The organism is Pseudarthrobacter sp. RHLT3-21, assembly GCF_059383495.1.
The window spans coordinates 1-57,073 of the sequence record NZ_JBWZCI010000018.1; the positions used below are offsets into that span (position 1 = coordinate 1).

50 protein-coding genes and 4 pseudogenes (1 of these 54 cut by a window edge) are annotated in these 57,073 nt (G+C 63.3%); 31 read left to right on the forward strand and 23 right to left on the reverse strand.

Going from position 1 to position 57,073, the window contains the following annotated elements; translation table 11 throughout:
• Positions 1 to 24 precede the first annotated feature (24 nt).
• Positions 25 to 600, reverse strand: coding sequence for an alpha/beta fold hydrolase (locus AC50YA_RS16720; protein ID WP_494983360.1), 576 nt, complete (start codon positions 598 to 600; stop codon positions 25 to 27).
• Between the two features lie 71 nt (positions 601 to 671).
• Between AC50YA_RS16720 and AC50YA_RS16725 the strand changes: the two genes are divergently transcribed.
• The 5 genes from AC50YA_RS16725 (at position 672) to AC50YA_RS16745 (ending at position 6,004) form a co-directional block, all read left to right on the forward strand.
• A complete protein-coding gene (locus tag AC50YA_RS16725; protein WP_494983361.1) occupies positions 672 to 1,661 on the forward strand; it encodes a 2-keto-3-deoxygluconate permease in 990 nt (329 codons plus the stop codon).
• A gap of 11 nt (positions 1,662 to 1,672) precedes the next feature.
• Positions 1,673 to 2,878: a four-carbon acid sugar kinase family protein gene (locus AC50YA_RS16730; protein ID WP_494983362.1), complete on the forward strand. Its 1,206-nt coding sequence runs from the start codon at positions 1,673 to 1,675 to the stop codon at positions 2,876 to 2,878.
• On the forward strand, positions 2,878 to 3,882 hold the full coding sequence (pdxA, locus tag AC50YA_RS16735; RefSeq protein WP_494983363.1) for a 4-hydroxythreonine-4-phosphate dehydrogenase PdxA: 1,005 nt from the start codon (positions 2,878 to 2,880) through the stop codon (positions 3,880 to 3,882). The genes AC50YA_RS16730 and pdxA overlap by 1 nt, the downstream gene beginning before the upstream one ends.
• Before the next feature lie 169 nt (positions 3,883 to 4,051).
• Positions 4,052 to 4,828: a DeoR/GlpR family DNA-binding transcription regulator gene (locus AC50YA_RS16740; protein ID WP_494983364.1), complete on the forward strand. Its 777-nt coding sequence runs from the start codon at positions 4,052 to 4,054 to the stop codon at positions 4,826 to 4,828.
• A gap of 165 nt (positions 4,829 to 4,993) precedes the next feature.
• Complete coding sequence (locus AC50YA_RS16745) at positions 4,994 to 6,004, forward strand: Gfo/Idh/MocA family protein (RefSeq protein ID WP_494983365.1); 1,011 nt, start codon at positions 4,994 to 4,996, stop codon at positions 6,002 to 6,004.
• A gap of 109 nt (positions 6,005 to 6,113) precedes the next feature.
• Here AC50YA_RS16745 and AC50YA_RS16750 read toward each other — a convergent pair whose 3' ends face one another.
• The 3 genes from AC50YA_RS16750 to AC50YA_RS16760 form a co-directional block, all read right to left on the reverse strand.
• On the reverse strand, positions 6,114 to 6,701 hold the full coding sequence (locus tag AC50YA_RS16750) for a TetR/AcrR family transcriptional regulator (RefSeq protein ID WP_494983366.1): 588 nt from the start codon (positions 6,699 to 6,701) through the stop codon (positions 6,114 to 6,116).
• 238 nt (positions 6,702 to 6,939) lie between these two features.
• On the reverse strand, positions 6,940 to 8,340 hold the full coding sequence (locus tag AC50YA_RS16755) for a trimethylamine monooxygenase (protein WP_494983367.1): 1,401 nt from the start codon (positions 8,338 to 8,340) through the stop codon (positions 6,940 to 6,942).
• A 99-nt stretch (positions 8,341 to 8,439) separates the two neighbouring features.
• The gene (locus AC50YA_RS16760; protein ID WP_494983368.1) at positions 8,440 to 8,820 is read right to left on the reverse strand and encodes a cupin domain-containing protein; all 381 of its coding nucleotides are present in this window, start codon (positions 8,818 to 8,820) and stop codon (positions 8,440 to 8,442) included.
• Positions 8,821 to 9,302: 482 nt separating this feature from the next.
• On the opposite strand from AC50YA_RS16760, the gene AC50YA_RS16765 reads away from it, so the two are divergent.
• The 6 genes and pseudogenes from AC50YA_RS16765 to AC50YA_RS16790 all read left to right on the forward strand — a co-directional run bounded on the left by AC50YA_RS16765 (position 9,303) and on the right by AC50YA_RS16790 (position 14,578).
• A complete protein-coding gene (locus AC50YA_RS16765) occupies positions 9,303 to 9,710 on the forward strand; it encodes a cupin domain-containing protein (protein WP_494983369.1) in 408 nt (135 codons plus the stop codon).
• A gap of 572 nt (positions 9,711 to 10,282) precedes the next feature.
• Entirely contained in the window at positions 10,283 to 11,779 is a 1,497-nt protein-coding gene (locus AC50YA_RS16770) for an APC family permease (protein WP_494983370.1), read from the forward strand.
• Between the two features lie 378 nt (positions 11,780 to 12,157).
• Positions 12,158 to 12,756, forward strand: a pseudogene (locus AC50YA_RS16775) (DeoR/GlpR family DNA-binding transcription regulator).
• A gap of 44 nt (positions 12,757 to 12,800) precedes the next feature.
• Entirely contained in the window at positions 12,801 to 13,007 is a 207-nt protein-coding gene (locus AC50YA_RS16780) for a hypothetical protein (RefSeq protein ID WP_494983371.1), read from the forward strand.
• A gap of 90 nt (positions 13,008 to 13,097) precedes the next feature.
• Positions 13,098 to 14,219, forward strand: a complete 1,122-nt coding sequence (locus AC50YA_RS16785; RefSeq protein ID WP_494983372.1) for a DUF6544 family protein — start codon at positions 13,098 to 13,100, stop codon at positions 14,217 to 14,219.
• A gap of 35 nt (positions 14,220 to 14,254) precedes the next feature.
• Complete coding sequence (locus AC50YA_RS16790) at positions 14,255 to 14,578, forward strand: hypothetical protein (RefSeq protein ID WP_494983373.1); 324 nt, start codon at positions 14,255 to 14,257, stop codon at positions 14,576 to 14,578.
• Positions 14,579 to 14,759: 181 nt separating this feature from the next.
• Here the strand turns inward: AC50YA_RS16790 and AC50YA_RS16795 are convergent, their stop codons facing one another.
• The gene (locus AC50YA_RS16795; RefSeq protein ID WP_494983374.1) at positions 14,760 to 15,641 is read right to left on the reverse strand and encodes an SDR family oxidoreductase; all 882 of its coding nucleotides are present in this window, start codon (positions 15,639 to 15,641) and stop codon (positions 14,760 to 14,762) included.
• The gene (locus AC50YA_RS16800) at positions 15,638 to 16,090 is read right to left on the reverse strand and encodes a nuclear transport factor 2 family protein (protein ID WP_494983375.1); all 453 of its coding nucleotides are present in this window, start codon (positions 16,088 to 16,090) and stop codon (positions 15,638 to 15,640) included. The genes AC50YA_RS16795 and AC50YA_RS16800 overlap by 4 nt, the downstream gene beginning before the upstream one ends.
• A gap of 198 nt (positions 16,091 to 16,288) precedes the next feature.
• Between AC50YA_RS16800 and AC50YA_RS16805 the strand changes: the two genes are divergently transcribed.
• Complete coding sequence (locus AC50YA_RS16805) at positions 16,289 to 16,867, forward strand: TetR family transcriptional regulator (protein WP_494983376.1); 579 nt, start codon at positions 16,289 to 16,291, stop codon at positions 16,865 to 16,867.
• A gap of 36 nt (positions 16,868 to 16,903) precedes the next feature.
• Here AC50YA_RS16805 and mgtA read toward each other — a convergent pair whose 3' ends face one another.
• The 3 genes from mgtA to AC50YA_RS16820 all read right to left on the reverse strand — a co-directional run bounded on the left by mgtA (position 16,904) and on the right by AC50YA_RS16820 (position 21,368).
• Complete coding sequence (gene mgtA, locus AC50YA_RS16810) at positions 16,904 to 19,585, reverse strand: magnesium-translocating P-type ATPase (RefSeq protein ID WP_494983377.1); 2,682 nt, start codon at positions 19,583 to 19,585, stop codon at positions 16,904 to 16,906.
• Positions 19,586 to 19,737: 152 nt separating this feature from the next.
• Positions 19,738 to 20,841, reverse strand: coding sequence for a HoxN/HupN/NixA family nickel/cobalt transporter (locus AC50YA_RS16815; protein ID WP_494983378.1), 1,104 nt, complete (start codon positions 20,839 to 20,841; stop codon positions 19,738 to 19,740).
• Positions 20,842 to 20,852: 11 nt separating this feature from the next.
• Entirely contained in the window at positions 20,853 to 21,368 is a 516-nt protein-coding gene (locus AC50YA_RS16820) for a cupin domain-containing protein (protein ID WP_494983379.1), read from the reverse strand.
• Positions 21,369 to 21,457: 89 nt separating this feature from the next.
• Between AC50YA_RS16820 and AC50YA_RS16825 the strand changes: the two genes are divergently transcribed.
• The 3 genes from AC50YA_RS16825 (at position 21,458) to AC50YA_RS16835 (ending at position 24,834) form a co-directional block, all read left to right on the forward strand.
• The gene (locus AC50YA_RS16825; RefSeq protein ID WP_494983380.1) at positions 21,458 to 22,060 is read left to right on the forward strand and encodes a TetR/AcrR family transcriptional regulator; all 603 of its coding nucleotides are present in this window, start codon (positions 21,458 to 21,460) and stop codon (positions 22,058 to 22,060) included.
• 177 nt (positions 22,061 to 22,237) lie between these two features.
• The gene (locus AC50YA_RS16830; protein ID WP_494983381.1) at positions 22,238 to 23,080 is read left to right on the forward strand and encodes an MBL fold metallo-hydrolase; all 843 of its coding nucleotides are present in this window, start codon (positions 22,238 to 22,240) and stop codon (positions 23,078 to 23,080) included.
• A 164-nt stretch (positions 23,081 to 23,244) separates the two neighbouring features.
• Positions 23,245 to 24,834, forward strand: a complete 1,590-nt coding sequence (locus AC50YA_RS16835) for an alkaline phosphatase D family protein (protein WP_494983382.1) — start codon at positions 23,245 to 23,247, stop codon at positions 24,832 to 24,834.
• 264 nt (positions 24,835 to 25,098) lie between these two features.
• Here AC50YA_RS16835 and AC50YA_RS16840 read toward each other — a convergent pair whose 3' ends face one another.
• Positions 25,099 to 25,626 (reverse strand): hypothetical protein, encoded by a 528-nt coding sequence (locus tag AC50YA_RS16840; RefSeq protein ID WP_494983383.1) that lies wholly within the window; start codon positions 25,624 to 25,626, stop codon positions 25,099 to 25,101.
• A complete protein-coding gene (locus AC50YA_RS16845) occupies positions 25,595 to 26,245 on the reverse strand; it encodes an AAA family ATPase (protein WP_494983384.1) in 651 nt (216 codons plus the stop codon). Before AC50YA_RS16845 ends, AC50YA_RS16840 begins: the two co-directional genes overlap by 32 nt.
• A gap of 424 nt (positions 26,246 to 26,669) precedes the next feature.
• On the opposite strand from AC50YA_RS16845, the gene AC50YA_RS16850 reads away from it, so the two are divergent.
• Positions 26,670 to 27,458, forward strand: coding sequence for a GntR family transcriptional regulator (locus AC50YA_RS16850; RefSeq protein WP_494983385.1), 789 nt, complete (start codon positions 26,670 to 26,672; stop codon positions 27,456 to 27,458).
• A gap of 22 nt (positions 27,459 to 27,480) precedes the next feature.
• Here the strand turns inward: AC50YA_RS16850 and AC50YA_RS16855 are convergent, their stop codons facing one another.
• Complete coding sequence (locus AC50YA_RS16855; protein ID WP_494983386.1) at positions 27,481 to 28,494, reverse strand: nucleoside hydrolase; 1,014 nt, start codon at positions 28,492 to 28,494, stop codon at positions 27,481 to 27,483.
• Positions 28,495 to 28,546: 52 nt separating this feature from the next.
• Positions 28,547 to 29,968 (reverse strand): MFS transporter, encoded by a 1,422-nt coding sequence (locus tag AC50YA_RS16860; protein ID WP_494983387.1) that lies wholly within the window; start codon positions 29,966 to 29,968, stop codon positions 28,547 to 28,549.
• A 139-nt stretch (positions 29,969 to 30,107) separates the two neighbouring features.
• Between AC50YA_RS16860 and AC50YA_RS16865 the strand changes: the two genes are divergently transcribed.
• From AC50YA_RS16865 to AC50YA_RS16890, 6 genes and pseudogenes are all read left to right on the forward strand, one after another.
• On the forward strand, positions 30,108 to 30,980 hold the full coding sequence (locus tag AC50YA_RS16865; protein ID WP_494983388.1) for a ribokinase: 873 nt from the start codon (positions 30,108 to 30,110) through the stop codon (positions 30,978 to 30,980).
• Positions 30,977 to 31,510, forward strand: coding sequence for a GNAT family N-acetyltransferase (locus AC50YA_RS16870; RefSeq protein WP_494983389.1), 534 nt, complete (start codon positions 30,977 to 30,979; stop codon positions 31,508 to 31,510). Before AC50YA_RS16865 ends, AC50YA_RS16870 begins: the two co-directional genes overlap by 4 nt.
• Positions 31,511 to 31,518: 8 nt before the next feature.
• A pseudogene (locus AC50YA_RS16875) lies at positions 31,519 to 31,787 on the forward strand (alkaline phosphatase D family protein); the annotation flags it as partial.
• Positions 31,788 to 32,131: 344 nt separating this feature from the next.
• Complete coding sequence (locus tag AC50YA_RS16880; RefSeq protein WP_494983390.1) at positions 32,132 to 32,704, forward strand: SRPBCC family protein; 573 nt, start codon at positions 32,132 to 32,134, stop codon at positions 32,702 to 32,704.
• Positions 32,697 to 33,092 carry a hypothetical protein gene (locus AC50YA_RS16885; RefSeq protein ID WP_494983391.1) on the forward strand — a complete coding sequence of 132 codons (396 nt, stop codon included), beginning with the start codon at positions 32,697 to 32,699 and terminating at the stop codon, positions 33,090 to 33,092. The genes AC50YA_RS16880 and AC50YA_RS16885 overlap by 8 nt, the downstream gene beginning before the upstream one ends.
• A gap of 39 nt (positions 33,093 to 33,131) precedes the next feature.
• Positions 33,132 to 34,316, forward strand: a complete 1,185-nt coding sequence (locus AC50YA_RS16890; protein ID WP_494983392.1) for a cation:proton antiporter — start codon at positions 33,132 to 33,134, stop codon at positions 34,314 to 34,316.
• A gap of 96 nt (positions 34,317 to 34,412) precedes the next feature.
• Here the strand turns inward: AC50YA_RS16890 and AC50YA_RS16895 are convergent, their stop codons facing one another.
• On the reverse strand, positions 34,413 to 34,964 hold the full coding sequence (locus tag AC50YA_RS16895) for a hypothetical protein (protein ID WP_494983393.1): 552 nt from the start codon (positions 34,962 to 34,964) through the stop codon (positions 34,413 to 34,415).
• A 27-nt stretch (positions 34,965 to 34,991) separates the two neighbouring features.
• Between AC50YA_RS16895 and AC50YA_RS16900 the strand changes: the two genes are divergently transcribed.
• Positions 34,992 to 35,414, forward strand: coding sequence for a DeoR/GlpR family DNA-binding transcription regulator (locus AC50YA_RS16900; RefSeq protein ID WP_494983425.1), 423 nt, complete (start codon positions 34,992 to 34,994; stop codon positions 35,412 to 35,414).
• Positions 35,415 to 35,505: 91 nt separating this feature from the next.
• On the opposite strand, the gene AC50YA_RS16905 is transcribed toward AC50YA_RS16900, so the two are convergent.
• Both AC50YA_RS16905 and AC50YA_RS16910 read right to left on the reverse strand, forming a co-directional pair.
• Positions 35,506 to 36,768 (reverse strand): MFS transporter, encoded by a 1,263-nt coding sequence (locus tag AC50YA_RS16905; RefSeq protein ID WP_494983394.1) that lies wholly within the window; start codon positions 36,766 to 36,768, stop codon positions 35,506 to 35,508.
• Between the two features lie 146 nt (positions 36,769 to 36,914).
• A complete protein-coding gene (locus tag AC50YA_RS16910; RefSeq protein ID WP_494983395.1) occupies positions 36,915 to 38,510 on the reverse strand; it encodes an IclR family transcriptional regulator domain-containing protein in 1,596 nt (531 codons plus the stop codon).
• A 170-nt stretch (positions 38,511 to 38,680) separates the two neighbouring features.
• Here AC50YA_RS16910 and AC50YA_RS16915 point away from each other — a divergent pair, with 170 nt between their 5' ends.
• From AC50YA_RS16915 to AC50YA_RS16930, 4 genes are read left to right on the forward strand one after another with little or no spacing between them, the layout of a single operon-like run.
• Entirely contained in the window at positions 38,681 to 39,964 is a 1,284-nt protein-coding gene (locus AC50YA_RS16915; RefSeq protein ID WP_494983396.1) for a Rieske 2Fe-2S domain-containing protein, read from the forward strand.
• 23 nt (positions 39,965 to 39,987) lie between these two features.
• Positions 39,988 to 41,157, forward strand: a complete 1,170-nt coding sequence (locus AC50YA_RS16920; protein ID WP_494983397.1) for a zinc-binding dehydrogenase — start codon at positions 39,988 to 39,990, stop codon at positions 41,155 to 41,157.
• A gap of 30 nt (positions 41,158 to 41,187) precedes the next feature.
• Positions 41,188 to 41,715 (forward strand): hypothetical protein, encoded by a 528-nt coding sequence (locus AC50YA_RS16925; RefSeq protein ID WP_494983398.1) that lies wholly within the window; start codon positions 41,188 to 41,190, stop codon positions 41,713 to 41,715.
• The gene (locus AC50YA_RS16930) at positions 41,705 to 42,682 is read left to right on the forward strand and encodes a PDR/VanB family oxidoreductase (protein ID WP_494983399.1); all 978 of its coding nucleotides are present in this window, start codon (positions 41,705 to 41,707) and stop codon (positions 42,680 to 42,682) included. The genes AC50YA_RS16925 and AC50YA_RS16930 overlap by 11 nt, the downstream gene beginning before the upstream one ends.
• Positions 42,683 to 42,725: 43 nt before the next feature.
• On the opposite strand, the pseudogene AC50YA_RS16935 reads toward AC50YA_RS16930, so the two are convergent.
• The 3 genes and pseudogenes from AC50YA_RS16935 to AC50YA_RS16945 all read right to left on the reverse strand — a co-directional run.
• Positions 42,726 to 43,009, reverse strand: a pseudogene (locus AC50YA_RS16935) (transposase); the annotation flags it as partial.
• 300 nt (positions 43,010 to 43,309) lie between these two features.
• Positions 43,310 to 44,365, reverse strand: a complete 1,056-nt coding sequence (locus AC50YA_RS16940; RefSeq protein ID WP_494983400.1) for a 2,3-butanediol dehydrogenase — start codon at positions 44,363 to 44,365, stop codon at positions 43,310 to 43,312.
• Between the two features lie 63 nt (positions 44,366 to 44,428).
• The gene (locus AC50YA_RS16945; RefSeq protein ID WP_494983401.1) at positions 44,429 to 46,219 is read right to left on the reverse strand and encodes an NAD(P)/FAD-dependent oxidoreductase; all 1,791 of its coding nucleotides are present in this window, start codon (positions 46,217 to 46,219) and stop codon (positions 44,429 to 44,431) included.
• Positions 46,220 to 46,401: 182 nt separating this feature from the next.
• On the opposite strand from AC50YA_RS16945, the gene AC50YA_RS16950 reads away from it, so the two are divergent.
• Positions 46,402 to 47,688: a helix-turn-helix domain-containing protein gene (locus AC50YA_RS16950; RefSeq protein WP_494983402.1), complete on the forward strand. Its 1,287-nt coding sequence runs from the start codon at positions 46,402 to 46,404 to the stop codon at positions 47,686 to 47,688.
• A 332-nt stretch (positions 47,689 to 48,020) separates the two neighbouring features.
• Here the strand turns inward: AC50YA_RS16950 and AC50YA_RS16955 are convergent, their stop codons facing one another.
• On the reverse strand, positions 48,021 to 48,641 hold the full coding sequence (locus AC50YA_RS16955; protein ID WP_494983403.1) for a DUF4230 domain-containing protein: 621 nt from the start codon (positions 48,639 to 48,641) through the stop codon (positions 48,021 to 48,023).
• A 230-nt stretch (positions 48,642 to 48,871) separates the two neighbouring features.
• Between AC50YA_RS16955 and AC50YA_RS16960 the strand changes: the two genes are divergently transcribed.
• Positions 48,872 to 50,020, forward strand: coding sequence for a tellurite resistance TerB family protein (locus AC50YA_RS16960; RefSeq protein ID WP_494983404.1), 1,149 nt, complete (start codon positions 48,872 to 48,874; stop codon positions 50,018 to 50,020).
• 59 nt (positions 50,021 to 50,079) lie between these two features.
• Positions 50,080 to 50,671 (forward strand): annotated as a pseudogene (locus AC50YA_RS16965) (alkaline phosphatase D family protein); the annotation flags it as partial.
• A gap of 106 nt (positions 50,672 to 50,777) precedes the next feature.
• Here the strand turns inward: AC50YA_RS16965 and AC50YA_RS16970 are convergent.
• On the reverse strand, positions 50,778 to 52,013 hold the full coding sequence (locus AC50YA_RS16970; protein ID WP_494983405.1) for a DDE-type integrase/transposase/recombinase: 1,236 nt from the start codon (positions 52,011 to 52,013) through the stop codon (positions 50,778 to 50,780).
• 390 nt (positions 52,014 to 52,403) lie between these two features.
• Between AC50YA_RS16970 and AC50YA_RS16975 the strand changes: the two genes are divergently transcribed.
• Positions 52,404 to 54,245, forward strand: coding sequence for a DUF262 domain-containing protein (locus tag AC50YA_RS16975; RefSeq protein WP_494983406.1), 1,842 nt, complete (start codon positions 52,404 to 52,406; stop codon positions 54,243 to 54,245).
• 138 nt (positions 54,246 to 54,383) lie between these two features.
• Here AC50YA_RS16975 and brxL read toward each other — a convergent pair whose 3' ends face one another.
• The gene (gene brxL / locus AC50YA_RS16980; protein ID WP_494983407.1) at positions 54,384 to 56,519 is read right to left on the reverse strand and encodes a BREX system Lon protease-like protein BrxL; all 2,136 of its coding nucleotides are present in this window, start codon (positions 56,517 to 56,519) and stop codon (positions 54,384 to 54,386) included.
• 9 nt (positions 56,520 to 56,528) lie between these two features.
• Positions 56,529 to 57,073 carry the end of a BREX-1 system phosphatase PglZ type A gene (gene pglZ / locus AC50YA_RS16985; protein WP_494983408.1) on the reverse strand. It continues 1,939 nt past the right edge of the window, so 545 of the gene's 2,484 nt are visible here — the last part of the coding sequence; the start codon falls outside the window, past its right edge — the gene reads right to left on this strand; it ends in the stop codon at positions 56,529 to 56,531.

Here is a 57,073-nt window from a genome sequence, read left to right on the forward strand (position 1 = left end):
CACTCAAAACTGGACTGGACATGATTACTGGATTCCTGGCTCTCGCCCCACGCGATTAAACGGACTTGCTATGAGCCCCTGGTACCGTTCCAGCCTGACACGTAGGGCCTGGCAGAGCTCGGGTCGGGTGATGGGATCGATGCCGCCCGCAAGCACAAGCGTCGGGACACTCAGTTGCGGCAGGCGCTCCGTCGTGTCGTGGCCCATGAAGGCCTCTAGGAAAGCTTCCAGGTCTTCGCTGCTCTGCTTATAGGGAAAGGCGAGGACCTCGTCAATGATTTGGTTTACTGTCCCGTCGTTGTGCGATCTCGGCGTGTAGACGCTGAGAAAGAGTCCTTCGAGGAAGACTCTTTCGTCGGGGGCGGCGCGGATCAGCCACTTCATGAAGTTCGCCCAGCTGCGGAGATATGGATCCATCACTGTCCAAGTGCTCTGCGAAACAAGGCTCCGGACAAGTTCCGGGTGACGCAGCGCCAGCTCCTGGGCGATGTCACTTCCGCCGGATAAGCCCGCCACGTGGGCAGACCCGATACCAAACGCCCGGAAAACTTCTTTTTCGCGCGTTTCGCGCAATTGAGCTTGCGCTAAACGCGCACCCATTCTATGATCTTAATCATGATCGGAGCCCGGGCGGCTCGATCCCCCGTCCCCCACAACAATGAGGTTGATTGATGTCTGTTCCAATCAAGGCCACCATGGAAAAAGTTCCTGGCGGCATGATGTTGATTCCGCTGCTCATCGGCGCTCTGCTGGCCACCTTCGCACCGGACTCCGCCAAATTCTTCGGCTCGTTTACCGGCGCCCTGTTCACCGGGGGCACCACCATCCTCGCCGTGTTCTACGTGTGCATGGGTGCAAGCATCGATATCAAGGCCACCCCCTACATCTTGAAAAAGGGCGGCGTCCTCTTCGGCAGCAAGGTCTTGTTCGCGGTCATCATTGGCGTTATTGCCGGCAGGTTCCTGGGCGAGCTCCCCATCGATGGCGGCCTGCTGACAGGCCTGTCGGTCCTGGCAATCCTGGCGGCTCTTAATGACACCAACGGCGGAATGTACATGGCGCTTATGGGCCAGTACGGCAAGCCCAAGGACGTTGCTGCTTACTCCGTCATGACGCTCGAATCCGGCCCCTTCCTGACGATGCTCACCTTGGGCGTGGCCGGCCTGTCGGCCTTCCCGTGGCAGGCGCTGGTAGGCGCCATCATCCCCCTGCTCCTTGGAGTTCTGCTGGGCACCCTCGACCCGGCCATGCGTAAGTTCCTTTCGTCTGCGGCCCCCGTTCTTATTCCGTTCTTCGCCCTGGCCCTTGGCTTCGGCCTGAACCTCGAAAAGGTGCTCAGTGCCGGCCTGCTGGGTATCGCGCTCGGCCTGTTCGTGCTGATCGTCGGCGGCGCCGTGCTCTTCTTCGCTGACAAGCTGAGCGGCGGCACCGGCATTGCCGGCCTGGCTGCAGCCACCACCGCGGGCAACGCTGCCACAGTCCCCATGCTGGTAGCTGCAGCCAATCCTGCGTACCTTCCCGCAGCGGGACCAGCCACCGTTCTGGTTGCCGCGTCCGTGGTGGTCACCGCCATCGGCTGCCCCCTTATGGTTGCCTGGTACGCCAGGCGCCTCAAGAACAAAGAGGCTGCGGCATCCCCCGAGGTCTCACACGCAGTATGAACACCCACGAAATGAACACCGACGCAACCACGCGCTGGGCAATCATCGCGGATGACCTGACGGGAGCGGCCGATGCGGCCGCCGCGTATGGCCCCACGCACACCAGTTCCGTGATCCTTGACCTTGAGTCCGCCTGGCCCGATGCGGAGATCCTTTCGATCAACACGGAAAGCCGCTACCTGCCCGAGGAGGAGGCCGCCGCAGCCGTCACGGCCGCCGTCGGGCACGCCCTGGGGCAGCACCGCCGCGTCTTCAAGAAAATCGATTCCTTGCTCAGGGGCAATGTTGGCGTGGAAGTCGCGGCCACATTGGCGGGAATCACCCAGGGCCACGGCAAGGGTCTCGCCGTTGCCTCTCCGGCCTTTCCGGCCACGGGAAGGACCACCGACGGCGGCGTCGTCCACGTCGGCGGCGTTCCGAACACTGAAGGAAACTTCGGTGGTGACATCGCCAGGGCACTAGAAGCGGGTGGCCTCGCCGTCAAAGTGGTTGGCGGACAATCCGGACGCACGCCCGAGGAACTGGCGTCGCACCTACGGGACGTGCAGGAACAGGGGAGCGACGCCGTCGTACTTGATGCCTCCACCGACGACGATCTCAGGATCATCGCCGCCGCTGCAGAGCTGCTGGACTTTCCGACGCTCCTGGTGGGCTCGGGCGGACTGGCGGGACACATCGTGGCGCGTGACGAAAGAACAGGTGCGCGGAATGCGCAGGCGTGGCACGTCAACCGGACCTTGACCGTGATCGGCAGCTACTCCAGCCTTGCGCGGCAGCAAACCGAGGCACTCGTCGCGGCAGGCGCCAAACACATCACGCTGGACCACGCCGCCCTGGACGAGCCGTCGGTTGCCCGCGAGGTTGCACAGGCGATGACCCGGAATGATGTGGTGTTGACGCCGGATCCGATGGGAATCGTCGACAAGTCACAGGCACTGGTGGTGGCAGAGGCTTTGGCCCGCGCCACCGCCGCGGGCATTGGGCACTGTGACGCCCTCGTCATGACGGGCGGCGAGACGGCGACGGCAGTCTTGAGGGCACTCGGCGCCGGCAGCTTCACCGTCCTCGGCGAGATTGAACCCGGCGTCGTCATGAGCCTGCTGCCCGAACCTCTCCCCCTGCTCGTCACGAAGGCCGGCGCCTTCGGGGACGCCGGAACGCTGGCCCGGACCACACAATTTCTCACTGGCACAACGACTGAAATGAGTATCAAATAATGGGACGCCCGATTGTTGCCATCACCATGGGCGATGCAGCCGGCATTGGCCCGGAAATCATCGTCAAAGCCCTGGCTGACGCGGAACTCCGGTCGAAGGCCCGCATGCTGGTCATCGGCGACCTTCGCCGGCTGCAGCTCGCCGCGGACATCGTCGCCAGCCCGCTGACCCTGCGCAAGGTCGCGGAGCCGTCGGAGGCCCTGTTCGAGGAAGGCACCATCGACGTGCTGGACATCGACTGCATCCCGGAGGACCTCGCCTGGGGTGAACTCTCGGCCGCGGCCGGGCACGGCTCATTCCTCTTCATCGAAAAGGCCGTGGCACTGGCTATGGACCGCCAGGTGGATGCGATCTGCACCGGGCCGCTGAACAAAGCAGCCCTGCACGCAGCCGGCCACAAGTACCCTGGCCACACTGAACTCCTCGCCGAACTGACCGGTACCGAGGAAGTTTCCATGATGCTGACCGCCCCGAAGATGCGCGTCATCCACGTCACCACCCACATCGGCCTCATCGACGCGATCGCCAAGATCAATGGGGACCTGGTGTACAGGACTATCAAGCGCGGGTATGAGCTTCTGCGCGCCTCCGGCATCGAAAACCCGCGAATCGCCGTCTGCGCCATCAACCCGCACGCTGGGGAGAACGGGCTGTTCGGCCGCGGCGAAGAGGCGGAAAAGATCCAGCCGGGCATCGAGAAGGCCCAGGCTGACGGTATCGACGCCTTCGGCCCACTCCCGGCCGACACCCTGTTCTTCCTTGCCGGCCGCGGCGACTTCGACCTGGTGGTTGCCCAATACCATGACCAGGGCCACGGCCCGGTCAAGGTCCTCGGCCTGGAAAATGGCGTAAACATCACCGTGGGCCTGCCCGTGGTACGCACATCCGTTGACCACGGCACGGCCTTCGACATCGCGGGCAAGAACATCGCCGACCACGAGTCCCTACTTGAGGCATTGCGGCAGGCAGTGGACTTGGCGCCGTCGCGCGAAGAGGATCTCTAAGAGAACCTGAGAGACCGACGACCCGGAATCGGGACGGGAGCCCCTCTGAACGGCCGGTCAGCTAAGCTTGCTGACCGGCCGTTGCGCATTCCGCGCATGGCGATGCTCCGGGGAGTTGGCGGGGACCGGAACTAGCATGGTAACCACGCCCACGGGAAGGAAACCGGGAATGCTGTCGGCAAATGCCAGGCGCGAGGAGATCTACCACCTCGCCGTCACCACAGGCCTGGCCTCCGTGGAGGAGCTGTCCGTCCGGTTCGAGGTCACGGCCTCCACCATCCGCCGCGACCTGGCGCTCCTGAACGGACAGGGCCGGTTGGCCCGCACCTACGGCGGCGCCATGGCCATGGGCGCCCACCCGGAAGCATCGCTGCGGCAGCGCACCGGCGAGGCGTTTGAGCAGAAACAGGCCATTGCCAGCTGGGCGGCGTCACTGATCCGGCCCGGGGAGAACATCCTGCTCGACGCCGGCTCCACCGTAGGTGCCCTCGCCCACGAACTGCGGGGTTTTGATCGGTTGTCCGTGACGACGCCGGGCATCAACACCATGCAGGAACTGGCCGAGTCCGACGGCATCGAGGTGGACTGCCTGGGCGGCCGGCTCCGGAGCCTCAGCCAAAGCTTCGTGGGACCACTGGCCGAGGCAGCCCTGGAACGGATGAGCTTCGACCGCGTATTCCTCGGCGCCGACGCCGTCACCGCCGAGGACGGCATCTGCGAGGCCGACCACGCCCAGACCCGCCTCAAGGAACTCATGGCCCGGCGCGGCAACAGCGTCTACGTCCTGGCCGACTCATCCAAGCTGGGCCTGCGGCCGTTCCACGCGTGGGCGCGGCTCGCGCTGCCCTGGACGCTCGTCACGGACGACGGCGCCGACCCGGCTCAGGTGCAGAAGTTCCGCGACGCCGGGGTTGAGGTTGAGGTGGCAGCGGTCCGCAGCGAATGAAGTCTGCCCCCACACTGACTAAGTGGACGGCGAGTCTGTTGCGAAAGGTTCTGGCGAAACCCTAACCATTAGAGATCGCGGCAATGTTGGGCGGTGTGGACTTTAGCGCTTGGTCGCGGCAGAACCCAACGAAGGCGGGGTAGGTTGCAAAAAAAGGAGAATTCAATGAGCGAGAAATTGCGTTGGGGCGTCCTGGGCACCGCCCGCATCGTCCGCAAGACAATTCCGGCGTTGCAGGAAACAAAAAATGGCGAGGTCGTAGGTATCGCTTCCCGCACCGAGGAAAAGGCTAAGGAGTACGCCGACAAGCACGGCGTCCCACAGGCGTTTGGCTCTTATGAGGCGCTGCTCGCTTCCCCGGATATCGACGCTGTCTACATTGCGCTGCCTAATGCACTGCACCTCGAGTGGATTCTTAAATCCTTGGACGCAGGCAAGCACGTCCTCTGCGAAAAGCCTTTGGCGATGAGCGCCGCCGAGTGCGAGGAGATCACGCGCAAGGCGGACGAGACCGGGCTCAAAGTCTTAGAGGGCTTCATGTACCGTTTTCACGCGCGTTTCGAGAAGCTGCAAGAGCTGCTCGCGGCCAATGCGGTGGGCAAATTGACATTTGTCCACGTCGGCCACTCCTTCGATGCGGGGGGAGACGACAACATCCGCTGGTATGCCGGGCTCGGCGGCGGCGCACTTTTCGATACGGGGTGCTACTGCGTCAACGTGAGCCGGATGGTCACAGCGCAGGAGCCGGCTCACGTCGCCGCCTTTGGCAACTACCGCGATGCCAACGACGGAGGTCGAATCGACACCAGCATTGCGGGCATGCTGCGCTTTCCCGGCAGCGCAACCGCGCTTTTTGATACGGGAGTGAACCTCGAGCGCCGCAACTTTTTGGAACTCACGGGCACCGGGGGCCGGCTCTACCTCGACAATCCTTTTGGGCTCTTGGAAGAGGATTCGGTCCTGGAGGAGCATCACTTCGGGCAGGACACGATCTATCACAAGTTCAAGGGCGAAAACCACTTCGTACGGATGGGCGAACACTTCGCCGGCAGCGTCCTAAACGGTACGCCGCTCCGCTACGATCTCACGGACGCGGCAAACAACGCGCGGGTGTTGGAAGCGATCGACGAGGCAGCGCGGAAACAAGACGGGGCGTCTGAACCGAGCCCACATTGAGCTCTTTGGTAACGGACGACGGCGCCGACCCTGCGCAGGTGCCGAAGTTCCGGGACGCAGGGGTTGAGGTTGAGATCGCGGATGTTTCACCCGTCGGAGGAGACACGCCCTAAACGCCGGCTTTGATCAGGAGTGCATCGATCATCATGAAGAACTGGGCGCTGTGATCGGGAGCCTTCGGGTCGGTCATGTATTGAATGGCGGCTCCGTCGTAAATCATCAGAAAGAGCCTCACCAGCGTGGCAAAGCCTATGAGGCACTGATCACCGCTGCTCTCGGCGGCGGACGAGAATATGTTTCCCAGCTCCACTTCATAGGCGGGATAAATTTTCGCAGCCAGCGGGCTGACGGCGGCATTGCGTGTTGCCCACAGAATGAGTTCGATCTCAGAAAGTATGCTTGCCGGCTCTTCCGCCAATGCGCACCAGTAGCCTTCGGCCACTTGTTCCACAGCCTTACGCAGACCCAGGTGGACCGGGACGTCACTGGAATAGCGGCTCAGGTTCTTAAACCAAGCCTCGGCGGCCGCGTCCATGAGCTCTTCCTTATCGCTAAAGCAATAATGAGCCGTCGCCAACGGAGCATTAGCCTCCTTGGCAATAGCCCGCATAGTCACCGCCTGAACACCCTCACGACGCATCAGTTCAACCGTCGCTGAAATCAGCTGTTCTTTTCGTTCCGAAGCGGATACCCGCATAGAGCACTCTCCACGGTTACCCTTACAGGGACGCCTACTAAAGACTATTGCTCGGGCAAACCGAGACGAATCAACATCTTCATCGCCAGGGCTGGATTTCGTTACCACCGAAGACCGTATCCTGGCTGTCTATGCAACAGCCAGGATACGGTCCGGAGCGCCGGAAGCCCTCCAAATGCTCAGGACAACCTGCCAGAATCTAGAACCTTTCCAGATTGGCCCACGGGGATGCCTGTAGTTACCTCGCGGCCAAGATGTCGGCCACAGCGGCAGGCGAGCCGGTGTCCACATCCTGCGACCGGCCGTCCAAGTACCGCTCCATGGAGTCGTCCATGGCGTTGATCCAGCGGGTGTGGTGCTTGGTCGCCATTGTGCCGGTGACCACGGAGCGGTGGAGCATGTCGCGGTATCCCAGAATGTCCGTCTCCTTGTGGTGCATCCAGTCCTTGAACAACTGGCAAACAGCGTCCAGGTCGAAGGACGGGTAATCCGTCGCATCGATGAGCTCCCGCAGGTAGTCCGTCTGGAAATCGGCCTCGGCATCGTGATTTGGCAGCACGGCCTGGCGCTCAAGCCAGGCCGCGATGTCCTTTTGGCGCTCAGCAAGGGACGGCAGCTCAATCACGCCGGTCATGACGTCGCGGGCAAACCAGGCCTGCGCGTCGAACATGTTGAATGTGTAGTACTGGTCCTGCGCACCCAGGTAGAACAGGTTGGTGTTCTGCTGCCACACCACGCCCTTGTAGAGGTTGCCCGGGTACAGCACGTTCGACGACTTCAGTGACAGCTTGCTGGGCAGGTACGGATACTTGTGCTGGTATCCGGTGCAAAGCACGACGGCGTCGAATTCATCTTGGGTGCCGTCACTAAAGTGTGCGGTGCGGCCTTGGAAGTGGGTGACGAGCGGGCGCTCCACAGTATTCTCCGGCCAGTCATAGCCCATTGAGGTCGTGCGGTAGCTGAGGGTGATGGACGCCGCACCCATTTTGTGGGCCTGCATGCCAATGTCCTCTGCGGAGTAACTGCTGCCGATCATGAGCAACTTCTTGCCATAAAACCGCTCGGCTCCGCGGAAATCATGGGCGTGCAGGACTTCACCCGGGAAAGTCTTTATGCCCTTGAACTCAGGGACTGAAGGGACGGAGAAGTGTCCGGTCGCAATCACGAGCTTGTCGAACACGTGGGTTTCAGTGAGGTTGGTTTTGAGGTCCTCCACTGTCAGCGTGAATTCCTGGGTGGCCTCGTTGTAGCTGGTGTGCCGCGCGACGCTATTGAAGCGGACATACTTGCGGACGTCGGACTTCTCCACGCGGCCCTTGATGTAGTCGAAGAGAACCTCGCGAGGAGGGAAGGAAGAAATAGGACGGCCAAAGTGCTCGTCAAAGGAGTAGTCCGAGAACTCCAGGCACTCCTTGGGCCCATTGGACCAGAGGTGGCGGTACATGCTGGAGTGAACCGGCTCGCCGTGAGCATCCAGCCCAATACGCCAGCTGTTGTTCCACTGCCCGCCCCATTCGTCCTGTTTTTCAAAGCACATGATTGCGGGGATGTCGGCCCCTTTTTGACGTGCTGATTCGAATGCCCGCAGTTGTGCCAAGCCGCTGGGGCCAGCACCGATGATTCCGACTCGAAGTGTCATGCTGCTTTCCTCTTCCAAATTTTCAGGGGCCGCTGGTGTGCGACGTTGTGAGTTGGGTTACGTATCTAGCCAGCGACTATGTGAACGCGCTGGATGGTCCTAGGGTGCGAAGGTGCGGTCGCCGGCGAAGAACCCCAGGCCATACTCAGGGGTCTCAAACTTGACGGTGGTGCCCTTGGGGAAGAACAGCACATCGCGTTCCTTGGCGTGCGTCACTTCTCCCGTCGTCTGGTCCGTGAGGATGAATTCACCCTTGATGACCACCTTCATTTCGTCGTAGGTGTACGTGTACACCAACGGCTCGGAAGCCTCCAGCTCGAAGAATCCGGCGCACATGACCGAACCCTCGGGGTTGTGGAGGGAGTCACCGATCGCAGCGACCGTCCCAGGCTCGTTCATCGACGGCAGTCCGATGAAGCCGTTTTCTACCTTGTGGATGGATCCGGCCTTGCTCAGTGTTCCTACGAGGGTGGTTTCCATGGTCTCTCCTGTGAATTGGGTGAAAAGTACTTCAGAACTCTTCATTTAGGGCATAAATGGCCATAGGGGATGGCGCTTTTGGCGCATAAGGGACTGCATTGAAGGTCACCTCTGAAACCGGGTTATGGCTCCGGGAGGAAGGGTTGCAAATCCGACATTCTTGATTCTCAACGGACCGGTTGAGCTCCTCCTTGAGCCGTGCCGATGTGAAGTGAATCACGTTTCGTCGTCCCCCGACTTTCACATGAACGGCCGTGCAAGTCAATCGTTCAGGAAAAATTTCTACGAGATTCTTTTGAGAACTGACGCTCAGATCCGTGGCCGAGAAACGTCCCATCTTCCTTCTCATGGACTATTGACTAGGACGGTTGTCAATGTCACAGTATTGACAGTCCGTGATCCACATCACGTCGATGCAACTGATTTAGATTCACCGATATGTTCCGAAAATCAGATTTCCAACTGAAGAACGGTGAAAGATTATGGCCACAGCCACCCAGCCCCCGCCACTGACGACGGGGGAAACGATCGACTTCTGGTCAGCGAAGTCCATGAAGGTCATGAAGGACGAATGGCCGCGATTGCGCTGCAGATTTATAAACGCGAATCCCGTAGGCCGATGGGATGACTTCCGACTCTCGGAATGGGAACTGGAAGCCTGCGGCTGGGAAGACTTCCACCCCCACTCCGAAACGAACTTCGTCCTGGAAGGCGAGCTCTACATCGAGAGTGAAGGCAAGACTGTCGTCCTGAGACCCGGTGACTCAGCACGCGTAAATCCCGGACAACTTGGCCGATACTGGGCACCCACCTACGCCCGGATGGTTACCGTCTATGGCCCCAACCCCGAGGGTGCGGAGTCGCACTCCTTCCGATACTACGAAATCTAAGGTTTAGCTTCTTACACAGCCGCACCGGACGCGACGCCGGCACGATTTCTTCAGGGCCGTCCCCCCTCGCGTCCAGAGGGAAGTAAGCCAGTGAAGGCGTCCCGCCTCTGCCTGACGCGCAGGGACACTCACATGGATGCCTGCGCGCCATCTTCGGCCAAGTTCGTCGCACCAGTTCGCCCGAACTGACGACCCTGGACGACGCTATCGTCCACGAGACGATGTAGTCGTTCAAAAAATTCGACTAAGACCCTGCAGGACTAACCTCAAGCACAACGACAAGTGCTTCTGCATTTCTGCGAATCATGCGCGGACATTCACGCGCCAGAATTCATACTCGTCGACGGTAATACATGCAACTGCAGATCGCGGTTGCAGGGTTAGTCGAGCCTCAAACGTTTGAAGATACCAATGTACGGCCTGCCCATATGCGCGCATGCCTCGGGTTTCCACATCCTTTCACGGCGGTATATACCACGCGGGGAATGGCATGCATCTCGCAGCCACTTCAGACTCACGAATCTAGTTATTCAACCTAAAAGACCAGACGCTTGTCGTCTAAGGAGACTGTTATGAGTAAAAATCTTTCGGATGGCGTTGGTCACCTGGAAAGGTCGATCAACTGGAAGCAGGGTTTGGCCATTGCTTTGGGCGTGCCCTTGCTGATTCTGCCATCGTTGGGCTACCTGCCGATGTATATGGCTGCCGCAGCAATCCTCGTCTGGGGGTTGTCGGTCATCCAGGGTTTCATACAGAACGCTGCCTATGCGGAAATGGCGACCACCTTTCCCAAGGCCTCTGGTCTGCCAGGTTTCGCGCAGCATGTATTTCGCACCGAAAACTTCAAAGGCAAGTACGACAAGGGCAAGCTGATCGGCGGCTTCTCCGCCTGGAGCTACTGGTTTGCCTGGAACCCGGTCCTGGCGATCTTCTCAATCCTGGTCGGCGGTTACCTTCATGGGCTGTTTCCGGTGCTGGGCGAGACCTTCACCGAGTTTCAGCTCTCATTGATCTCAGGTCTGCTGATCTTCACCGGACTGTTCGTAGTCAACTGGTTCGGCCTCAAGGATGGCGCCATCCTGGGTTACATCCTCGCGGCTGTTTCTTTGATACCGCTGGTTATCCTTACCCTGGCGCCTTTTGCTACCGGACACGTTGACCTGGCCAACATCACCGGCAACTGGTGGCCTGCTGACTGGGCCTGGGACATCCACCACATCCTGATTCTCTTTGGCATCTTTGCGATTGCACAATGGAGTGCCTGCGGCTGGGAAACGGCAGCCATCTACGCCCCTGAATACAAAAACCCGTCCAAAGATGTCCCGAAAGCATTGTTTGCCTGCGGCATCATCTGCTTCCTCTCGTACGTACTGGTGCAAACCGCAGTAATCGGTGTGCTGGGTGTTGAAGGTGTGATAGCAGAGCCTGTATCGCCCCTGATTCCAGTGGCCCGGGCTGTCTTTGGCGAAGCCGGCTCAATAATCACCATCATCATGCTGATCGCCGCCATGATCCTCATCATCCAAACGGCTTACCTGGGTTCGTCCCGGGCCTTGCACTCCATGACAACGGAAGGCAACCTTCCCAAGGTCTTCGGCAAAACGAATCGCCACGGAACTCCCTTTATTGCCTTGCTCGTCACCGCGGCGTTTAACATGGTCCTGATTTCCATGGGATCCCTCGCTGCAATTCTTGCGGCCGCCGCCATTGGCTACACCTGTGCCAACGGCATCAGCCTGTTCGCCTACGTCAGAGCCAAAAAACACCCGGCCTTCGCCACCCTTGAAAGGCCTTTCAAAGCCCCCAGGGGTTGGAAGAATGTGGCCATGATCTTTGGCCTGTTCAATCTGCCTCTGTGCCTGATCGGTGTGGTCTACCTGAACAGCCAGGAAATTGGCTGGACTTCAACTTGGCTCGGCTTCCTCGTATTGTCGCTCTACATACCCATTTGGTTCTATTCACAGCGCGAATCGAGGCCCTTGAACAACGAAGCAGCCACTCCCAACTCTTTGGACAACGATTCAGACAACGATGTCGAAGACCTGGAAAAGGTTCCAACTTCCAGGTGATATCGACGGTGCAGTACGGGTCGCCGTCGTCGTAGTGGATTACGACGACGGCACTCCCGCGCCGAAACCCGTCGCCGACGGCGGTGGTTGAACCAGCCCAAAGCCCACACCGGTGGTTGAGCGTGTCGAAACCCCACAGGCACAACCACCGGTGGGGACGGCTCTACGTCTCCGCAGGAAGGCCGTCCATACCGGCGCCCGCGGTGATGCCGTCCAGCACCTTGCGCAGTCCCCATATGTATTGGTCTGTGGAGATGTAGCCGGCCATGACTCCTGCGGCTGCAGCGGACAGCGGGTGGGTTTCGGCCGGGATTGCGGAAAAACCGGCTTGGCGTGCGGTTATCCGTTCGCCATCAACGGCGCCATTCCGGGCTCGGCATGAGTACGGGACTGCACGTCATCTTCGGCACCGGGGGCCATCGAACTCGCCACGTCCATCGCTCTTCGGCGGCGCTCCTGAACGGGCAGGGCCGGCTGGCCCGCACCTACGGCGGCGCCTGGCCCTGGGCGCCCACGCGGAAGCATCGCTGCAGCAGAGCACGTTCGACCAGCTCGCCGTCACCACCCCCGGCATCAACACCATGCAGGAACTGGCCGAGTCCGAGGGCATCGAGGTGGGCTGCCTGGGCGGCCGGCTGCGGAGCCTGAGCCAGAGCTTCGTGGGGCCGCTCGCCGAGGCAGCCCTGGAACGGATGAGCTTCGACCGCGTGTTCCTGGGCGCCGACGCCGTCACCGCCGAGGACGGCATCTGCGAGGCCGACCACGCCCAGACCCGGCTCAAGGAACTCATGGCCAGGCGTGGCAACAGCGTCTACGTCCTGGCGGACTCATCCAAGCTGGGCCTCCGGCCATTCCACGCGTGGGCCCGGCTCGCGCTGCCGTGGACCTTGGTGACGGACGACGGCGCCGCCCCGGGGCAGGTGCAGAAGTTCCGGGACGCGGGGGTTGAGGTTGAGGTGGCCGCCGCCGGCGGCTGAGTCCCCGCCCGTTGCCTGGGGCCGCGTCCAATTTGAGCACGCGCATGTACTGGACCACCTCCCCGGGGACCGCTGTTATTGCGGGAAAGTCCCGGCCTGCTCTGGACAGGGGGGAGTACGCTCGGAGCATCAGCGTTGCCGCGTTGGATGCACGCGACAGCACGGCGTCCGTCATCGCCCTTCGTTCCCTCGTCTACGTGGCCGGGGCTGACCGCACCGCCGGATTGATGTCTCCGTTGAACGTTTCTTAGCCCGCCGCTCATGTGAACGTTAGGAGGCCGCCCGTGTCACAGTCCACGCGTGCTCATGACTTTCCCTCCGGTGCGGGTAGGTCCGCTGTCGTGAAAATAGTCTTCGCGGCCTTCCTCGGCTTGCACGCGCTCATCCATCTGCTCGGCGCTGTCAAGGGTTTGGGGTTCGCCGACGTTCCGCAACTGACGCAACAGATACCTTTGCCGTTGGGTGTTCTCTGGTTATTGGCGGCGACACTTTTCCTGGTCGCCTCGGTTTCCATCTTCGCCCTGCCGGGACGATGGTGGGTGTTCGGCGCCGGGGGCATCGTCGTCTCCCAGATCGTGATCATTGCGTCCTGGGTCGACGCCGCCTACGGGACGATTGCCAACGTCATCGTGCTCGTCGGCGTCGTATACGGCTACCTCTCTGAAGGGCCCCGGAGCTTCCGCGCCGAATACGACCGCGACATCTCACAGGGACTGGCCCGCGCCGTCGAGTCCCCGGTACTTACCGAGACCGATCTCTCGCGGCTCCCCGCCGTAGTGCAACGCTATGTTCGTCTCAGCGGCGCTATAGGCCTTCCGAAGGTTCAGAACTTCTCTGCCCGCTATCACGGGCAGATCCGTAGCGGACCGTCAGCGCCCTGGATGCCCTTCACCGGACGGCAAAGCAACTTCTACGACCGGCCATCACGCCTCTTCCTCATGGACGCCTCACGGGCCGGCATCCCGTTCCAGGCGTTCCACCGGTTCGTCGGACCGTCCGCAACCATGCGGGTGAAACTCGCATCAGCCGTAACCGTGGTCGACGCCAAGGGCCCGGAAATGGACGAGGCCGAGACGGTGACGCTGTTCAACGACCTCTGCGTGTTCGCGCCAGGCGCGCTGGTCGATCCGGGAATCAAGTGGCGCGAGATCAATCCGCACACCGTCAGTGCATCCTTCACGAACGGTAGCCACACCGTCAGTGCGGTCCTCTCGTTCAATGATCACGGCGAGCTGATGGATTTTGCTGCTGACGGACGCGGCGCGGCGTCGGCGGACGGAAAGTCGTTCACCAGGATGCGGTGGTCCACCCCACTGAGTGACTATCGGCAGTTCGGTCCGCACCGGCTCATGGAGCGCGGCGAGGGGATCTGGCATGCCCCCGCCGGAGACTATTCCTACCTGCGTTTCGTCCTCGACTCGATCGAGTACAACGTCGCCGCGCTGCCCAGCGGACGGCACTGACGAGCATGGAGGTACGCGGCAAGCTACTCAAAGCAGTGAAGGCTTTTCACACCCTCGCGTGGTTCACCATCGAGGCCTGCATGCTCTACGTTCTGTACATCGGCATCCGGCGACAGTCGGATCGGCGGGCCGGGCTGGCTGCCACTGTCGTGGCACTGGAAACGTTAGTGTTTGCGGCCAACGGATTTCGCTGCCCCCTGACCGCGGTCGCCCGAAACCTGGGAGACAGCACAGGGTCCGTCACCGACCTCTATCTTCCGCGCTGGCTGGCAAGAAACCTCCCGGCAATCCACGTTCCGCTCATCATCGCCGCCGGAGTCCTTCACTGGCGAAACCTCTCAACTACGACACGGCACTAAGGGATATCAGTGAGAGCAGGCCCGGAGAAAACAGGGCCCAAGCCTGCGGTCAGTGTGAACTGGAGTTTCTTCCACGGCCGTACCCGGAAAACAACGGCCCTGGCCGCCGAGGCCACCTAGCGGTGCGTGCCAGGCACGGACTACGCGTCATTGCCCGGAACTACCCAGCCGAGCACCGTCGTTATCCTCCCGGGACCGCGGTTTCGAGGACCTGCCGCAGGCCCGTGACGGGAATGTCTGGGAACTCCGCGCGGGATGGCGCCCACTGGAAGCCAGCGGCTCCCGATTCCTCCCGGATCCCGGCCCGCGCGACTCGGGCAAGGAAGGGCGAGAAGGGCCTCGCTGCGATGGACAGGAAGCGCTCGGCGGCGGCCGGGATCCGCTGAACCGACCCGTGGCCGGCCCGGGTGAGCAGAGCCCCGGCAAGCTCGTTGGCTGTGAGTGTCTGCGAACCCCATTCGAGGACACGGTTCCGCAGCGCCGGGTCCGAAAGCGCACGGACCACGAGGGCGGCTGCGTCCCGGACCGATGTAAAGGTAACCGGGGCAGACCCCGAGCCAATCACCAGCACCTTGCCCTTGGACTCGAGCGGGGCGGCCATGATTTCGAGACGCTGCTCAAGCAGCGCCCCCATCCTGATGACTGTCCAGGCCATGCCGGACGTGCGGACGGACTCCTCGGCCGCGGCCTTGCAGCGCAGGAAGTCGATTGGTCCGTCGGGGGCGGCACCATGCATGGACATCATGACCATGTGCTCGGCTCCGGCATCGGCCGCCGCGCGCACGAGCCGGATGGCGCCGTCGCGGTCAACGGCGCGCGGGTCAGAGTCCTTGAGTCCGAATCCCGAGGCCGCGAACACTACCGCTGTGCAGCCCGCGACCGCCTGGCGGCAGTCCGTTGCGGAGGCGAGGTCCCCACGCAGGAGCTCGACGCCGTTGCTCGCCGCGTCGGGGAGGGGCTGGGAAGCGCCGCGGGCCATGACGCGGACCTGATGCCCGGCTCCCACGAGCAGTGGGACCAGAGCGCGGCCAAGTCGGCCCGTGCCGCCCACCACCAGGATCATGACCCGTCACCGCTTCCGGCTGCCCCGCGGACGGCCATGCCCACCGCGGCGTTCACGTCCCCGGACTCGTGCTCGACCGGTTCGAGGTAGAAGTGCGCCGCAGCGATCCTGTCATCACGGACGGTGAAAATGGCCACCCCCGCGGACGACGTCACCGAGCCATCCCGCCGGGTACCCCGGTTGCCCCATTCCATCCAGACCGTATTGCCGGGTCCCGTCGTCGCATCGTGCACGGTGAGGCTCAGGTCCGGCAGCCCGGCAAAGAGCCCGGCCCAGTTCTTCCGCACCTGGGCTGAGCCCGTGAAACTGCGGGCAGGGTGGGCGGGGGTGGTGTTCTGGTAGTCCTCGGCGAACTCGGACACCATCCCCTCGAGGTCGTGGCGGTTAGCGGCGGCCATCATGCGCCGCACCGGGCCCTCCGGAAGGTGATCGATTCCTGAAGCGTCCATGGTCTGCTCCTTTATTCATCCGTCGCGGTGGCGGGGACGCTGGTATAGTGGATTTGATACAGTCAGCTGTAATCAACTGATACAAGGAGTTTATTCCCAGTGGGACCTGTGGTCAACGAATCGCATCGTCCGGCTCCCCGTTCTCGCGCCTACGACGCCCGGCGTCGCCAGGAGGCAGCCGAGGAGTCAAGGAATCGGGTGCTCGCGCAGTCGCGCGAATTGTTCCTGACGGGTGGATATGGCCGGACCACTATTGCCGCGATCGCCCGGGCGGCCGGGGTCTCGAAGGAGTCCGTATACAAGGGCTTCGGCGGAAAGCCGGGGCTCGTGCGGGCAATCTATGAGCGGAGCCTGCTCGGAGCCGGCGGCCCCCCGGCTGAAGAGCGGTCGGACCGCGCGCAAACTACGGTTACGGACCCCCGTGAACTCATGGAGCAGCTCGGCCGGTTCACCACCGAAGTCAGCCCGCTCGGATCCCCGGTCTTCCTTCTCATTAGGGACGCCGCCGCGAGCGGGGATCCGGACATGGCCGCGCTCCTGCTCGACGTCGACGAAGCGCGGTACCGCCGGATGCAGCACAACGCCCGGCAGGTCCTCGGCAGGGGCTTCCTGAGGGCGGACCTGACAGAGGAGGAGGTAGCCGATGTCATGTTCACGTGCACATCGGCTGAGCTCTACGAGAACCTTGTCCCCAAGCGCGGCTGGAGCGCCGAGCGCTACGGCCGCTTTATCGCCAGAACGCTGGCAGCCAATCTCCTGCCCGAGCCCCCGCTCTAGGAGCACTCCTGTCGGAACCGAGCCTGTCGAACGCGGTCAGCGCTGCCGCCGTCGCATATGCCGCGGAGGCCCCGCCACCCTCACCGGGGCACTGAAGCGGAAGGCGCGGCGGGCGATGTGGTGGGTTTCCGGACGACGGCGGACCAGGATAGGTCCGGCGGGCAGCTGCTGCGCGGCGCGGGAGAAGAACCAGGCCTTGGCGAATTCCACCAGGAACATGTACACCACAATCATGCCCAGCAGGGCCAGGAAGAACGGGACCGGGAGCGGATCGAAGCCCAGCAGTCCGGCCAGCGGCGAAAGCGGCAGGAAGATGCCCACGGCCACCACGCCCAGCGAAGCCACGATCAGCCCCACAGAAGGACGGCTGCGCAGGAACGGCACGCGCCGGGTCCTGATGGCGAAGATGATGAGGGTCTGCGTGGCGATGGATTCGATGAACCAGCCGGCCCGGAACTCCCCCGGCACAGCATGGAAGGCGAACAGCATAAGTGCGAACGTGGCGAAGTCGAAGAGCGAGCTGATGGGCCCGAACAGGAACATGAACCGCCGGATAAACGCGATGTTCCAGTGCGACGGCGCCCGGAGCTGTTCCTTGTCCACCCGGTCGCCCGGGATGGCCAGCTGGCCGGAGTCGTAGAGCAGGTTGTTCAGCAGGATCTGGCCCGGCAGCATAGGCAGGAAGCTCAGCACCACGGATGCCGTGGCGGCACTGAACATGTTGCCGAAATTGCTGGACGTGCCCATCAGCACGTACTTGATGGTGTTGGCGAAGATCCGCCGGCCCTCCCGCACGCCTTCGGCCAGGACACCCAGGTCCTTGTCCATCAGCACGACGTCGGCAGCGTCCTTGGCCACGTCCGTGGCGCTGTCCACGGAGATGCCGATGTCCGCCTTGTGCAGGGCCAGGGCGTCGTTGACGCCGTCGCCCATAAAACCCACGGCGCCGCCGCTCTGGCGCAGGAGGGCGATGATGCGCGCCTTCTGTTCGGGCGAGACGCGCGCGAAGATGGTGGCCGTCCGTGCGGCGGCGGTGAGCTCGGCGTCGGACAGCTTCTCGATCTGGGCCCCGGTCAGTGTTCCGCCGGAAAGTACGCCCAGGTCCGCGCAGACTTTTTCGGCCACTTTGGCGTTGTCCCCGGTGGCGATTTTCACCGAGATCCCGAGTGCCGCCAGCTCATCCAAGGACGCCTTGGCGTTGGCTTTGGGGCGGTCCAGGAAGATGAGGAACCCCGACAAAACCAGGTCGCGCTCGTCAGCCACGGTGAGCTTGGCCAGCCCCGCGGCGGGGCGGGTGGCCACCGCCACCACGCGGGAGCCGGCGTCGAACTGTTCATCCAGCATCGCCTGCACAGCCGGTGGGGTCGGACCGCACAGGGCCAGGACGTCCTCCGGGGCACCCTTGGTGACCAGGCGTGCGGGGCCGCCCGCCTCCCGCACCAGCACGGTGGTGCGGCGGCGCTGGTGGTCGAAGTCGATCAGGTCAAGGCGCTCAAACCGGGCGGGATCAAAGCCGGCCGCGGCGGGGCTGTCCCAGAGGGCCGCGTCCAGCGGGTTCTGCCCGGCGGAGGAGAGCCTGGCCTCGGTGTAGTCGGCCTCGGTGGCGAGCAGCCCCAAGGTGAGCAGGCCGTCGTCGGACGTCCCCGGGGTAACCGGAAGCGCGCCGGTGAAGCTGATCCGCCCCTCGGTCAGGGTGCCGGTCTTGTCGGTGACCAGGATGTCCATGTCCCCCAGGTCCTCGATGCAGACCAGGCGTTTGACCAGCACTTTCCGCTTGGCCAGCTGGCGGGTGCCGGTGGCCAGGCTGGTGCTGACGACGGCGGGGAGCAGCTGCGGCGTGATGCCCACAGCGATGGCCAGGGAGAACAGCAGCGATTCGATGAGCGGGCGCTGGAGCAGCAGGTTGGCGATGAAGATCAGCGAGGTGAGCACCACGGCCACCTGCAGCAGCAGGAACGAGAACCGCTTGAGCCCGACCTGGAACTCGGTCTGCGGCTGCCGCTCCCCCAGGCCCAGCGCGATCCGGCCGAATTCGGCGCGGCCGCCGGTGGCCACCACCACGCCGGTGCAGCCGCCGGACTGGATGACGGTGCCCATAAAGGCGCAGGACGCAAGGTCGCCCAGGGCCGATCCGGCGGCCACGGGCGCGGGGTCCTTTTCGGCGGGCTGGGACTCCCCCGTCAGGATGCTTTCGTCGCAGAGGAGGTTCTTGGTGCCCAGGAGCCGGATGTCGGCCGGGATGATGGCACCCAGGGAGAGATGCACGACGTCGCCGGGTACCAGGGCGGTGACGTCCACTTCCTGGGTGGTTCCGCCGCGGAGCACCACGGCGCGGTGGGTGACCCGGGAGTGCAGGGCCTCGGACGCGCGCTCCGCGCGGAACTCGTTGGTGAAGCCCAGCCCCACGCTGACCAGCAGGATCACGCCGATCACAATGGAGTTGGTGGCATCGCCCAGGAACAGGGACAGGCCGGCGGTGATCAGCAGCAGGATGAGGATGGGGCTGGCGAATTGCCGCCCCAGCACCGCCCAGCCGTTGGCCCGGTGGGTGCGGACGGCGTTCGGCCCCAGGTCGGCGAGGCGCGCGGCTGCTTCTTCATCGGACAGGCCGTCGGCGCTGGAACCCAGCTGTGCCAGCACCTGCTCCGCGGACAGGCTGGCGGCGTCTGTGATGGGCAACTGGAGGGAGGTGCGCTCCTGGACGTTGAGCTGGGGCATGCGGTTCCGTTCGGACACGTCGTTCTTGGATAGCCGGTTTACGGCTAAGAGTACGGCGCGAAGCTGGGGAACCGGTGGTTGAGCTTATCGATTACGAGGCGCAGCAGCAGAGCCGCGAGACGTCGGTGGAATTGGACCGCGCGGATCTGCAGCTACCTCCGAGGCCTGTGGCTGAGCTGCAGAGCCGACCCGTCGCGCCGGAACTTCCAGACGCAGACGCCCGCCAGCCACGCGAGGACAAACAAGCCAACAACGGCATAGCCAATGCCTGTCAGATCGATGCTGCCGATGGCCGCAAACATACCGGAAGCGGCTCCCGTATTAGCTGCGATCACGGACAGCAGTTCCACGCTCCCGACGCCCAGGGCCACGGTGGCGGAGAGCCCGGTCAGGACAATGTTGTACAGCAGCCTCCGGCTCGGCTTTGAGAATGCCCAGCCGTAGGCGGCATTCATGAACCATCCGTCCAGGCTGTCCAGCAGGCTCATGCCCGCGGCGAAAAGGACGGGCAGGGTGAGGACGGCGTACCAGGGAAGTTCCACCGCTGCGGCTCCTCCGGCGACCACCAGCAGCGCGACCTCGGTGGCGGTGTCGAATCCCAGGCCGAACAGCAGCCCCACCAAGTACATCTGCCCCGGCCGGGTGATGCTCCGCATGACCGGACGCAGCAAGTGGATCATCAGGCCGGAGGTGAAGGCGCGCTTCTCGGCTTCTGGCTGGCCTGCCCGCAGCCGGCGGAAGTCTGAGCCGACGCGGATCAGCAGGGCCAGATTGAGGAACGCCAGGAGGTAGAGAAACAATCCTGAGATGGTGGCGCCCACAAATCCCAGAACCTCGCGCCACCACGAGGCGTCGTCGCCGAGCTGGCTTCCCAGGACATGGGCTCCCGCGGCCAGCAGCAGGCAGAGGCCAAAGACGATGCTGGAGTGGCCCAGTGAGAACCAGAAACCGACGGAGACGGGCCGAAGGCCTTCACCCATGAGCTTGCGGGTGGTGCAGTCGATTGCTGCGATGTGGTCCACGTCGAAGGCGTGGCGCATGCCGAGCAGATAGGCCCCCACGCCGATCCCCAGCCCGAAGACCTGGCTCGAACTGAGGAGGAGGTTCTGCGGGGCGACAACTAACACCAGTACTCCCCAACCCACCAGGTGCAGCAGAAGTACGACGGCGGCCATGCCAGCCAGGGGCGCCGCCGGCTTCCGGGCGGCTACTGCAAGCCGCAGTCCCGTTCGCTCCAGGGGAGCCTGGATGCCCATGGCCCTTCCCGTCAGCCCATCGGGGGATTCAGCCCGTACCGGGCGATGATGCCCGGCAGCCATGGTGCCTCGCCGAACTGAAGGCCGTATTCGGCTGCCAGTTTGCCGATGGCTTCTGGGTCCGGTGGTCCCCCGGCTTCAAGCTGATCGGCCAGCCCCCAGAAGAAATGCTCGAACCCGGCAGGACTGATCACTTCGATCATCCGCGCCGGCACTTTGCCCGCGTTCCACATGGTGTGCAGCTCGCCGCGCGGCTTGGTGATGTAGCCGCCAGCGCCGAGCACTGCCTCGCGCTCACCGGAGCGGAATCCGATTTCGCCTTCGAGGACGATTGAATACTCATCCTCACGGGTGTGCGTATGCGGTGGAACCAAGGCCCCCACCGGGAATGGGTGCTCCACGATGGAGATCTGTTCATTGGTGTGTTCGCCGAACAGTTTGAAGACAACCCCGATACTTCCGAGACTGCCCTGGCGTCCTTCTCCTGGCTGCACGACAGTAAGCCGAGGAGCCTCCTCAGCGCCCATGACATTCCATCCTTCCTATTTCGCTATACAATGGTGTATATCGAATTATCAGCCGACAGAGGACCGGTGTCAACAGTTTGAGTGAACAGATGCGTTCAACCAAAGCCCGCCGGTACCAGATGAATAAGCGTGCCGAGCAGGTGGAAACCACGCGTCAGCGGATCGTGGACGCAGCGGTGGCCCTGCACGGATCAGTCGGCCCTGCCCGGACCACCATTGCGGGCGTGGCCGAGCAGGCCGGGGTGACGCGTTTGACGGTCTACCGGCATTTTGCCGACGACGAGGCGTTGTTCTCTGCATGCTCCTCGCACTGGCTCTCACAACAGAGACTGCCGGACCCTGCTGCTTGGTCCGAGCTCGCGGACCCGCTCAAACGCCTGCACGCCGGCCTGACAGACCTCTACCGGTTTTATCGTGACGGCGAGCCGATGCTCAGACGCATCTATGCCGATTGGGCGGCCCTTCCGGAGAGGCACCGCACAGACCTCGAAAAGCGCGACACCTTCTTCTGCGACCGGCTCCTCGAGCCGTTTCCGGCGCCAGGCAGCGGCCGGCTGCGCGCCGTCGTCGCCCATTCGGTGTCCTTCTGGACCTGGCGGTCCCTCTGCCACGACAACGGGCTTTCCAATCGGGACGCCGTCCAGGCCATGACGGGCCTGGCGGCAATGACGGCCGGCCTCCCCCAACCGTAGCCCTTTCGCTGCAGGGCGCGGGGTACCCGAACACGACGTCGCGGAGGACGAACAGGCTCCCCCGACCGCCGAACATCTCGATGGTGGCGTCGATCGGGCACCCCGACCGCGGCTCATACGCTTCGCCCAGACTGCTTGCAATCTGCCACCGCCAGGTACTACAGTCTCGACACGCGGTTGCAAACCACAATCGGAAGGAGCCCCGTGCTGAGGCAGGTCGCGGAGGGTGTGCTGATCCACCAGAGTGAGTTCTGCCAGAGCAACGCCGTTGTAGTGCAAGGCCGGGCTGGCGTGTTGCTCATCGACCCCGGAGTGCACGGCTCCGAAATGGCGTGCCTCGCGAAGGACCTGTCCGATTCGGGCCAGACCGTTGTGGCAGGCTTCTCGACGCATCCTCATTGGGATCACCTGCTCTGGCACGCCGGGCTCGGCGCGGCGCCCCGTTACGGCACCGGCCGCTGCGCTGCTACTGTCCGGGATCGATTGTCGGCCGGGCTCGATTCACGCCGGCTCGGCATCCCCGAAGAGGTACCACTGGACCTGCTCGGCCTCATTACCGGCCTGCCCGCCGAGATGGCGCAGATTCCTTGGGATGGCCCTCGTGTCCGGATTGTCGAGCATCAAGCGCATGCCCCGGGTCATGCGGCGCTGGTGATTGAGGAACGCGGGGTTCTCGTCGCCGGCGACATGCTTTCTGATGTCTTGATTCCGATGCTCGACTTGAACGACACCGCTTACCCGATCGAGGACTACCTCGCCGCGCTCCGGCTGCTCGAGGGCGTGGCGGGCGACGTCGATGTCCTCGTCCCCGGCCACGGGTCCATCGGCGGAGCTGAACAGGTACGCGCACGGATCGACCAGGATCGGGCGTACGTGCACGCCTTGCGTGACGCCCATGATCCCAGCGACCCGCGGATCGGCCCGTCTGCCATGCCCGGCTGGGACTGGGTGGGCGGCGTGCACGCACGGCAACTCCAGCTCCTCGCCGAAAGAAGCGAGCGCGACGGAACGCCCGGCTAACGATCGAATACCGGGCACTGCGGGCTGTCCCGGGCAAGGGACTGCCATTCAGTAACCACCAGCAAGTAGGAACCGCTCCAAGTCGACAGCCTTTGTCACGCAGTTAACCGCCCATTCACATCACCCTCACAGCCTGTCCAACCGGCCGCAATACGGTCGAAGGCATGGACAACATTTCGCGCAGATCCCTCCTTTCCGCCGGCATCGGGGCGGGGCTCGTCGCCGCTTGGCCGGCTGCCGCCGTCGCCACCTCAATAGCGGACGACGCCGGTCTCCGCACCGATCCGTTCCTGCTGGGCATCGCCTCCGGCGAGCCGTGGCCGGACGGCTTCGTGATCTGGACCCGGCTGGCGCTGGACCCCATCGCCGAGGACGGCCTGGGCGGCATGCCCTCCCGCAACGTCGCGGTCGCGTGGGAAGTGGCTGAGGACGCCAACATGCGCACCGTAGTAGCCCGCGGCGTCGAAACCGCCCGGATCGAAACCGGGCACTCCGTCCACGTGGAGCTCAAGGGCCTCCGCCCGGGGCGCGAATACTTCTACCGGTTCCGCACGGGCCGGCACGTCAGCGTGGTGGGCCGCACCCTTACCAGCCCCGCGCCGCATGAGACGCCGGCGGCGCTGGCCATGGCGTTTGCCAGTTGCTCGCAGTACGAGCACGGCTACTTCACCGCCTACTCGCGGCTGGCCCAGGACCACCCGGACCTGGTGCTGCACCTGGGTGACTACATGTACGAGTACAAGAAGGACAGCTACGTGATCGGCGGCGGCAACCCGCGCGACCACCAGGGCCCCGAGACCACCACCCTGCAGGGCTACCGGCAGCGCCACGCGCAGTACAAGTCCGACGCCGACCTGCAGGCAGCGCACGCCGTCGCGCCGTGGCTGGTGGTGTGGGATGACCACGAGGTGGACAACAACTGGGCGGACGAGGTCCCGGAGAACAAGGACGCCGGCCAACTGAACGACACCACCGAGCACTTCCGGCAGCGCCGGTCCGCCGCGTTCCAGGCGTACTACGAAAACATGCCGCTCCGCGCGACCTCCGTGCCGGCCGGGTTCGACATGAAGATCTACCGCACCATCCAGTGGGGCCAGCTGGCCAACTTCCACATGATGGACACCCGGCAGTACCGCGACGACCAGCTCGCCGGCGACGGCTGGCGGAAAAACGTGGCCGAGCGCCTGGCGGAGGACCGCACCATCACCGGCGCCGAGCAGGAGAAGTGGCTGCTGGACGGCTTCAAGAACTCCACCCAGCGCTGGGACGTTTTGGGCCAGCAGGTGTTCTTCGCCGAGCGGGACAGGGATAAGGCACCGGAGATCGACGACGTCTCCATGGACGGGTGGGACGGCTACGCCGCGTCGCGCCGCCGCATCACCCAGGGCTGGGTGGACGCGAACGTCCGCAACGCCGTGGTCCTCACCGGCGACGTGCACCGCAACTGGGCCAACGACCTCAAGGTCGACTACAAGGACCCGGCCTCCCCGGTGGTGGGCTCGGAACTGGTGTGCACCTCCATCACCTCCACCGGCAACGGCACCGGCTCCTCGGCCGATCCGGTCATGGCCTGGAACCCGCACCTGAAGTTCTACAACGACAACCGCGGCTACGTGAACACCCGCATTACGAAGGATGCGCTCACCGCTGACTTCCGGGTGCTGGACTACGTCACGACGCCGGGCGCACCCGTAAGCACGAAGGCCTCCTTCGCGATCCAGGACGGGGTGCCGGGGCTGGTGGCACGGGCGTAAGGCCCCGTGGCTGAGTCTGTCGAAACCTAAACGCCCGGCGGGGATTCCCCGCCGGGCGCAGCTGGTTGAGCCTATCGCAGCCGAATCACCGGCTCCCCTGGGAAACGACAGAGTGGCGGAACCATTGACGTCGCAAACAACGGCCTAGCAATAGCCAATTTGATACCGACCGGAGAATCGCTGCTTGAACATCTGCTGTTGTCGGGAAGCCTGCGGCGGGCGGTCGACGGCCGGGCGCCGCACGCGCCAAAGAACTTGTAGCAGCTATTGCACTACCGCAGCTTCCATCCCGGCAACCATTGCCTTCGCCTGCTCACGAACCTCGACACCGTTTAGCCAGGAGGCAATGAGAGTCAGCCTGACAACGTCATGGTCCAGCCCCAAATACTTCGCGATTTCGAGGAAGAATCTTTGATGGACCATCCCTTCAGTGTGTGCGATAGCAGCGTCGAGCCTCGCATGTGAGATGCCGAGTCGGTCCGCAGCCTCAGATCCGCAAGACTCCAGAATGCTTTCTTCAGGATTACGCCCGGGCAAGAAGAACGCGTTGACTTCTTCAGAGCCTGAGCGCTGATCGCCATCCAGCACGAGCACAGGTACGAGCCGTGACATCGTGGACAGAATGTCCAAAGTCTCCCTGGCCTCACCGGTACCGCCAAGCCTGACGATGTCCCAGGACCGACCGTGGTCTGAGCCGAAAAGCGCGAGCGCCGTTCGAAGAATCTCCTGACCCAACGAGTCTTCGACTAGTGCCAGATATTTAACCAACTGCTCGTAGCCAAGAGCCGCCATGACCGCGTTGGCTCACATGCTCTCTAACTACGATTCCAGTCGCACGTCGAACTGTGAACCGGAGAATGTCAGCTGGGAGCCTCCGGATCATTGCTTCAGAATGCGTGGCAATTATCGTTTGGAATCCGCCGGCAAGGGTACGTCGAGCGATCTCATCCAAGAAAGCTATATGCCCTCGCGGCGAAAGGTAGCTTTCAGGTTCATCAATCAGGACGATGTCGGTGGCTGCGGACCTCTCAAGTTCCCAGATGCAAAAGAGAACCCACAGTTCTCCTGAACTCATCTCGTATGAAGTTCGCGCTTGACCGTCCGGCATGGTCGCCTCAAGGTATGGCGCGTCATAGGAATCACTCTTGAAGGTGAAGAATTGCACGCTGGAATATCGGCGTCCAAGGATTCTGTTGATGCTGTCCAATGTTGGTCTGTCAGCCGACCAGTCTCGTTCGAAATCGTCTGAGTGATTCGGAAGCTTGGCGTCCTGCATCCACATCTGGTATTCGCCAAATGCTCTGTGCGCACTGAGCGGTACGGTGAGGCGAAGTTCTTCAAGGTTCTCCCCAAAAACGAAACTCTCAGACCGCGGCCCGCCAGATCCACTATGAAACTTTGGGGCGTCCATCCGGATCCCATGTCTATCGTGTGGGTCCCCGCGACTGCGCCAACTTCCGCGCGCCCGCTGCCCTTCCGTCTGGACCTTGAGGCCGGAGGAAACCGCATGGGTTCGTTGCCATACTTGGGCAAGGACTCTTCCAGGATCTTCAAGAGATACGATTTCCCGGACCCGTGACTCCCCACGACCGCTGTGAACCGCGCGAAGCTTACTTCCTGTTGAGAAAAAACTGGAGAACTGAGAACACTGAGACGTCTCAGGTGGACGTGGTCCGATTTCGCTAACTTCGAGAGCACGGTCGGGTGATCACTGACTGGCGGCATACGACGAGTCTGGAGAGAAATCATCGGCCATCAACAAGCCGAAGTTGTCCAACAGACAAGTCACACTTGTCGTACGCTGGAATTCCCGAAACCACTAAGCGAGGCATAACGTGCACGAGGACGCCGCCAGGTTCCTGTCCCAGCCGGTGGAGGCCCAGCCCGGCTCGCCGCTCCGGGTTGCCGTGTACTCCCGGATCGCCGAGGCCATCCGCAACAACCTGCTGACGCCCGGCTCGATGCTCCCCACCGAAACGGAGCTCGGCGCGGACATGAAGGTCAGCCGCACCGTGGTCCGCGAAGCGCTGATGCTGCTCGAGGAGGACGGACTCATCCGGGCCCGCCGCGGCGTCGGCCGGTTTGTCGCCGACACCCTCCCCCGCATCGGAATCGAACAAATCCGGCCCTTCGAGGAAGTCCTCGGCGGCCCTGGGCAGCACATCGAGATCAAACGCATCCAACGGCAGCGGCAGCCCGCCTCGGAGTTCGTCGCCCCCGGCGTGGGCGTGGAGCCCGGCGCCGACTGCTGGCTCTGGGAGTCGGTCCTGATCCGCGACGGTGAAGCCATCGCCCACCTGCAGGAAAACATCTCGGCCCTGCCGGTGAGCCTGGGCGGCAGTTCCGCTGCCGCTTCGCCGCTGGAAATCGACGACGACGGCGGCAGCTCCCTGCTTGCCGGCCTGAACAACCGCTTCGGCCGGGTCCTCGGGCCCGGCGAATGCCAAATCAGCCTGAGCCAGGTGGGGCCCAGCCGCGCCAAGCTGCTGGACCTGCGCGCGCCGGACCCGGTCCTCGTGCTGACGCAGTACGTCAGGCACGCGAATCGGCCCTTCTACCTGGCCAAGTGCCTCATCGCGGCACGCGCCGGGCACCTGTCCGTGATGCAGTCGCTCCAGTCCTAACCGGCCCGACCGATACTCCGACTCAGGCGACCGCCGCACCCACGGCCCATGCCGCCGTCGTACTTTCAGGGCCCCTAAAGGACTGCAGCACCTCCACCAGGTGCGGCGCGAAGTCGCCGTCGAGCTCCAGCACCACCCGGCAGCGGGCGCCGGGCTGCTCCGGGTAGTCCATGTACCGTCCACGGAGGTCGCAGATGGTCTGTCCGCGTCCGGGACCGTCGGTGGTGTCGACGTCGACCCTCACCACCGGCGCCACCGCTGCGGTGACGCCGCCCACCGCGAGGGCCGCGGCGAGGGGGTCGTGCATGGCGGAGCAGGCGCGGCCGAACTGGCTCTCGTAGAAGCGAAAGTAATAGCCCAGCATGTCTCCGAGTGCCTGCGGGACCGGATGGCCCGCCGCGAGCAGTTCCTGCCGGTGACTCTCCTCGAGCACATTGGACATGGTGACGTCCAGCGGCACCAGGGTCACGTCCCAGTCGGCGGCGAGCACGTCCGCCGCGGCTTCGGGGTCGTTGGCGATGTTGGCCTCTGCCACGGGGGTGATGTTCCCGGGCGCGAACGCGGCGCCGCCCATGATGGTGATGTCCTGCACCAGCCGGGGCAGCTCGGGATCCAACCGCAGCGCTTCGGCGATGTTGGTGAGCGGACCGATGGCCAGGATCCGCAGCTGGCCCGGGTGTTCGTGGGCGAGCCGGACCAGCATCTCGGCCGCGGTTCCGGGCACCAGTTCGGCGTCGGCCGCCTCCAGCGAAACGTCGCCGATCCCGTTGGCGCCGTGGACGTGCGGGGCACCGCCGTGGAAGGCGCCGGCCTGCGGGTCGTGGGCTCCGAGCGCCACGGGGACGTGGGCGTGCCCAGCGAGCTGGAGCAGGTCCAGGGTGTTGCGGGCGCCGACGGCGGCACTGACGTTTCCACTGACGGTACCGATCCCCCGGACGTCCGCCTGCGGCGAGGCGAGCAGGTAGGCCAGTGCGAGGGCGTCGTCGATTCCGGTGTCGCAGTCGAGGTAGAACGGGTGGCTGATGGGCGTGGTCATGCTGAGTTTCTCGTTTCGTTGGTGCTGGACGTTGGTGCTGGATGGCGTCGGATCAGAGCTTTTCGCCCTTGGGTGCCGCGACGAAGAGGCTCACGAGGAAGGCGGCCGCGGTGATGGCGACCGAAATCCAGAGTGCGGCGCTGTATCCGGCGGAGGTGGCCAGGGCGGCGAACGGTGCCACGAGCACGACGCCGAGGCTCGCGCCGATGCCGAAGGCGGCGCCGTTGATGCCAGGCAGGGCCGCAGGTGCTTCCTTGGGAGAGAGCAGGACGGAGAGTCCGTTGATGGCGGTGAGGAAGAGCCCGTTGTAGAAGATGCCGAGGGCGCCGACGGCGATCAGGACGGCCACCTGGTTGTCGGCGAACGTGGCCGCGGCGATGGCGCAGGCGAGGCTGAGTCCGGTTCCGGCCCGGAGGGTTTTGATCCAGCCGCGGCGGTCGGCGAGCCAGCCGGCGAGGGGCGCGGCGAAGACGCCGATCAGGGCTGCGGGGGTCAGGAACAGCAGGGCAGACATGGACGCGCTGAGCCCGAAGCCCGCGAGGGCATCCTGGCTGAGCAGCACAACGGTGAAGTTGATGATGGCGAAGATGCCGGCGAGAGTCAGGACGGTGGTGGCGATGACGGGCCAGACCTGGCGGGAGCGCAGGTGGTGGACGGCGATGAGCGGGTTGGTGCGCTTCTTCTCGATCATCCAGAAGGCGGCGAAGGACGCGACGGTGCCGGCCAGGAGGGCCAGGGTGCTCGGCGCGGTCCAGCCGGCGGCGGAGCCGCCCGAGACGAAGTAGGTGATGAAGACCAGGAATACCGACAGGGACCCTGCGCCCCACCAGTCCATGGCGCCGCGTACTCCCTGCGGCCGTCCCTTCGGGACGGTTTTGATGATGCAGGCGGCGGCGATGGCCGTCAGGACCAGGACGACGACGAAGATGGACCGGAAGCCGAGGGTTTCGGCCATGAGGCCGCCCACGTAGCCGTCGACGCCGCCGACCCCTCCGTTGATGGCGGCGATGAGGCCTACGGAAGTGCCGAAGACGCGGGCCTGCAGGTTTTCGCTGAGGACGATGTAGGCAAGCGCGAAGACCGCGCTTGATACTCCCTGGAGGAACCTGCCGGCAATGAGGAGCGGCAGCGTGGGGGCCGCGATGCACAGGATCGTGCCGACGCCCATGATCCCGAGGACCAGGAGCAAGGCGGCGCGGCGGCCGATGAAGTCGCTCCAGCGTCCGATGACCGGCCCGGCGATGGCGCCGGCCAGGAAGAACATGGACTGGACGGGGGCTGCGCTCTCCGCGCCCTGTCCGAAGGAGGCCGCGATCTGCGGCAGTGCCGGGGTCACCATGCTGGCGTTGAGCTGGAAGGACAGCACGCCGAGCATCAGGGTGGAGATCAGCAGGGCGGCGCGGCGGCCGCCGATTATTGGCTCCCCCTCCGCGATTTCCGGCGGCGAAGCGGCGACTGAAGTTGGGGTGTTCACATCAAACTCCTTTGTTATGCAGGGCGGTTCCTGCCCTTGGGATGTGAGTTGTTATACAACCATGTATGATGCACAAGTACAACCGTGCCGTACACTATTTCCTAATCCAGCCGCTTTGGCTTCACCGATAGGACTTTCCATGAGCACTCGACTTCCTGCCGTCACCGTCGTCGGCAGCATCAACCTCGACATCATCGCCACCACGGACCGTCTCCCCACCGCCGGCGAGACCCTCGGAGGAGGCGTTCTGCACCAGCAGCCGGGCGGCAAGGGAGCCAACCAGGCCGTGGCCGCTGCCCGCCTGGGCTCCAGCGCGAGGATCATAGGGGCGGTGGGCGATGACGCCTCCGGCCGGCTGATGTTGGCGTCTCTTTCTGGCGCGGGAGTGGACACCACTGATGTGGCAGTGCTCGACGGCGACGCGACCGGCACCGCGCTGATCGTGGTGGACCGGGATGGCGAAAACCAGATCGTGGTGTGCCCGGGGGCCAACTCCGGCTTCTCCTTGGGGGGCGTGGTGTTCGGGCCGGATGAGACGGTGCTGTGCCAGCTCGAAGTGGGTCTGCCCGTGGTGATGGAAGCCGCCCGTCGTGCCCCCGGTTTCTTCATCCTGAACGCGGCCCCGGCCATGGCCCTGCCGGCGGAGCTGCTGGAGCGCTGCGACCTGGTGATCGTCAACGAGACCGAGTACGAGCTCATTCCGGCGCTGGCAGAGGCCAAGCTTGTGGCGGTGACGTACGGCAGGGACGGGTCGGCGATGTTCGAGCACGGGCGACGAGTGGCAGAGGCTCCCGCTTCGGCCGTGACAGTTGCGAACACCATCGGTGCGGGAGACGCATTTTGCGCGGCTCTGGTTCTGGCCCTCCGGTCGGGACATGACTACTCCACAGCGCTGGCCGTAGCCAACGCGGTAGGGGCGGACGCCGTGGGCGACGCTTCGTCGCAGCCGGCGCTGGCTCGGTTGGAGGAGTACGTTGCCAGAGTGGCTGCAGCGGAGGTTGCTGCCCTGTGAATCTTGTTTTTCGGCCGGCAAGGCCTGCCGATTATTCCGAGGTCCGGAGAATTACCCGGGAAGCGTACATCCACGCCGGCCACTTCACCGCCGACCACCCGTATATGAGCGTGCTGGACAACGTGGAACACCGGGCGGACCACGCCGAGGTATGGGTGGCCGAGGCCTCCGGCGCGGTGGTCGCGGCAGTCACGCTTACCTTCGCGGGGCAGCCGTACAGTGAGATCGCGGTTGACGATGAGCTTGAGTTCCGGATGCTCGCCGTTGATCCTGCCGCCCAAGGCAGCGGAGTTGGGCGTGAGGTCGTCCGCCGAGTCATCGCACATTCCGAGTCGCTGCCGAGCATCAGGGCGATCAGCATCACGAGTGCGACGTTTATGGAACGGGCCCACGGCCTTTACGAATCCCTCGGCTTCAAGCGGGCTCCCGCCCGGGACTGGTATGTGCCGGGCGAGGATGTACTTCTCTGGGTGTTCCGGCTGGAGCTGTCGCGCGCCATCGCCGGCTCGAGGCGGAACGTCAGCCTGTAAGGCACGACTCGCAGTACGAGCACGGCTACTTCACCGCCTACTCGCGGCTGGCCCAGGACCACCGGACCTGGTCCTGCACCTGGGCGACTACATGTACGAGTACAAGAAGAACAGCTACGTGATCGGCGGCGGCAACCCGGACGCCGGCCAGCTGAACGACACCACCGAGCGGTTCCGGCAGCGCCGGTCCGCCGCGTTCCAGGCGTACTTCGAGAACATGCCGCTGCGGGCCTCGTCCGTGCCGGCCGGGTTCGACATGAAGATGTACCGCACCATCTACACCAAGATCACGAAGGATGCGATGACCGCAGACTTCCGGGTCCTGGACTACGTCACGACCCCGGGATCCCCCGTCAGCACGAAGGCCTCCTTCGCGATCCAGGACGGCGTGCCGGGTCTTATCGGTGGTTGAGCCTGTCGAAACCGTCGAAACCCCGGGTGCTTAGGCCTGTCGAAACCCACCGGGGGGTTCCATCTCCCGCGGCGAGCGAGGATTCGGTAACGCGCGTGCTGTGCCAGCCCTCCGGCCACTTTCCCGACGGGTTGTTGTGCCCATGGCCAGGCGCCGCGCAGGTGTGACAGCATGAGTTCACTATCCATCCGCGCCGTGGAAAGGCAGCAATGGGCGGCAATTCCAAGAGCAGCACTGACTACGAATTCTTGACCGTCTGGCGCGTTGCGGGGACCCCTCGTGAAGTCATGGATGTTTTGGGCGATGCCGGGACGTTGGCCCGCTGGTGGCCCTCCGTGTATTTGACCGTCGTACCATTGGATCCGGGGCACCCGGACGGCACGGGAAAGGCATTTTCCCTACACACCAAGGGTTGGCTGCCGTTCACCCTGCGCTGGAGGTTCACGGTCACCGAGCCCATTACGGAGCAAGGCTTCGCAATCTCAGCGCACGGTGACTTGAACGGTACGGGGCGCTGGACTTTCGAACAGGACGGGCCGGAAACCGTGATCACGTACGACTGGCGGGTCAGCCCGTCGAAGCCACTGGTCCGGCGGCTGAGCTGGCTGCTCAAGCCCGCCTTTTCCGCGAACCACCGTTGGGCGATGGCCCGCGGTCAGGAAGCCCTCGCCCTTGAATTACGGTGTCGGCGCCCTGGTGCGGACCTCTCCAAGATCCCCCGGCCGGCGCCGCCCACGTTTGCAGGCCGCTACCGCTGGCCAAGGAGTACGATACATGCCTGACGAAAACAGGGGCGAGGTCCGCTGGTTGCCGCAGCCGGAGGAGCAAGATTATCCGGGTGCGGCGGACTATCTGTCTCTACTTGAATCCGACGACGTCGTTGCCACCATTGTTGCGTCTCTCACGGTCGCCCCCATCCAGCATCGCAAGGCCAAGGATATTCTGCGGGCCGCGGGGCTGGTGCTGCTACCTGAGGACAACGCCCACGTGGCATCGGACCTGAAGAAGATCAAGGAAGGCAAGAAGCTCTCGCCCATCCTGATGGTCAGGGGCGACTTGGCCAGGGGGATTCCCGCGCAGGTGGCCGATGGCTACCACCGGGTGTGCGCAAGCTACTACACGGACGAAAACACCGACATTCCACTCAAACTGGCTGACGCGCCCCGCTGACCACCGCAGACGAACCGCAACGCCGGTAGAAGGAGGGACGTGTCGTTCTTTCAGCTTTCGCTGATCGCCGCGGTCGCGCTCCTCGGTCCGCTGCTGGCGCTATCCCAGAAATGGCGCCTTCCCGTGGTGCTGGGGCAGTTGCTGGCTGGTATCGCCATCGGGCGCACGGGTCTGGGCCTGGTGGACTCCTCGGATCCCACGTTCACCTTTGTGGCCGACGTCGGGTTCGCCCTCATCATGTTCGTCGCCGGGACGCATGTCCCGGTGCGGGACCAAGCCATCCGCCCCGCACTGGGTGGCGGCGCCCTGCGTGCCGGCATCGCCGCAGTGCTCGCGGCCGCCGTCGGAATCGTCATTGCCTTTGCCTTTGGCACCGGACATGCTCCCCTTTACATCGTTCTGCTCGCTTCCTCTTCGGCAGCCTTGGTCCTGCCGATCGTCGATTCGCTGCGGCTGAGGGGACCAAAGGTCCTGACGACGACGGCGCAAGTGGCGGTAGCGGACATCGCCTGCATTGTGGCGCTTCCGCTTGCTGTCGACCCACCCAATGCGCCGAGGGCAGCCGTCGGGGCAGCCGTCGTCGCGGCGTGCGCTGCGGTCCTGTTCTTTGTCCTTCGCTGGCTGGAGCGCAGCGGCACGCGCGGACGGATGCATGACGTGTCCGAGGACCGGAAGTTCGCCCTGGAGCTCAGGATCCAACTTGCCTTGCTCTTCGCGCTCTCCGGGCTTGCCGTCGCGGGCCACGTGTCCATCATGCTGGCCGGGTTCTCCTTCGGCCTGGTGGTCGCAGCGGTGGGAGAACCCCGGCGACTGGCTCATCAACTCTTCGCCGTCAGCGATGGCTTTCTAGGGCCGGTGTTCTTCGTATGGCTGGGCGCATCGCTTGACCTGCGCGCCCTTGCGGGAAGCCCCAGAATGATTCTCCTCGGGATTTGCCTAGGGTTTGGAACGCTGCTGGTCCATGGAAGCCTGCGGCTACTCGGCCAGCCCCTGCCGCTCGCGGTGCTTGCAGCATCCCAGCTGGGAGTGCCGGTTGCCGCCGCCACTATCGGCTCCCAATTGCATTTGCTGGAACCGGGAGAAGCCGCGGCCATGATCCTCGGGGCCCTCATCAGCATCGGGGCGAGCACCATCGCGGGCTCACGGGCCGCCCGCACGTTTACCCAGCCCGCCCCGGCGCCGGCAGACAAGCCGTCCGAGGGCGGCCCGACCGTGGCTGCGTAGCTCACCCAAGGCCCAGGGTTGAGTCTACCCACGGAGGAACCGCAGCAACCTCAGTGGAAGGGATGAGAAAGGGGCCAATGCCGGTGCGCACGGACCCTAGGGAACCGGTCGGCGCGGGCTTTGGAGCGGACGGTGGGCAAAGAAGACAATGGCAGCGTAGCCGGTAGGAAGGACAACCAAGCTGCCCAGCCAACCGGCTGACAGGAACAGTAGGACCATCCGGTCCCGGTCCTCAAAGGGCGTCAATGATTGTCCGGCGACGACGACTTTGCCCGCCGCCGGGCGTGCGACGACCGCCATCCGCAGGCCCGGCTCCGGCTGCCATGTCACAGCGTCGGATCCGGAAGCTCTTGCCGCCCGAAGCACGCCGGCGGGAAGAACTGGAAGTGACCCGTGGAGGGTAACCGTCCCGGATGTCGGCTTGTCGTCCTCCCCATAGACGATAATGAAGACTCCGCTGTCGGGGCCTAGTTCCAGCCGCGGCGCCCCCGGCGGCTCCGAACCAATCAGCTGGACCTGTGCCGCAGCGGCAGCCGCCGGTGCAGCATCCGCTGAGCGGCGGCCGAGCTGCTGGAGGGAGACATAGACACTGCCGAAGATGAGCGTGGTGATAACCGCTGCCGTCAGCCAACCGATGACCCTTTGCATGCCTCCATCATCCGCCGCCGCGCCCATTTGGAGCCACCGGCAACGGCACCGGCTCCACCACCGACCCGACCATGGCCTGGAACCGGCACCACGGTCCAGGCGATGAGCCCCTACCTGCAGGACCGCAAGGACCTCACCATCGTCTCCAACGACCTGGCCACCGCCACCGCCTTTCTCGACTATCCGGGGATCGACCTGATCTCTGTTGGCGGACGGGTTGACAGGGACAACAAGTCGATTATCGGCCGGCTTGCCGCGCTCACATTGGCCGAGCTGTCCCTGGATATTGCGTTCCTGTCGTCGAGTTCCTCGGACATGAAGCACGGGGTAACCACGCCGGTGGAGGCCAAGATCGACCCGAATGGGCGCTACGCCAAGTACCGCGTGCTCGCGCTGGAGGAGCTTGACCTCATCATCAGCGACGCCGGCCTGGACGAGATGTTCCTATAGACAAGGCCACGTGCTCGCTGGTCTTCCCATGGCTTAACTCGAAACCCACATGGTCCAGCTTGATAGGTGGGGAGCCGGCCGTTTTGCGGTTTTAGGCTTTTGTTTCCGACTTCACGATGATTTCAACATCGTCGGGGCGCTCGTTGACGAAGTACATGATGATCATTCCGAGGAAAGGGCCGGCGGCGAGTGTGATCAGCGCGGCCATGAAGGAATTGTTGGTAGCTGCGAAGACGGCGCCTACCGCCAAGGGAACAAGGACGCTTCCGATCTGCCACATAGCGTTGGTCATACCGGCGGCGGTGCCGAGGACGCTGCTGCTTACGAGCCTTGGCACGAGGGCAACGATTAGCGGAAGGTAGCAGTAGGCTCCGAGTCCGAGAAGCGGGGCTGCGATGAAGAATGCTACGGCGTTATCCAGCAAACCGAAGACGACGAGCATGACGGAGAAGCCACCAAGGACCACCATCGCAGGAACCCTGCGTGCGCCGTTGAACTTATCGGCGATCCAGCCGATGAGAGGCTTGCCCAGGACCCCGAGGGCCGCGTAAAGCGCGACGATGCCGCCGGCGACCACAGGATCTATGCCGTGCCCCTTGATCATGAGTGCGTTGGACCAAGTGATGAAGCCATAAGTTCCCCAGAAGCCGCCAAATCCTGCCAGAGCCAAGAGAAGAAGGTTCTTGTTGCGTGCCAGTTCGCGAAGGACAGACCGGCCTTCTCCAGGGTGGATCGTCTTGGACACGACGGGGCCGGGCCTCAGTATGAGGTAGCAGACAACGCCGGCCACGATGGAAATGCCCCCAAATAGCAAATAAGAGGCGTGCCAGGAGTAGTGCTGAATCATGTAAGGGACGGCAGTGTTCGCCACAACGACGCCGAGCGATGTTGCTGACGTGTAGATCCCCATGGCCTTGCCCAGTTCCTCCGGACGGAACCAACTGGAAATCAGCTTGATGCCTGCGGCATACTCAGCTCCGGCGAAGAGGCCGATGACTGCCTGGATGGCCATCCCGATTGCCGGGGACGTCGTTGACCCGAAGAACATCATCGACGCTCCGGCCCCGATAAGGGATAGAGAAATGAGAAGACGTCCACCCACTTTGTCCGTAAGGAATCCGCTGCCGGCGTTGGAGACGACGTACCCGATGTAGTAGAAGGTAGCGAAAAGCCCCAAGCTTGCCAGGGGCACGCCGAGGTCTTCTCCAATGAAGATCGATGCCGGACCCCAAGTCGAACGGTCAACTGAGGTCATGGTGAAGGCGAGCCAGCAAAGCATGAGGGCAATCCAGCGGTAAGGCCGCTTGGACGGATCAACAGCGTTGCCGACTCGGGCAGGGTCAAGGGTAGTCATGTGTATCCCATCTGGGGAGGCGTCGTTGCCGCGGGACATCGCGAAAACTAAGAATTTGCGTGTGATGAATATAACCACCCGCAGAGACGAATAGCAACCATTTTTATCCGCATAGTGTCACCATGCGCGCAAAACGGACGATTTCTCTAGGCGTCGAGGCCATCCCTAAGATCCATGACGAACTCCGCGGCGGCCCCCCGCAAGGCTGGCAGGAAGGTACTAGTCATCTCGCTGTCCCGGGTGGAGGCCTCGTGCACCGAAGCACTCAAGGCGGCTACAACCTCTCCCCGGCGGTTCCGAAGGGGGACCGCGACGGCGCGGATCCCGACCTCGAGCAACTGGTCAACGTAACTCCAGCCCTGCTCCCGGACCACTTCCAGAGTGTCCCCCAAATCGGCCACGCCGTCACCGGCGCCACCTCCGCCCGCGGAGCGCGGAGCGTCCTGAAGGGACCCGGGGGGCAAAAGGGACAGGAGAACCTGGCCCATAGCCGTGCGGTGCGCGGGAACCCGGCTGCCCGGGCGAATGTTCACGGTCAATGGGCTCGGCGAACTCGCCCTGGCTACATATCGCAGGTCCATGCCGTCGAGTACGCCGATCGAAACGGACGCTCCGAGCTTTCGCGCCAATGCTTCGAGGCGGGGTTTGGCCACGTCCGCCAGAGAAATCCTGGAAAGCAGGGAGTATCCCAGTTCCAAGACTCGCGGAGTCGGCGCGAAACTGCGCCCCTGCGGCGCAAGGTAGCCGAGGGAGACCAAGGTCAGAACGAAGCGTCGCGCCGCTGAACGCGGGAGCTGGCACCGCTCCGATATCTGCGCCAGGTTCATGGCTGGGTGGCCCTCGTCGAATGCCGTGAGGATGCACAAGCCCCGCTCTACCGACTGGATTGCATCCGTCGGGCGTCCCATCGGGCGGGCGTTGTGGACAGGCGCCATGACCGACCTGGCGGGAGCTGCGCCGGAACTCGGCCAAAGCGCATCCACGGTCCGTTGCGCGGCAGACTGGAGGAGCGGAAGGAGATCATTCTCGAGCGCCGTGATGTCCACACGAGTGGCGTGCGCAGCAATGTTCAGGGCGGCGATGATCCGCCCCTTCGGGTCCCGCAGGGGAATGGCCACGGACCGGATTCCCCGTGTCAGCTCCTGGTCCGCCAGCGCCCAACCACGCTCAAGGGCGTCGGCGACCTTTTCCCGCACATAGTCCGGATCGAAGCCGGAGGCCGGTTCGATGGTGGAAAGGTAGCCCTCCAGTTCGTCCGGAGCAAGGCCACCCAGCAGAACACGGCCGGTGGCCGTGCTGTAGGCGGGCACGCTGGTGCCGACGGCGATGTTGGCCGTGACGATCCTGTCGGCGGCCACGCGGGCGGTGTAATAGACGCGACGCTTGTGCAGGACCGTCAAGGAAGCCGTTTCCCCGACAGCGCGGACGAGCTCTTCGAGATGGGGGTATGCGGCGTCCGCCAGCGGATCGCTGCGGAGGTATGCGTCACCGATCTCAAGCACCCCGGGGGCCAGTGTGTACCCCCCCGCCGACTGACTTGCGTAGCCCAGGTACTCCAAGGTGAGGGCGAACCTGCGGGCCGCGGTGCGCGTAATGCCGACCAGGGTCGCCACGTCGGCGACAGACAGCGGCTCTTCCCGCCCACTGAACGCCCTGAGGACCGACAGCCCTCGTTCCAAGGAGTCCACATAGTCGGGGTCCTTGATGGCGAGCTCTGCGGCCGCCGGCGTTGATGCATTCACAGTGTCGAATCTAGACCATCACCCCACCGACCATCTGTACTGCCAGCAAGGACACGGCTTGACGGGTGATGAGACGCATGCAACACTCAACGAGCCGCATAACGCGCAGATGCGCGGATTGCGGACAGACCATTTTTTTAGACTTTGGCTCGCATCGGAAGGCCCCTACAGTGCTCACTTCAGAACAGAACGTCTTGCTGACCCAGACCGGCCCGGAAACGCCCGTGGGGCGTCTGTTCCGGCGCTATTGGTTCCCGGCACTCCTTGCCGAGGAGCTTCCCGAAGCGGACTGCCCTCCGGTGCGCGTCCAGCTCCTGGGCGAGAAGCTCATCGCCTTCCGCGACACGTCCGGCCGGCTGGGCCTCCTGGACGAGTTCTGCGCCCACCGGACCGCTTCCCTGTACTTTGGACGCAACGAGGAAAACGGTCTGCGGTGCGCCTATCACGGGTGGAAGTACGACGTGGAAGGCAACCTGGCGGACATGCCCTCGGAGCCGGAGGACTCCAAGTTCAAGTGCCGTATCAAGCAGAAGTCCTACCCCCTAGTGGAACGGGGCGGCGTGCTGTGGGCATACATGGGTCCAGGGGAGAAAATGCCGGAGCTTCCGGAGCTCGAGTGGGCCATGCTCGGCGAGGGGCAGCGTTTCATCTCCAAGCGCCTTCAGGAAACCAATTACCTCCAGGCCATGGAGGGCGGCATCGATTCCAGCCACGTGTCTTTTGCACACCGCTTCAACCTCGACGACGACCCCATGCACTCGGGAACCGCCGGCAACGAATACATCAAGGCTGACACCCGCCCGAAATTCGAGGTCGCCGAGAGCGATGGCGGACTGTTGATCGGAGCCCGCCGCAATGCCAACGAGGAAGAGTTCTACTGGCGCATCACGCAGTGGATCATGCCCTTCTACACGATCATCCCCCCCTTCGGCACTCACAATCCCATGGGCGGCCACGCCTGGGTTCCGATCGACGACACCACGTGCTGGGCCTGGTCGTGGAACTACCACCCAACCCGCGACCTGAGGGAAGACGAACTGGAGCAGATGCGCAACGGCGACGGCATCCACGCCAAGTACATTCCGGGAACGTATCGGACCCTCGCCAACAAGGGCAACGACTATCTCATGGACCGCGAGGCTCAGAAGCAGAACAAGACCTTTTCCGGCATCGAGGGCATCGCCGCGCAGGATTTCTCCCTGCAGGAGAGCATGGGCGACATCGCGGACCGCACCAAGGAGCGGCTGGGCACTTCCGATGCCGCCATCATCCTGGCACGGCGTCGCCTTCTCGCAGCCCTGGACACCATGGAGGACGAAGCTCTCCCGGGCATCGACATAGCGGACCAGCGCGTGCGCTCAACGTCGATGCTGCTGCCCAAGGACGTCCCGTTCCACGAGGGTGCGAACCAGGCCATCCAAGTGGTCCCCGGAACCGACTTCGTTTCCATCTAGACCCGGCCCGATAGGAGTTCCGCATGAATGACCACGGCTCCACGGCCGCCGCTCTCGAAACAGCCGGGACGCTGGCAGCGCCACTTCCCGATGCTGTCAGGGCCGCCGTTTCGTTGCCTGATTCAACCACGACGGTCCAGGCGATCGATCCGACGCAGGCGACAACCGCCGCCGGCTGGCTGAAAGTGGAATCCTCCGCCCTGTGTGGGACCGATCTGGACCTGTACCAGCAGGGCCTCGGCCACCCCACAGTGATGGGCCACCACGTCATCGGCGAAATCGTCTCTCTCAGCCCTGTCATGCAATGGTCGTGGGACGTCGAGGTCGGCGACAGGGTGGCCCTTGAGGAATACCTGCCCTGCGGACTGGCCACCTGTGATGCCTGCTCAAAGCCGGACGTCTACCGTTTCTGCCCGGATGCAGACCTATGGGGCGGACAGCGCCGGGTCGGAATGCTCGGAATCCACGAAGGTTCAGGTCTCCATGGCGGCAATGCCGAATACATGGAACTGTCGACCCGGACCGTACTCCACAAGCTGCCCCGGGACCTGGACTCGAACCTCGCCGCCTGGACCCAACCCTTCGCTAACGCGGTCGATTGGGTCGTCAACATCGGCGGCGCCACGAGCGGATCGCGCGTAGCCATCATTGGACCGGGCTACCACGGTGTCGCCGCGGTAGCCGCCGCCAGGGCGGTCGGCGCCCAGGAGATCGTCGTGCTGGGACGCAACTCGCGCACCAGCCGCGACCGCCTGGAGATTGCCGAGGCCATGGGCGCGTCCATCATCGTCAACGATGACGCCGGGTTAACTTCCGCGGCCTTGGGCCGGCATGGACAGGGCAGCGGATTCGACGTCATCGTCGATACGGTCGGTCTAGGTGGACCGGCACTGCAAACCACAGAACACCTCCGGAAGCTTGGACGCCTGGTCCTCGCCGGCTTGGGAGATACTCCCGTCGCCGAAGTGAACCTGAAGACCCTGGTGCGGGGCGCGTCGGGAGTCGTCGGCGTACGCGGCCGTTCGCCGGAGGCCGTCACCAGGAGCATCGAACTTCTTGCCGCCGGAGACACGGGCTTGGAACACGTGCCCAGCATCGACGTCGGGCTGGAAGGCGTTGACGAACTCTTCCGGACCCTTCTGGACCGGAAAGGGCCCAGTAGCCCGCACGTCGTCGTTCGACCTTCGCTCTGATCAGCGGAAACCCAAACTTAAGGAAAGCCCATGACCCACCTGACGTCGCGCGCCTACTACAAAGCCCGCATCCTTCTTGTCCCCTTGGGGCCCTCCGGCGCCGCCCTCGTCTCGACAATGTCCGATGCCGGTCTACGGGAAGTCCTAGTAGCGGCACCCGCCAGCCACCCTGACGGCGTACTCCTCCGCCAGATCGACGCACCGGAGACCCAACTCTCCACGGAAACCGTAAGCGACCTTGCGGCCAGCACGGACATGATGGTGTTTCTCGGATCGCGTCTCGAGGAGACCCCCGACGACTTCGTTACGGCCATGGCAACTGTAGGACGGAACCAGGGAACACTCCTCGCAGGCGTTCTCGTCGGCGTCGGCGGCTGGGATTCCGAACCCGGCTCGACCTCCATGACCGTGCTCCGCCGTGAACTCGACATGCTCGTCACCGTGAGGAAATCCGACCTCGCCCGCGACTTCATCGAGGTCCTCAAAGGCGGAACCAGGGAAGCCATACCCGGCAAACTCTTCCAACACCCCACTACCGGAGCCACCCATGCCCAATGACACGTTCGACCTCGTTGTGCGGGGCCTGCGCCAGGAATCCACCAGCGTCATGTCCCTCGAACTGGCCCTTCCCGACGGCAGCGCCCTCCCCGAGTGGCAGCCCGGCGCCCATCTGGACGTCGTCCTCCCGTCCGGCCTGGTGCGGCAGTACAGCCTGTGCTCCGACCCAGGCGATCTCCAGAAGTATCGTCTCGCCGTCCTTCGCGAGACGGATGGGCGCGGAGGCTCTGAGGAACTTCACTCAGAAACACGGCTCGGCACAAAACTGACAGCGCGCGGACCACGCAATCATTTCAGCATGGAGGACGGCGCAACCCACTACCTCCTGGTCGCAGGCGGCATCGGCATCACACCCATCCTGGCCATGGCAAAACAACTCATAGCCGCAGGCAAAAGTACGCGGCTCATCTACTGCGGATCCAGCCGCCAAACCATGGCGTTCATCGACGAGCTCCAGGAGATCATGGGAGATTCCCTCGCGCTCTACCCAAGAGACGAGCGCGGCCGGGCCGACCTACTCGCCGAAATCAAAAAGGCTCCCGCTGGAACCGCCGTCTACGCGTGCGGACCGGAGCGACTCCTTGCCGACCTTCAGAGCATCACGCTGGATACCTTGGGTGCAGACGCCTTCCACGCGGAATTCTTTGCCGCCGCAACGCCGCCTGCGAGCACCGGGGATGCAGCGGAAACGGCCGCAGACGCACCCTTTGAAATCGAGCTGCGGCAATCCGGCTGCACGCTGACCGTTCCACCGGAAAAGTCCATCCTGGATGTCGTACTCGAAGTGAACCCCTCCTTCATGTCCTCCTGCGAGGAAGGGTTTTGCGGTACTTGCGAAACAATGGTCCTGGAGGGTGAGGTCGAGCACCGGGACACCATCCTGTCTGAAAAGGAACGGGCGAGGAACGACACCATGTTCATTTGCGTCAGTCGTTCCAAGTGCCCGAAACTGGTCCTGGACGCCTAGTGTCAAGGATGGGAAGAGAGGCAAACGGTCGCAGGGAACACATTCACTCCCCTCCGACCGACAGGTCTCGTTTGAGGTGTAGTAGATTTCCCGGGCAATGAAGCGTTTCAGGCAGCGGATAGCATCGGCGGATGAGTGTCCTTGTGCTCGTTTGCGGTCACGGTAGGCCTGGGACCGGGGGTAGTAGCGTAGGCGGCAGATCGCGATGAGGTAGATGATTCTGTTGGCTTGGCGATTGCCTCCCCGGTGGAGTCGCATTCGATGTGATTTCCCGGATGAGACCGGAATTGGTGCCACACCGCAGAGGCGAGCAAATGCCGCCTCAGCGGACGGCAGGACTGTGAACAGTTACGACAAAGTCCGTCGTAGAACCGGATCCCATCGGCACGAGCACGCTCTACAAGGGCGGCTCGGTAACAGGCAACGAGGCTTTTGAAGTGCCTTCGGCCACCGCTGGTCAAGGCGTTCTCGCCGTCAGGCCGGGCATGCTAGGTGACAAGGTATTCGTCGCAGCGAAATAACACTCAGAGGAAGCTCGCGAAGCCCCCGGCAGATCAGCTGGGGGCTTCGCTGTGCCGCGCTCCGGAACTGTGTCGGTGCAGTTCCTCCGGGTCACCTCAAGCACCCCTACGGGTGCACGAGCACCTTCACCGCCGTCTCCTTATGGTTGATCAGGGTGTCGAAGCCCTGCTCCACCAGGTCCTCGAGCGCGATCCTGCCGGTGATGAACGGCTTGAGGTCCACCTTGCCCTCCTGCACCAGTTTGATGGCCGCAGCATGGTCCCGGACGTAGGCGATGGTCCCGCGGAGGTCGATCTCCTTGAGCACCAGCTTCTGCATGTCCACCGTGGCCGGCGCACCCCAGATGGACACGTTGACCACCACACCCGCCGGCCGGACGGCGTCGAGCATGGTGTCCAGCACCGCGTTCACGCCCGCGCATTCGAAGGCGACGTCCGCCCCGGTACCGCCGGTGAGTTCCAGCACCCGCGCCGGGACGTCCTCCTTGCTGGGGTCCAGCACGTGGTCCGCCACGCCGCTGGAAACCGCCTTCTCCTTGCGCGCCAGCGTCAGCTCGCTGACGATCGTGGTCACCCCCATGCCCTTGAGGACCGCCGCCGTGAGCAGCCCGATCGGACCCGAACCGCCCACCAGGGCCACGTCGCCCGCCTTCACGCCGCTGCGCGCCACCGCATGGTGCGCCACGGACAGCGGCTCGATCAGGGCCGCCTCATCCAGCGGGATGTCCCCAATGGGATGCACCCACCGGGCGTCCACCACGATCTTTTCGCTCAGGCCTCCCCCGCCGCCGGAGAGCCCGATGAACCCCATCTTGCGGCACAGGTGATAATTGCCCGCCCGGCAGGAATCGCATTCGTCGCAGACAAAATACGGCTCGACGACGACGTTGTCCCCCTTCGCGAGGCCCGTCACGCCTTCGCCGACTTCAGACACCGTTCCGGAGAACTCGTGCCCCAGAGTCACCGGAGCTTCCTCCCCCGAGAGCGGGTGGGCGTGACCCGGCGCGGGGACGAAGATGGGGCCTTCGAGGTACTCGTGAAGGTCGGTTCCGCAGATGCCGCACCAGGCGACGTCGATCTTGACGGTCCCGGCGCGGAGCTCCGGCTCCGGCACATCCTCGATCCGGATGTCTTTCCTGCCGTGAAAACGTGCTGCTTTCATGATTCCTCCTCATGTGTTCGGGGTACTGGGTTTCGACGGTTTCGACAGGCTCAACCACCGACCTCAGCGGGTGTGATGCGTCGGCTGCAGTTCGTACACCGGCGTCTCCAACCCTTCCATCCGGGCCTTGAGCTGCAGGGCAAGGTACGAGGAGTAGTGCCGGCTCTGGTGCAGGTTGCCGCCGTGGATCCAGAGGTTGGGCACGTTGGTGGGCTTCCACATGTTGCGCAGCTCCCCTTCCCACGGGCCCGGGTCCTTCGGCGTGTCCGAGCCGTACCCCCAACATTTTCCTACTTTGTCCGCGATTTCGGGAGAGACCAGATCCGCCAGCCAGCCGTTCATGGAACCGTAGCCGGTGGCGTACACAATTAGGTCCGCCTCCAGCTCGGTGCCGTCGCCAAGCACCACGGCGTTGCCCGTGATCTTGGAAACCTCCCCCGAGCGAAGCTGCACCCGGCCGTCGATGATCAGCTGGGAGGCGCCGACGTCGATGTAGTAGCCGGAGCCGCGCCGCAGGTACTTCACGAACAGCCCGGACCCGTCCACGCCGAAGTCCAGATCGAACCCGGCGGCCTCCAGCTGGGAGTAAAACTCGGCATCCCGCTCAGCCATCGCCTGATACACCGGCACCTGAGCCTCAGGCAGGACCCGCATGGGCAGCGACGCGAACAGCAGGTCGGCCTTCTCCGTGGTCACCCCGTTCGCCAAGGCCTTCTCGGAGTACAGGTCCCCCAGCGCCAGGTCCATCAGCGACTCGCTCCGGGCGATGTGCGTGGAGGACCGCTGCACCATGGTGACGTCGGCGCCGTGCTCCCACAGGTCCGCGCAGATATCGTGCGCCGAATTGTTGGAGCCGATCACCACAGCCTTCTTCCCGCTCCAGTCCCCGCCGCCCGGGTGCTGCGACGAGTGGCGCTGCTCCCCCAGGAAGGATCCTGCGCCGTCGAACGTGGGAATGTTCGGGTAGCCCGAGACGCCCAGGGCGAACACCAGCTGCTTGGGGCGGAGGGTCACCGGTTCGCCGTTGCGGCGGACGTTGACCACCCATTCCTGGGTGCCGTCGTCGAACTCGGCGCCCAGGCACTCGGTGCCGCCCCAGTAGTTCAGCTCCATGATCCGGGTGTAGTGCTCCAGCCAGTCGCCGATCTTGTCCTTGGCGGCGAAGACGGGCCAGTCGTCCGGGAACTTCAGGTACGGCATGTGGTCGTACCAGACGGGGTCGTGCAGGTGCAGGGACTTGTAGCGGTTCCGCCAGGAGTCGCCCGGCTTCTCGTTCTTCTCAATGACGAGGGTGGGGACGCCCAGGCGCCGCAGCCGTGCCGCGAGGCCGATGCCGCCCTGCCCGCCGCCGATGATCACCGTGTAGGGCTGCTCCTCGTAGCCGAGCCGCGCCTCGCGCTCCTCCTTCTGTTCCAGCCAGGAGCGCCGGCCCTTGATGATTTCGTGCGCCACGCTCTTCTCGCGGCGGGTCCCCTTCTTCTCCTCGAACCCCTTCAGCTCCTGCATGGTGGTGAGCAGCGTCCAGCATTTGCCGTTCCGCAGCCTCAGGTGGCCGTAGCCGCGGGCGGCGGCGGTTTCGAACGTGATCCAGGCTTCCGTGGTGCCGGCGTCGCCGGTGGCGTCCTCGGCCAACGTCCAGTTGGCGGGCCGCGCATGGTCCAGCGTGGCGTCGAGCATCTGCCGGATGTCCGCCTTGCCCTCCAGCGTTTTCAGGTTCCAGGTGAACGCAACGAAGTCGCGCCAGTAGCTCTCGTCCTCGAAAAGCTCGACAGCGGCGGCCACATCGCGCCGCTGCAGGGCGGTATCCAGTTCCGTCAGCCAGGCCTGCGCGGCTGCGGTGGGTGTTTCGGTCATTGCCACTCCTTTGTGTCTCATGGTCCGTGTCTCTGTTGGTCCCGGCGGCCCCGTCCCGCCGGAATCCCCTGCGCTATGCTGGGACGGGCGTGAGCTGCATCACTATTGGAACGCAGTGGGGGTAACAGCCGCGTTACACGGGCACTGCCGGCAAGGACGCCGCCGGTGAGGAGGACACTGTTTTGGACTACGGCCTGAGGTTTTCGGACCCGGCGAAGTACTCGCGCGCCCTGCGCCGCGCCCACGAACTGGTCATCTCCGGTGTCCCGCGCCCGGAGATCCCCAAGGACCTGGCGGATTCATGGCGCCGCTCCATGGCGCTGGGCATCAGCCCGGACCAGCACAGCCCGCGGCACCTGCACGACGCCGCCGACGTCCTGGAACTGCGCAGGGAGCACCGGCTGCAGCAGGTCATGCCGGCGCTCAACGACCTGCTGGCCGACGATTCCAGTTCCGGCCGGCACCTGCTGGTACTCACCGACGCCCGCGGCGAGATCCTGTGGCGGGTAGGCAGTACGGAGGTGCTGCGGCGGGCGGACCGGCTGGAGTTCTCCGAAGGCGCGGACTGGTCCGAGGCCGGCATCGGCACCAACGCCATCAGCGAGGCGCTGGTCACCGGCCGGCCGGTGCAGCTGTTTTCCGCCGAGCACCTGGTCCGCACCCACCATGAGTGGGCCTGCACGGCGGCGCCCATCACGGACCCGGCCACGGGCCGGCTACTGGGCGTGCTGGACGTCTCCGGACCGCTGGACACCATCAGCGCCGACACGCTGCGGATGGTGCGGTGCGCGGTCAGGGTCGCGGAGGCTCTTCTGGGAACGCCCGACGGCGGGACGTCCTTGAGTGCCTCACCTGGCCGGGGTGCGTCCCGGCAGGCTGCCCGCCGGCCGGTTGCGGCCGTTGAGTCGTTGGAGCTCCTTGGGGACAAGCCCGCGGCGGTGTTCCGGGACGGGAGCAAGGTGCCGCTGACGCTGCGCCGGGCGGAGATCCTCGCGCTGCTGGATTCACGTGCCCAGGGCTGGTCCTCCGAGGAGCTGGCATATGAGCTCTACGGCGATGCGGGCACGCCGCAGGCCATCCGCACCGAGATGTTCAGGATCCGCTCGATGCTGGGCGATGCCGTGGAGTCGAGCCCTTACCGGTTTGTTGCCGGCCTCTCCGGCCGTTCGGATTCCGGGCGGGTGCTGCGGCTGCTGCACCAAGGGCATGCGGCTGAAGCGCTAGAGGTTTACCGGGCTCCCCTGCTCAGCCGCTCGGGTGCCCTGGCCGTGCAGCTGCTCCGGGACCAGCTGGACCTGGCCCTCGGGTCCGCCGTGCGGACCAGCGGCGACGCGACGCTGCTCATCCGCTGGCTGTCCACCGATATGGGCGCCGCGGATTATGAGGCCGTCGAAGCCTTGGGACGGCTGGTGGGCCGCGGGGATGCGCGGTATCTGTCGTTTTTGGCAACCTCCGCACTCGGTGGTTGAGCATGTCGAAACCGACTGGTCCGGGGTGAGAAGTCCGCCTCCTGTGTCTCCTCGTTCCAAGCCCAAGCGATGTCCCTGTCCGGCGGTGTCGGCCCGGCAACGTCGCCGGTGTCGCCATAGCCACCGCCTTCGGCGGACCGCACGCCCTGTTCTAGATGCTGGCAAACCACGGTTCTTGATGCGGCCTGCCCGCAGCACAGAATTGGCACGGCAAACAGCGGTCAGATTGTGAACCATGATCTGACTGACACGATAGCCGGGCAGTGGCGCGCCGTAAGGTCTCAGGCAGTTGGTCACCCTAGGTGTTTCGACAAAACGACTGACTAGCAGATCTATTCCGACATGTCGTCCGGAAAGGTGACCTCATATCCGAGCGAACCAAACAGGCCTGTCAGCGCGGCCCTGGTATTCCTGGCAGCCCTGTCCCTCAGCTCGGAGTCCTCGGCAGCGGTGGCGATTTGGGTTTCAGCGAGCTTATAAAGCTTCGCCTGCTGCGGCGCCTCGAAAGCATCCACAATGCGGTCGGCCAGGCCACGTTCCTGGCTGTATTCACGGGACCGGTCATGGTCGATATTGGGCTTGTCGAGCTGCGGCTCGGGGAGCCGCAGCTCCACCGTCTTGCCGTCCGGAGACAGTGTCAGGTCCTGCTCGGCCAAGCCTGTGAGATCGACATAGGCATTGACGGTGCCAACCGCGACAAACAGCGTCCGCCGTCCAGCGATGAAATCGGGCATACCCTCGACATTTTCTTCGTCTTCGACAACCAGTTCAAAGGTGCCGACCACGGAGTGGTGCTGGCTCATGTCCTTGACCGACTTCAGAAGAACGGTCTGGCTCCGGCCGCTCTGGCTCGACGGGAACGGGCTGTACCCGAACACGCTCGCCGCACCGAGCACGCTTAACGCCGCGACCACCACGGACGCAATGGGCTTGAACAGTTTTGGTGCGGACATCGGACCCCTTTTAGCCTTGAAACGGCTTGGGTTCCGTTCCTGTCAGTTGCTTGTCCGGCAGGTGCCGAGTGTGCTGACTCAGCTTTAGTGTAGTGGGAGCGCTCGACTCGGCTGGTGCGTGTCCGCCGAGCTCGCCGCGTTGGTCGCTGGGTTACCCTGTTGAAACGTCAACGGGGTTGTCCAAATCTGGCAACCTGGCGAGACACAGACCCCATCTGGGAGGAATTGCCATGCCCGAAGCCCCGATTAACGCTGTCGACGCCGACGACGCTGTTGACGCTGTCGACACCGACGACGCCAATGATGCCGACCGGAAGGTTGTGGAGGATGAGCAAGCCAAGCTGCGGAAGTTCATCACGGGGCTGAGCCCGGACGACATCAAGTCGGGCGGATGGTTCACCAAGCTCATCGCTCAGGCTCTGGGCTCCTACACCGACAAGGTCACTTGGCAGTACTTCCAGGAGCGGTACGAGGGAGTACCCGCGGACGCCATCGTCGATCAGCGGATCAAGATGGCGACTCGGTACGCCGCGCTCGAAGGTGGGCTCTCCGCCGGTGCCTACTCGGTGGCCATCATCGCCACTCTGGGGAGCCTTGGTGGTTCCTCGGCGGCAACTGTCCCGGCCGCCATCGCGACCGTCATGGTCGATGTGGCGTTTCTCACCCAGCTCCAGCTCCGCCTGGCCTACGACGTAGCGGTCCTCTATCGGGTCCCGCTTGACCTATCCGACCCCGAAGACATGTGGAAGCTCATCCGGGTGGCCTTCACGATCAAGAGCGGGGAAGTCGTGCGTGAGGGCGTAGTCAAGGCGGTCCCGGCCATCATGCGGCCGGTGATCAAGCGCTTCTATTCCGGCGCGGCCCTAACCGCCGCAAAGGGGTTTCCCGTCGTCGGAAAGTTCCTCCTGCAGCGCAACGTCATCAAGATCGGCATCCCACTCGTCGGCGTTCCGCTCGCGGTGGTGCTGAACCGCTACACGACGCTGCTCGCGGGGCGGCACGCGCAAGCCGTCTTCCGGAATGAGGCGCGGGTGATCGAACTCGCCGAGAATCTGAGCCAGCGGAGTCAGCACCCGCAGCTGATGCTGTGGGTCGCGTGGCTCGTCATCATGGCGGACCGCAAGATCGCCGACGACGAGGCCCTGTTGATCCGTCATCTGGTGAGGCTGGTCCGGGATCAGCATCAGGTGGTCGATGAGCAGCTCGCTCGCCTCGTCGATATCGACCCGGCCGAGGTGTGGCGACGCCTAGACGCCGAGCCAGGGGATCTGAGCGACGTCCTCGACGTGGCCAACCGAGTGGCCACTGTGGATGGCGCCATCAACGCGCACGAGAAAGCAATCATCGCCGAGCTTCGAGATCGGTCCGGCCGAGTCTGACGCCGACATGCGTGGGCAGGAGCTTCGGATCATTCGTCGTCACGAAACCTTGTGCAGCCCGTTCGCGGGTCTTAGAACGCCTCGCCGAGGACCGCACCATCACCGGCGCCGAGCAGGAGAAGTGGCTGCTGGACGGCTTCAAGAACTCCACCCAGCGCTGGGACATCCTGGGCCAGCAGGTGTTCTTCGCCGAAAAGGATAGGAACCAGGCGCCCGAGATCGACGACGTCTCCATGGACGGGTGGGACGGCTACGCCGCCTCGCGCCGCCGCATCACCCAGGGCTGGGTGGACGCGAACGTCCGCAACGCCGTGGTCCTCACCGGCGACGTGCACCGCAACTGGGCCAACGACATCAAGGTGGACTACAAGGACCCGACGTCGCCCGTGGTCGGCTCGGAACTGGTCTGCACGTCCATCACCTCCACCGGCAACGGCACAGGCTCCACCACGGACCCGATGATGGCCTGGAACCCGCACCTGAAGTTCTACAACGACAACCGCGGCTACGTGAACACCAAGATCACCAAGGACGCACTCACCGCCGACTTCCGCGTCCTGGACTACGTCACGACGCCCAGGATCCCCCGTCAGCACGCTGACCTCCTTCGCGATACAAGACGGGGTGCCGGGCCTGAAGGCACGCGCCTGACCCGGCACTTAAGCACGACGACGGCGGGTGGCCAGTGTTCCAACTGGCCGCCCGCCGTCGTACGTAATTTTGGATGACGTCCACGCGGACCGCCCGGGGAATCATGTCAAGATGCCCGCGTAGCTCCTATCGAAGAATCATTTGATGGTGCCCGGATGGGCGGTTGGCTTTTAGGGCCTTGCTTCGCGGTGGTCAGGGTGAGTAGTTCAGCGCAGAGGGCTTGAACCTGACGTTGGATTGCCGCTGGATTCAGGGGCTTGTTCTCCCGCTTCAACTTCGCCTTCACGCTTTGCCGGACCACGCCTTCGTCGGCCAGGACCCGCTGGTAAGGGGTCGCCGGCCGGTCATACTTCTTGCTGATCTTTGCGCCGGTCCGGATCTTCTGGACGAGTTTCTGCTGGGGTCCGAAGTGATTGGTCAGCCGCCCTTGCAACGCCCAGATCCGGTTCAGCAGCTCGAGTTCCGCCGCCGTGTCATAACGGTGGTATCCGACGGTTTGCCGGACAACATGCCAGTTCTTCTGTTCCACATGGGCGCCGTCATTCTTGTTCCCGGACCGGGATCTGGTGAACGTCAGTTGCTCCTGTTCACACCACCGCAGCAGCCCCCAATTGATGAACTCGCTCCCGTTGTCCGAATCGATCCCGACGATCGGGAACGGGAACGCCGCGGTGGCTTCCTTGATCGCGGCGAACACCCATTTCTGGGCCTTGTTTCTCACCGACCTGGTCTCGGTCCACCCCGTGGAAATGTCAGTGATCGTCACGGTGAAGCAGAACTCACCCCTGGAATTGCCGCCCTCGTGACCGACCAGATCAATCTCGACAAACCCGGGCACCGCATCGTCCCATTCGGCCCAGGTCCGCATCGGGATCGAGTCCTTGAGCAGTGTTCCGGGCTTGGTATGGGAGCGGCCCCTTGGGTCGAGTTTCCCCCGGTCTGCCTTGAGCCGGCGGTCGATGGTGGCCGGGGCGATCTTCAGCAACAACGCCGCCGTGCCGTCCCCGATCATCAACTCCTTGAACCGGCGCAGCCGCGGAACCAAATCCGGCAGCGCTGCTGCCAGCAGGCGCCCGCACGGGGTGCCCTGGACGGCCCAGCAGAACCGCGGCGCCTCGATCACGTCCTCCCCGTAGAGCGGCGCCCTGGGCGGCCGGGGCTTGACCTGTTTGAGTACCAGGGCCTGCCGCAGCGCCTTCCGCGCGTGGTCACGGTGCCAAAGCGTCAGGGCACACAGCTCGTCAAGGATGGTCTTCTTGGCGGCCGGTCCGACCGGGCATATCGGAGGGCGGTGGTCTTCGTGACGGCCTTGCGTTCGCTCATCGAAAGCTCCATGGCTCACAGTGCCGGGCCAGCGGATACCAGCCCAGCAGACGCGCCGCTACGAGGGCATTACCAAATGATTCTTCGATCGCAGCTACGCGGGCATCTTTGATGAGTCAACGCGGACCGTTGACCACGGGCCGTTACCGGCGGAGCATTGGCTTGCGTGGGACTCGCGCGCTACGTGCAGGTTGAAGCAAGCAACATACAATAAGCATTAACATTTTAGAACAATGGGGTTTTATTATGAAAAAAGTTATAGCTGGTTTTGCGGCGGCAATTATGGGTGGACGTGGACTGTTAGATTCACTGAGTCGACCGTCCCCGTCGCCTGCAAGGTTCAGCGCAAAGCAACGGATCGGCACAGGACACGGAGCACCCTCGCCCTATCCCACGGAGGTACTGCGCAGTGAAGAAGATTGATGGCATCGCCAAGTCCGTTAACGACATTCTCAAAGGCAATCGCTACTCAATTGACTACTATCAGCGCGAGTTTAAGTGGGAGCCCAAACAGCTAAAGGAACTAGTCAACGACCTGACCGGCAAGTTCTCAGAAGCCTGGGATCCAACCCACGAACGCGACCAGGTAGAGAAGTATCCGTACTACTTCCTTGGCTCGATCATCATCTCGGAGAAGGACTCTGTCCCATTCATTGTTGGCGGCCAGCAGCGCCTGACCAGTCTGACTCTCCTACTGACGTTTCTGCGGCGCCTGCAAGGAGAACGGCCGGATCAGGTATCGGTCGACGACCTGCTCATGGTTGAAAAATATGGGAAAAAGTCCTTCAACCTTGACGTCGCGGATCGAGTTACCTGCATGACGGCACTTTTCGAAAGCGGAGCGTTTACGCCCGTCGAAAGCGCATCCGAGTCCGTCCGGAACCTTGCTGCCCGCTATGACGAGCTCGAGGATGTCTTCCCGCAGGATCTCCGAGAAGATGCGCTGCCGTTCTTCATAGATTGGCTGATCTATCGTGTTCAGATCGTTCAAATAACTGCCTACACGGACGATGACGCGTACACCATCTTTGAGACCATGAATGATCGCGGGCTCAAGTTGACTCCCGCTGACATGCTCAAGGGCTACCTTTTGGCCAATATCACCGACGGCCCGCTACGCACGGAAGCCAACGACCAATGGCGCCACCGGATGCTTGAACTGGGTGACCTTGACAAGGACGGGGACTCTGACTTTCTCAAAACGTGGCTCCGGAGCCAGTACGCGCTGAAGATTCGTGAACGCAGAAAGGCGGCCAAGCCCGAGGACTGGGACCGCATCGGTACGGAGTTTCACAGGTGGCTTCGGGGTGAAGCGAAGCGCGTCGGCCTGAACAAGTCGGCAGGATTCCTCGACTTCGTTACTGGCGACCTCGACTTCTACAGCCGGCAATATACAAGAGTGGTGAAGGCTGCGACGTGGACGCAGACTGTTCCAGGCCTCGAGTTCATCGGTTTCAATGCAGACCGGGGCTTCACATTGCAGCATCAACTTCTCCTCGCACCACTGAAGCCGGGCGACTCAGACGACGTCGTAGAAACCAAGCTTGAACTGGTCGGACGGTACGTCGACGTTCTGCTGGCATGGAGGACATGGAACTCTCGCAGTATCGCGTACTCCACAATGTCATACGCAATGTTCCTCGTGATGAGAGATATCCGGCGTTTGGGAGTCAGCGAGTTGGCACAACGTCTACATGCCTCTCTGCTGGCCGAGTCAGAGACATTCGACAGTAACGACCATCTTCGGCTACATCAGCAGAACCGCTTCCAGGTACACAGGCTGCTGGCTCGGATTACTGACTATATTTCATTGCAGTCCGGGCAGGCATCCAGATATCGCGAACTGACGAATGCGGCAAAGGTCCGATACGAGGTCGAGCACATCTGGGCCGACCATGCCGAGCGCCACACCGAAGAATTCCCCCACGCGCATGACTTCGCAGAGCATCGAAACCTCATAGGTGACCTACTGCTGCTCCCGAAGTCCTTTAACGCCAGTTACAACGACGATGCGTACGAGAAGAAACTTCCCCACTACCTGTCCCAAAACATCTTGGCGCAATCTCTCCATCAGCAGTTCTATGAGAAGAACCCCGGCTTCGCACAGTTCGTGAAGACGACAAACCTTCCCTTCAAGCCGTACGAGTCATTCAAGAAGGAAGACGTCCTAGAGCGGGGCCTTTTGTACCGTGAGGTAGCTCAGCGCATCTGGAATCCAGCGGACATACTGGCGACAGCCGACCTCGACTAGCCGCCGCTGGCTGCCGTACGGTGCAGAACCCGGAGGCTCGTGGATGTCTTCCCGCTCACCGCTTTGAGCAACCTGCTCGACTTCACCAATGGGTGTCGCAGCAGGGACCGGTCCATTGCGGAGCCGAAGGAACCAGCACTAGCTTCCCCTACTGGCGGAGGATTCGTTCAAGGAGGTGCGCTGGTAGATAACGTTGAATGATCTAACCTTGCGGAACTCCTGAACGCTCTGCCCCAACTCAAAGGACTTCTCGGGCTTCTCGAAGATGTCCAGGCCCCGACCAAGAGAGATGTCCCAACCCGTGTCGGTCCGAACCCACCGGTCATGGAGCTCCAAAGGATCTACAAGATGAACATCCATTTTTATGCCGGCGGCCTCGACTGACCCCTTAATTTGAAGGAGGTCCCCGAGCTGCTTCTGGGCATAACCTGGATCCCCATCCTGAACGGTCTTGAGCATGAGACTGACCTCTTCGCCTGTCGGTATGCGCTTGGCCCACGTCGCTATGAAATCAACAAGATTGCGCATCTGATGCGGCAGGCGGATGTAGGGGTCCTCAAGCGTGATCATTCTGGCGCCGTCCAAATAGGGACCGAAGATTTTTTCGTAGCTGGCGCCTGTTTGACCGTTCTGGAACGTCAGCATCTTTCCCAGCACCGGCTCGGCGGCTGCAGCGCCGTTCGCCGGCTTCCCAACGGATGCTGCCGGAAACAGCCCACTGGGCGGCTCCACGTCCGGGCCGTCGGGTTCGGCTCGGGCGCCCGCTGCCGCATGATCCGCACCCCGGTAGTAGATGGAGGGATACCGCAGCTCTTCCGCCGTTGCTACAGGCCTCCACTCACCTTCATGGGTTTCATAGCCAAAGTTCACAAATGACATCGTCTTGTCGATGCGGAGAATCTGGTCCTTCACCCGCTTGCGGCCTTCCATGGCCAGGACCAGGATTTCTTCGATCTCCTCGACAGTCGCATGCCCATGGGGGTACAAGATCTTCATCAGCCCGGAGAACGTCTTGTGGATCCCGTCACGATCTCGCGTCGAAATGTCGGACGACAGCGTGAAATGCTCTTTGTACCTGTCCGAGTAGTCATACACTCGCTGCGACTTCAGGATCTCGGCGATGTAGTCGACAACGAACCCGTATCCGTCGGAGAACATCTCGCCCCGGATGATGTCGATCTCCCAGCCGGGAATGTAGTGGTGCAGGCGGTCCAGAAACGCGGCGTCATAGTACGACGGCGGCAGCTCGTCGAAGAGATCGGCGTGCTTGAGCATGTGGGGAACCGTATGTTGCGTGTTGCCCACGAAGACCATGGAAGCCTCGGCGCCAAGGGTTTCAACCCCGCGGGAGAAGGTCTTGTTGGCCATGTAGTTCTTCATGATGTCGACGAGAGCTTTGTCGGTCTTCTTAGTCTTTCCAGCGAACTCGTCGAATGCGACTGCGTCCCAGTATCCGACCAGGCCAAGCCGCCCGTTGGCGTTGTTGACGAACAGCTTGGGGACAGTGATCTCCCCGCCGGAGATCAGCATACCGTGTGGAGAAAACTCTGAATAAATGTGGGATTTGCCCGTTCCCTTTGGCCCCAGTTCAACGAGATTGTAGTTGCGTTCGCAGTACGGGATCAGCCGGACCAATTGAGTTAGTTTTGCGCGCCGGTTGAACATCTCCGGGTTGAACCCAATGGACTGGATCAGCAGATCCACCCACTCCTCGGTGCTGAACTCTGCGCGTGATGTCAAATAGTCGTCTACGTTGAAATTGGACAGCTGGATCGGCTTGAGAGAACCAAGAACCCACGGGATCTGTTTGGAGTCCAGCGGATGATCGTATTCAACATCCGCGAGGCACCAGACGCCGCCTACCAGCAGCTTGGGATGTTTCTTGATTGTGGCGGAGTCTACGAGTACACGCGTTATGCCGAGGTTGGCGAACGACGCCTCATACACGTCGTCCTTGTCGTTGAGCGTGACGCTGATCTTGTCTATGACTTTATGCCGGCCGCGTTCCCGAATCGTGGAACGGACAAGCTCTGATTCGTTGCGGTGTACGTAATGATCCGCGAGGATCTGCCGGACCGTTTCAATTCCGGCCTGGATGGTGGCTTCATCATCCGTGGCACAGTACTGGCCGAGCAAGTACTCCAGCACATAGGACGGCACGATCGCATTGCCCTTGACCGTCTTGACCAAGTCTTTGCGCACCACCGAGCCCGCAAAGACCTTATTGATTTTCTGGTCGAGACCGTTCATGCCATTCCCCTTGCCCTCGTCCATACGTATCCCCTAGAAATCAAAGTCGCCGGTGAACGACCGGCTAAGCTTCAGCGTTTTTGATGCATACACGCCCCAGTGTGCGGTCTTGGGGGCTTTGGCCATTAGGAGGAGCTCAACGTTCTCCTTCATCAGATCGTCTGCATCCTTGCTTAGAACCAGCTGCAAAGACACCATCCGTTCGCGCTTATCAGCGCTTGTCAGGTCGAAGTCGTGGAGCAGTTCGTTGGAGATGCGACGGTCGCCAAAGTAGAGCCCGACTCTGAGCTGCCTGGGCTGGACCTTGTCGCTGACTGCCTCCTTTTGGAATAGTCCAACAACAAGTTGATTGGTCGTGATCGAGTCCTTTTCCTGCATGATTTCGACGTCGACCAACGTCACGTCCCCGGACTTCTTCTTGTTGACCCGAAGAACCGGTACGACTATTTCCTGAAGTGACGCGCCGCCGTGCACAAAGCGGGCGCCCGCGCCCTGCCTCTTGAGCCTCTTGATAGATTTCGGGATCTGGATCTCTATATCGCCTTCGAGACCTAGCTCGGCCGACGAGAAAGCCCGAA

Bases quoted from the DNA above. Each gene is read 5' to 3' on its own strand.
- AC50YA_RS16960 (WP_494983404.1), top strand. From the start codon at position 48,872: ATGCCCGAAGCCCCGATTAACGCTGTCGACGCCGACGACGCTGTTGAC.
- AC50YA_RS16905 (WP_494983394.1), bottom strand. From the start codon at position 36,768: ATGACTACCCTTGACCCTGCCCGAGTCGGCAACGCTGTTGATCCGTCC.
- mgtA (WP_494983377.1), bottom strand. From the start codon at position 19,585: ATGCCCCAGCTCAACGTCCAGGAGCGCACCTCCCTCCAGTTGCCCATC.
- AC50YA_RS16765 (WP_494983369.1), top strand. From the start codon at position 9,303: ATGGCCACAGCCACCCAGCCCCCGCCACTGACGACGGGGGAAACGATC.
- AC50YA_RS16780 (WP_494983371.1), top strand. From the start codon at position 12,801: ATGTACTGGACCACCTCCCCGGGGACCGCTGTTATTGCGGGAAAGTCC.
- AC50YA_RS16845 (WP_494983384.1), bottom strand. From the start codon at position 26,245: ATGGACGCCCCAAAGTTTCATAGTGGATCTGGCGGGCCGCGGTCTGAG.
- AC50YA_RS16815 (WP_494983378.1), bottom strand. From the start codon at position 20,841: ATGGGCATCCAGGCTCCCCTGGAGCGAACGGGACTGCGGCTTGCAGTA.
- AC50YA_RS16925 (WP_494983398.1), top strand. From the start codon at position 41,188: ATGACCCACCTGACGTCGCGCGCCTACTACAAAGCCCGCATCCTTCTT.
- AC50YA_RS16885 (WP_494983391.1), top strand. From the start codon at position 32,697: ATGCCTGACGAAAACAGGGGCGAGGTCCGCTGGTTGCCGCAGCCGGAG.
- AC50YA_RS16795 (WP_494983374.1), bottom strand. From the start codon at position 15,641: ATGATCCTGGTGGTGGGCGGCACGGGCCGACTTGGCCGCGCTCTGGTC.
- AC50YA_RS16940 (WP_494983400.1), bottom strand. From the start codon at position 44,365: ATGAAAGCAGCACGTTTTCACGGCAGGAAAGACATCCGGATCGAGGAT.
- AC50YA_RS16755 (WP_494983367.1), bottom strand. From the start codon at position 8,340: ATGACACTTCGAGTCGGAATCATCGGTGCTGGCCCCAGCGGCTTGGCA.
- AC50YA_RS16745 (WP_494983365.1), top strand. From the start codon at position 4,994: ATGAGCGAGAAATTGCGTTGGGGCGTCCTGGGCACCGCCCGCATCGTC.
- AC50YA_RS16880 (WP_494983390.1), top strand. From the start codon at position 32,132: ATGGGCGGCAATTCCAAGAGCAGCACTGACTACGAATTCTTGACCGTC.
- AC50YA_RS16855 (WP_494983386.1), bottom strand. From the start codon at position 28,494: ATGACCACGCCCATCAGCCACCCGTTCTACCTCGACTGCGACACCGGA.
- brxL (WP_494983407.1), bottom strand. From the start codon at position 56,519: ATGGACGAGGGCAAGGGGAATGGCATGAACGGTCTCGACCAGAAAATC.
- AC50YA_RS16945 (WP_494983401.1), bottom strand. From the start codon at position 46,219: ATGACCGAAACACCCACCGCAGCCGCGCAGGCCTGGCTGACGGAACTG.
- AC50YA_RS16955 (WP_494983403.1), bottom strand. From the start codon at position 48,641: ATGTCCGCACCAAAACTGTTCAAGCCCATTGCGTCCGTGGTGGTCGCG.
- AC50YA_RS16835 (WP_494983382.1), top strand. From the start codon at position 23,245: ATGGACAACATTTCGCGCAGATCCCTCCTTTCCGCCGGCATCGGGGCG.
- pdxA (WP_494983363.1), top strand. From the start codon at position 2,878: ATGGGACGCCCGATTGTTGCCATCACCATGGGCGATGCAGCCGGCATT.
- AC50YA_RS16895 (WP_494983393.1), bottom strand. From the start codon at position 34,964: ATGCAAAGGGTCATCGGTTGGCTGACGGCAGCGGTTATCACCACGCTC.
- AC50YA_RS16725 (WP_494983361.1), top strand. From the start codon at position 672: ATGTCTGTTCCAATCAAGGCCACCATGGAAAAAGTTCCTGGCGGCATG.
- AC50YA_RS16770 (WP_494983370.1), top strand. From the start codon at position 10,283: ATGAGTAAAAATCTTTCGGATGGCGTTGGTCACCTGGAAAGGTCGATC.
- AC50YA_RS16865 (WP_494983388.1), top strand. From the start codon at position 30,108: ATGAGCACTCGACTTCCTGCCGTCACCGTCGTCGGCAGCATCAACCTC.
- AC50YA_RS16760 (WP_494983368.1), bottom strand. From the start codon at position 8,820: ATGGAAACCACCCTCGTAGGAACACTGAGCAAGGCCGGATCCATCCAC.
- AC50YA_RS16930 (WP_494983399.1), top strand. From the start codon at position 41,705: ATGCCCAATGACACGTTCGACCTCGTTGTGCGGGGCCTGCGCCAGGAA.
- AC50YA_RS16820 (WP_494983379.1), bottom strand. From the start codon at position 21,368: ATGGGCGCTGAGGAGGCTCCTCGGCTTACTGTCGTGCAGCCAGGAGAA.
- AC50YA_RS16840 (WP_494983383.1), bottom strand. From the start codon at position 25,626: ATGGCGGCTCTTGGCTACGAGCAGTTGGTTAAATATCTGGCACTAGTC.
- AC50YA_RS16800 (WP_494983375.1), bottom strand. From the start codon at position 16,090: ATGGACGCTTCAGGAATCGATCACCTTCCGGAGGGCCCGGTGCGGCGC.
- AC50YA_RS16740 (WP_494983364.1), top strand. From the start codon at position 4,052: ATGCTGTCGGCAAATGCCAGGCGCGAGGAGATCTACCACCTCGCCGTC.
- AC50YA_RS16750 (WP_494983366.1), bottom strand. From the start codon at position 6,701: ATGCGGGTATCCGCTTCGGAACGAAAAGAACAGCTGATTTCAGCGACG.
- AC50YA_RS16720 (WP_494983360.1), bottom strand. From the start codon at position 600: ATGGGTGCGCGTTTAGCGCAAGCTCAATTGCGCGAAACGCGCGAAAAA.
- AC50YA_RS16920 (WP_494983397.1), top strand. From the start codon at position 39,988: ATGAATGACCACGGCTCCACGGCCGCCGCTCTCGAAACAGCCGGGACG.
- AC50YA_RS16825 (WP_494983380.1), top strand. From the start codon at position 21,458: ATGCGTTCAACCAAAGCCCGCCGGTACCAGATGAATAAGCGTGCCGAG.
- AC50YA_RS16730 (WP_494983362.1), top strand. From the start codon at position 1,673: ATGAACACCGACGCAACCACGCGCTGGGCAATCATCGCGGATGACCTG.